This window comes from Streptomyces sp. NPDC058650, from assembly GCF_042717315.1.
In the GTDB taxonomy this organism is placed as follows: domain Bacteria; phylum Actinomycetota; class Actinomycetes; order Streptomycetales; family Streptomycetaceae; genus Streptomyces.
Genome location: NZ_JBHXRL010000032.1, coordinates 1 through 55,917 on the forward strand (window position 1 = coordinate 1; position 55,917 = coordinate 55,917).

The following is a 55,917-nucleotide window of genomic DNA, read 5'->3' on the forward strand; positions in this document are numbered from 1 at the left end:
CGGCCCGGCGAGGCCGGGCCGCGCACTCCCTCAGCGGACCGAGCCGAGGAACGCGCGGGTGCGTTCCTCGGCGGGCGCGTCCAGGAGTTCGTCGGCCGGGCCCGACTCGACGATCCGGCCGCGGTCGAACATCAGGATCCGGTCCGAGACGTCCCGGGCGAAACCCATCTCGTGCGTCACGCACAGCAGGGTGATGTCGGTCCGGTGGGCGACGTCCCGCAGCACGTCGAGCACCTCCGCCACCAGCTCCGGGTCCAGCGCGGACGTCACCTCGTCCAGGAGCAGGATCTCGGGGCGCATCGCGAGCGCGCGGGCGATGGCCACCCGCTGCTGCTGACCGCCGGAGAGCCGGGTCGGCCGAGCGTCGACCTTGTCGGCGAGCCCCACCAGGTCGAGCAGCTCCCGGGCCCTGCGGCCGGCCTCCTCCCGGTCCTCCCCGAGCACGTGCACGGGGGCTTCGACCACGTTCTCGAGGACACTCATGTGCGGGAAGAGGTTGAACTGCTGGAACACCATGCCGATCCGCCGCCGCCGGGCGGCGAGGTGCCGTTCGCTCGCGGGCACCAGCTTCCCGGCTGATCCGCCCGGCATGTGGGAGAAGGGCAGCCCGTCCACGTGGATGACCCCGTCCGTCACCCGTTCCAGCGTCATGAGCAGCCGGAGGATCGTGGTCTTCCCGGAGCCGCTCGGGCCGATCAGCGTCACCCGCTCCCCGCGGGCGACCTCCAGGTCGAGGCCGTCGAGCACGGTGTGGTCGCCGTACCGCTTCGTGACCCGGTCGAAGCGGACCGCCAGGTCTTCAGTGGGCAAGGCGTGCCTCCAGTCGTCGTATCAGCACGGACGTCGGCCAGCTCGCGAGCAGGAACACCACGGCGGCCAGGGTGAAGCTCTCCAGATAGGCGAAGTGGGCGCTGCCGAACGAGTTCGCCTCGTGGACCATCTCGTGCACCGTGATCACGGACAGCAGCGGAGTCTCCTTGAACAGGGAGACCGCGTAGTTGCCCAGCGGGGGCAGCACGTTGCGGACGGCCTGCGGAAGCACCACCGCGCGCCACACCCGCCGGCGCGGCAGCGACAGGGCGGTACAGGCCTCCCACTGCCCCTTCGGTACGGCGTCGATGCCCGTCCGGTACACCTCGGAGAGGTACGTGGCGTAGTGCACGCCGAGGACCAGGACGCCCAGCGTCGGCGCGTCGAGCCCCGGGATCAGCACCCAGGCCGCGAACAACTGCACCAGGAGCGGAGTCGAGCGGACGAAGCCGGCCGCCCCGCGCACCGCGAGGGCCAGCCACGGCGGACCCGCGCGGCGCGCGAGGGCGAGCGCCAGCCCCAGGACCGCCGCGACGACGAAGGCCAGTACGGTCGCGACCAGGGTGACGGCGAATCCCTCGAGGACGGTCGGCAGAGCGGCCCGGGCGGCCTCCCCGTCCCACATCACACGACTCCTTCCTGCCCGGCGCGGGCCTTCGCCGCCCGCTCCAGGGCGTTCATGAGCAGGCTCAGCACGACGGCCATGCCGAAGTAGAGCCCCAGGAGCAGCAGGTACGAGGCGGCCGTCGAGCCCGTCGCCGAGCGCAACTGGTCGATCTGGAAAGTGAGATCCGGGACCGTGACCAGGGAGAGCAACGGCGTCGCCTTCAGCAGTTGGACGAGCAGGTTCTTGAACGGCGCGACCATCAGGGCGTGCGCCTGCGGCAGCACCACCCGCCGCAGCCGCAGCGCGGGCCCCATGGACAGCGCGATCGCCGCCTCGGTCTGGGCGCGGGGCACCGCGGCCACGGCGCCCCGCACCACCTCGGAGCCGTACGCCCCGAAGTTGAGCCCCAGCGCGAGCACGCCGCAGGCCAGCGGCTCCAGCCGGAAACCGAGCATCGGCAGCGCGAAGAACAGCCAGAACAGCTGCACGTACAGCGAGGTGCCCCGGAAGAACTCCACGACCAGCCGCGCCGCTCCGCGCACCGGCAGCCGCGCGGACCGGGACAGCAGGCCCAGCGCGTACGCGAGGATCAGGGCGAGTACGGCGCCGAGCACCGTGGCCTCCACCGTGACGAGCAGCCCATCGGCGAGCCGGGGCAGCGCCCGGCGGAGCTCGGGGAGGAAGTCAGCCATGCCGGCCGCCCCTCACCCGGCGCACAGGTCGGCGGTCCGCAGTGAACGGGGCGGCACCTCGCGCGTGGTGAAGCCGTAGCGCCCGACGAGCTCCACGAACCGGTCCGGAGCACCGGTGATCTTCCGGAGCTCGATGTCGAAGGCGTCCCGCAGCCCCTTCGCACCCGGCCGGAACACGGCTCCGCCCGCCCCGAGCTGCCGTACGCCGTCGACCACCGGGACGAACGGCTCGGCCACCTCCACCGCGGCGCCCCGGTTCGTCCGCGCCAGCCAGCGCAGGGAGATGGCGGTCAGCGCGAAGGCGTCGATCCGGCCGGCCAGGAGGGCGTCGAGACCGTCCTGCTGCTTGGCCAGCGTCTTCACGGAGCCCTCGGGGACGCCCGCCGCCGTGGCATAGGAGGCCTCCACCGCGGCGGACAGGACACCGACCGTGGCGCCCTTCGCCGCGCAGGAGGTGAGGTCCGTCACCCCCTTCGGGTTGCCCTTGCGGACCATCAGGGCGGTGGGCGAGACGAACTCCGGCTCGGAGAAGATCACCTTGGCGCAGCGCTCGGGCGTGATCGACATGCCCGCGCTCACCACGTCGAACCGGTCGGCGAGCAGCCCGGGTATCAGCGCCCCGAACTCGGTGAGCGTCGGGCGCAGTTCGCGCACGCCGAGGGCCGTGAAGATCTCGCGGTGGAGCGTCGGCGCCTCGCCGGCGAGCTCGGCGCCGTCCTGGAAGCCGTACGGCGCCTCCCCGGCGAACCCGACCCGTACGAAGCCCTGCTTCCGCAGTCTCGCCAGGAGCGCGCCGTCGTCCTCGGGCGCCCCGGTCCCGGCCTGGGTCCGGGTGCAGGCCGCCAGCAGCCCGGGCGTCAGGGCGAGTCCGCCGAGGAGCGCCGTTCTGCCGAGGAACCGACGGCGGTCGAGGGAGGGTCGGCCGTCCAGGGGCGCGGAACCGGTCATGACCGGTCCCCGCCGCGCGCGGCGATGAAGGAGGGCCGCCGGACCGGGGCGGCGAAGGGCGCCTCCGGCTGGTTCTCGACGCTGTTGAAGACGAGGAACACATTGCTCCGGGGGTACGGGGTGATGTTGTCGCCCGACCCGTGCAGGGCGTTGCAGTCGAACCAGGTCGCCGAGCCCGCCGGACCGGTGAAGTGGCGGATGCCGCAGGCGTCGGCGAAGGTGGTCAGCGCCTCGTGGGACGGCGTGCCCGCGTCCTGCATCTGCAGCGACTTCTTGTAGTTGTCCCGGGGCGTCGCGCCCGCGCAGCCCAGGAACGTGCGGTGCGAACCCGGCATGATCATCAGACTGCCGTTGGTGGTGTGGTTCGGGGTGAGCGCGATCGAGACCGAGACGGTCCGCATCCTCGGCAGGCCGTCCTCCGCGTGCCAGGTCTCGAAGTCGGAGTGCCAGTAGAAGCCGCTGGCGCCGAAGCCGGGCTTGACGTTGACCCGCGACTGGTGGACGTAGACGTCGGAGCCGAGGATCTGGCGGGCGCGCCCGACGACCCGCGGATCCTCGGCCAGCCGGCCGAAGACCTCGCTGATCCGGTGCACCTCGAAGACGGACCGGATCTCCTGGGAGCGCGGCTCGACGACGGCGCGTTCGTCCGCCCGCACGGCGGGGTCGGAGACGAGCCGCTCCAGCTCCGCCCGGAGCGCGTCGACCTCGTCCGGGGTGACGATCTCGTCCACCGTGACGAAGCCGTCGCGGTCGTACTCCTCCAGTTCACGGGCCCAGAACGGGCCCGCCGTGCCGGGCTCGGACCACACGACGGGGTCCTTGCGGCCGATCAGTTCCTCCTTGGGGCCGCGGGTGGGGTACAGGTCGACGGGACGGGTGGGTGCGGAGGCCATGAGGGAGCGTGCTTCCTTTCTCACAGGGTTCGTTTCTCGCAGGTTCGTTCGGTCTCGTGCCGTGGCTCAGGCGGCGTCCCCGACGGTCCCGTCGGGTTCGGTGAGCAGGGGGTAGACGCCGTTCTCGTCGTGGTCCTCGCGGCCCGTGACGGGCGGGTTGAAGACGCACAGGCAGCGGAAGTCCCGCTTGACCTTGAGGGTGTGGCGTTCGTGGCCGTCGAGCAGGTACATCGTTCCGGGCACGATCGTGTACGTGCGCCCTGTCTCGAGGTCGGTCAGTTCGGCCTCGCCGGCGGTGCAGACGACGGCTTCGACGTGGTGCGCGTACCACATGGAGGTCTCCGTGCCGGCGTACAGCACCGTCTCGTGGAGGGAGAAGCCGACCCGTTCGCGGGCCAGGACGATGCGCTTGCTCTCCCAGGTGCCGGAGGCGGCCCTCACGTGCCGCTCGGTGTTCTCCAGCTCGTCGAAGGTACGGACGATCATGGGGTGTCGCCTTTCGGATGCGTGCTGCCGGGGGATCGGGCGGCGTGGGTCAGGCGGTGTGGGTCAGGCGGTGTGGCGGACGGAGCGGGCCAGGATGCCGAGGCCTTCGTCGAGTTCGTCGTCCGTCGCGGTCAGCGGCGGCAGCAGCTTGACCACCTCGCCGCGCGGCCCGGAGGTCTCCACGAGTAGGCCGGTCTCGAAGGCACGGCGGCACACCTCCTCGGCGCGCTCCCCGTCGGCGAACTCCAGACCCCACACGAGTCCGCGGCCGCGGACCCCGAGGCCGGTGCGCCCGTCGTCGGCGCACAGGTCGAGGAGGGCGCGCTCGACCCGGTCCGCCCGGCTCAGCGTGCGCTCGCGCAGGGCGCCGTCGCGCCAGTAGGCGTCGAGGGCCGCCGAGGCGGTGACGAAGGCGGGGTTGTTGCCGCGGAAGGTGCCGTTGTGCTCGCCGGGCTGCCACACGTCGAGCTCGGGCCGGAAGAGGCAGAGGGCCATGGGCAGGCCGTAGCCGCTGATGGACTTGGACAGGGTGACGATGTCGGGCGTGATGCCCGCCTCCTCGAAGGAGAAGAAGTCGCCGGTGCGTCCGCAGCCCATCTGGATGTCGTCCGCGATGAGGAGCATGTCGTGCCGGCGGCAGAGGTCCGCGAGCGCGCGCAGCCACTCCGCCCGGGCGACGTTGATGCCGCCTTCTCCCTGGACCGTCTCGACGATCACGGCCGCCGGGTGGTCGAGACCGGAGCCGGCGTCGTCCAGGAGCCGCTCGAACCAGAGGAAGTCGGGGAGGTGCCCGTCGAGGTAGTCGTCGAACGGCATGCGGATGGCGTGGTTCAGCGGGACGCCGGCACCGGCGCGCTTGACGGCGTTGCCGGTGACGGCGAGCGAGCCGAGCGACATCCCGTGGAAGGCGTTGGTGAAGGACACGACCGTCTGGCGCCCGGTGACCTTCCGGGCCAGTTTCAGGGCGGCCTCCACGGCGTTGGTGCCGGTGGGGCCGGGGAACATCACCTTGTAGGGCAGGGCGCGGGGCGCCAGGACCGTCTCGTGGAAGGTCTCCAGGAAGTCGCGTTTGGCGGTCGTCGACATGTCGAGGCCGTGGGTGATGCCGTCGTCGGCGAGGTAGTCGAGGAGGGCCCGCTTGAGCGCGGGATTGTTGTGGCCGTAGTTCAGGGAGCCCGCACCGGCGAAGAAGTCGAGATACGGGCGCCCCTGCTCGTCGTACAGCCGGCTCCCGGTGGCGCGTTCGAAGACGACGGGCCAGGCGCGGCAGTAGCTGCGGACCTCCGATTCGAGGGTCTCGAAGACGGTGGGGGCGGCGATGTCGGTCGTGGCGATGTCGGTCAGGGTCACGAAGTTCTTCTCCAGAATGTGGTTCGGGGCGTGTCGGCGCGTCTCGGCGCTTCTCGGGGCGTGTCGCGTGGGGGCGACGGCTCAGGTCGCCGCGGGACCGATCGGGCCGATGCGGTACAGCACCTCGGAGTCGTGTCCCGCCGCCGGGAAGGCGGCCGACGGGAAGAGGACCTCCCGCGTCACGTCCGCGCCGTGCCGGCGCGCGTAGGACCGGAACAGCCGGTCGGACGCCACGTTCCCCGGGGTGACGGTCGCCTCGACCCGGTTGATGCCGTGCTCGGTCGCCACCCGTGCGGACAGGGAGTCGAGCAGTGTTCCGGCTACCCCGCCTCCGCGGTGCGAACCCTCGACGGCGATCTGCCAGACGAAGAGGGTCTCCGGTGCCTCGGGCCGCAGGTAGCCGGTGACGAAACCGATCGGGCGTCCGGAGGCGTCACGGGCGACGGAGGTCGTGTCGGCGAAGTCGCGGCACCACAGCAGATAGCTGTACGGCGAGTTGAGGTCCAGTTCCCCCGAACCGTGGGCGATCCGCCAGAGCTCGGCGCCGTCCTCGATCGTCGGGGGTGTCGTGAGGGCAGTGGTCATGGGCGCCGAAGCTACCTAGTGGATCTCGGAACTTCCTGGCCCGGCGGTCTTGTTCTGGATGCGGGAAGGTGATAGGTGCGCCGACGGTCGGTGTGGCGGGAATGCATGTTTCGGCCCACGGCAAACTGGGCCAGAAGGGGGCAAAGTCACCGTTTATAACGGATGGGTAACGTCTCTTGGCTGCCCCTAACGGGTGCGCGAAGAGCGTGAGAAGATCTGCGATTTCGCGTTTGAAGGCGCCGGGAGCGGTCAGGCGTAGGGGTCGACCGTCCTCGGGACATGGGAGAGCCGGGCCGGGGTTGGTGACCCCGGCCCGGCTCTGTTCGATCGGTTGCGCTCGTCTACCAGATCGCCTCGACCCACTCGGGGTGGTCGATGAACGGATTGCGGTTGCCCTGGTAGGTCCCGTGGATGAGGTCGTTGCGACGCTCCTCGAAGGCGCTCGGCGGGTCCTGCTCGTTCCACTGCTTCAGGATCGCGAGCCGGCCGTGGTACGGGACGCTGCCGTTGGACGTCGACTCGTTGGGCTCCAGGTCGGCCCAGGCGTCGTCGCCCTCGTAGCGGACGGCCATGTAGAGGATCATCCGGGCGACGTCGCCCTTGTCGGCGTTGCGCGGCTCGAAGGAGTTCGAGTCCGTGTAGCTGCCGGAGGCGCCGCTGACCGGGCTGCCGCCGGTGTCCCAGTCCTTGTTCCCGCGGGTGCTGTTGACCTGGACGTCGCACGCCCGCAGGTGGTGCAGGTCCGTGCCGGGTCCGGCCGAGGTGCCGAAGCTGCCGTGGGACTGCGCCCACACGTGCTCGCGGTTCCAGTTGCCCACGGCGCCGCCGTTGAGCGACTTGCTGCGCGAGAGGCCGCTGTACAGCAGGATCACGTTGTTCGTGTTGGCGGGATCCTGGTCGGTGACCTTCAGTGCGTTCCAGACGGCGTCGTACGAGATCTTCGTCTGGCTGCTGATGATGGTGTGCAGCGACGACTTGAGGCTCGCGCCGGTCTTGCCGACCGCGTTCTTGTAGTACGTCGTGTCGTACGCGGTGGTCGTGGCGCTGGCGGGAGTCGCGGTGACCGTGGGGAGCGTGACGCTGAACAGGGTGGCGGCGACGGCCGCTGCCCACACCTTCCATCTGGCGATCCGCACAACGGACATGGGGGGCCCTTTCCCGGGGACGGTACGCGCGGGGCGGCGGGGGCCGGCTCAAGGTCCCCGCTGTCTACGCGTGTTGACTTCGTGTCATCGGGAGGGTGACATACGTCAGGTACCTGTCATGTAACGGGGAGGAGGCTGTTCCGTGACGTTCTCGCATATGGAGAAACCGCACAGTGTCGAAGGCCGCCGTCGGTGACGTACCGGTCGTACCCGGACGAACATGGGTGTGCTCGGAGGTGCGCCCGGACGTACGTGGGTGTGCTCGGGGTTGCCCGGACGGCCTCAGGCGCCCCGGACGTCCACCGGCATCCCCTTCGGCTCCTTGATCCGCTTCATGATGATCTGGGAGTTGACCTCGGTGACCCCGGCCAGCGTCGTCAGCCGCTCGATCCACAACCGCTCGTACGCCGCGAGATCGGCCACCGCGATCCGCAGCAGACAGCCAGGGCTCCCGAAGAGCCGGTACGCCTCGATGACGTCCGGCACGTCCTGGAGCGCCTCCTCGAAGGCCTCCACCGTCTCGCGGTCCCGCCGTACCTCCACCGAGACGAGCACCTCGAAGCCCCGCCCCACCGCCTCGGGGTCGATGATCGCCCGGTAGCCCTGGATCACCCCGTCCTGCTCCAGCTGGCGGACCCGGCGCAGGCAGGGGGAGGGGCTGAGTCCGACCCGCTGGGCCAGCTCCTGGTTGCTCAGCCGGCCGTCGTTCTGGAGCTCGCGCAAGATATGGAGATCGATTCGGTCCATGGCGCAATTGTCTACCACGCCGAAACGATCCGGCAGCGGATTTCGCAATCGTCTTGCGCGCCTCCTGTCCTATCGTTGCGGCGCAGGGTGATTTCGGTACGGAGTGAAGGACGGCAGGCATGCAGCGGACGAACGACGGAGGACCGCGCCGGATCGTCGTCATCAGCACCGGCGGCACGATCGCCAGCCGCTGGCAGGGCACGGGCTACGCGGCCGACGCCTCCGGCAACGACGTCCTGGCCACCGCCCCCCTCCCCGAGGGCGTCACCGTCGAGGTCGTCGACCTGTTCAACGTCAACAGCTCGCGCATGACCTCGGCCCACCAGCTGGCCCTCCTGCGGACCGTTCACGAGACCTTCGCCGACCCCGGCGTCGACGGCATCGTGGTCACCCACGGCACCGACACCCTGGAGGAGACGGCCTTCCTCCTGGACCTCCACCACGCCGACGCCCGCCCGGTCGTCCTCACCGGCGCCCAGCGCCCCTTCGGCACGGGCGACGGCGACGGCCCCGGGAATCTGTACGACGCCCTCCAGGTCGCCGCCTCGGTCCGCGAGCTGGGCGTCCTCGTCGTCTTCGACGGACGTGTCCACGCGGCCCGCGGAACCGTCAAGACCCAGACCCTCGCCGCCGACGCCTTCTCCGACCCCTCCGCCGAGCGCCTCGGCCGCGTCGGGTTCTCCCGCGTCGACGTCGAGCGCCTCCCGGAGCGTCCCGCGCCGCTGCCGTTCCCCGACGCCGCCCTGACCGCGACTCCCGGTGCCACCGGTCCCGGCGCGACCCCGCTGCCGCGGGTCGACATCGTCACCCACCACGCCGACGGCGACCCGCTCTTCATCCAGGCGGCCGTGGCCGCCGGCGCCCGGGGACTCGTCCTCGAAGCGACCGGCGCGGGCAACGCCACCCCCGAGATCGCCGCCGCCGTCGCGGACGCGGTCGCCCAGGGCGTCCTCGTCGCCGTGAGCACCCGCGTCCCGTCCGGCCCGCTCGCCGAGATCTACACCGGCGGCGGAGCGGTCGACCTCGTCGCCGCCGGAGCGCTGCTCACCGGTACGCTCCGGGCCGCCCAGGCGCGCATCGCCGTCCTCGCCGCACTCCTCGCGGAGGGCGACGGCCCCACGGATCCCGCGCGCCGCACCGCTCTCCTGCGCCGCCTCCTGGAGGGACCGGTCCGCGCGGAGCCGGCCCTCGCCACCGGCAACTCCCGGTCGGCCTCGGCCGTCGCCACGCGCGCCTGACCCGGACGGCGCCCCCGGGACGACGCTCCGGCCGACGCACCAGTCGACCGACGCCGTCTCACGGCCCCTGACCGGGCCCCGAATCCCCGGCCCGCGGGCGGAGTGTTCCCCACCCTCCGCCCGCGAGCCGGCGCCAACTTCCGCGGTCGCCCGCCCGACCGCCTTCCCGCGCTCCCGCACGCACGGCCCGCGACCGCCCGCCGGGCCGCGGCGGAGCCGTGCCCACCCGCCCGTGCGCCGGTCACCTCCCGCTGCCCGCAGTCGCCCCCCCCGCACCCCGTGCCCCTTTCCCTCAAGGACGGCTCCCATGGTTCCCGCACCCGCCCCGCACTCCTCCTCCGTCCGCAGCGAGCACGACCTGCTCGGCGACCGGGACGTGCCGGCCGACGCCTACTGGGGCGTGCACACCCTGCGCGCCACCGAGAACTTCGCCATCACCGGCACGCCGATCTCCGTCTATCCCCTGCTGATCGACGCGCTCGCCGCAGTCAAGGAGGCCGCGGCCCGCGCCAACGAGGAGCTCGGCCTGCTCCCCGCCGACAAGGCCGACGCCATCGCCGGTGCCTGCCGCGAGATCCGGTCCGGACACCTCCACGACCAGTTCGTCGTCGACGTCGTCCAGGGCGGGGCCGGTACGTCGACCAACATGAACGCCAACGAGGTCGTGGCCAACCGCGCCCTGGAGCTCCTCGGCCACGCCAAGGGCGACTACGCCCGGCTCCACCCCAACGAGGACGTCAACCTCGGCCAGTCCACCAACGACGTCTACCCGACGGCCATCCGCATCGCGGCGATCGGCGCGGCCCGTGAGCTCCTGCTCGCGATGGCCGTGCTCCAGGACGCCTTCGCCGCCAAGGCCCTGGAGTTCCGCGAGGTCGTCAAGATGGGGCGGACCCAGCTCCAGGACGCGGTGCCCATGACCCTGGGGCAGGAGTTCTCCACGTACGCCGTGATGCTGGAGGAGGACCGCGGGCGCCTCGCCGAGGCGGTCGAGCTCATCCACGAGATCAACCTCGGCGCCACCGCCATCGGCACCGGGCTCAACGCCGCCCCCGGCTACGCGGAGACCGCCCGCCGCAACCTCGCCGGGCTGACCGGCCTGCCCCTCGTGACCTCCGTCAACCTCATCGAGGCCACCCAGGACTGCGGCGCCTTCGTCCAGCTCTCCGGGGTCCTCAAGCGCATCGCGGTCAAGCTCTCCAAGACCTGCAACGACCTGCGCCTGCTCTCCTCCGGGCCGCGCGCGGGCCTCGGCGAGATCAACCTGCCCGCGGTCCAGGCGGGTTCGAGCATCATGCCCGGCAAGGTGAACCCGGTGATCCCCGAGGTCGTCAACCAGGTCGCCTTCGAGGTGATCGGCAACGACATCACGATCACCATGGCCGCCGAGGGCGGACAGCTCCAGCTCAACGCCTTCGAGCCCGTCATCTTCCACGCCCTCTCGAAGAGTCTCCTCTCGCTCCGCGCCGCCTGCCTCACCCTTGCGGAGCGCTGCGTCAACGGCATCACGGCCAACACCGAGGCCCTCCGCGCCGCCGTGGAGAACTCCATCGGCCTCGCCACCGCCCTCAATCCGCACCTCGGCTACACCGCCGCCACGGCCATCGCCCAGGAGGCGCTGGCCACCGGCCGGGGCGTCGCCGAACTCACCCTGGAGAAGGGCCTGCTGCCCGCGCACCGACTCGCCGAACTGCTCACGCCCGAGCGGCTGACGGGCGCCCCGGGCCCCGCCGGGCTCTGACCCGGCGCGCCCCGGGGTGTTCGGTGCGCCCCCCCCCGGGGTGTTCGGTGCGACCCCCGGGGTGTCCGAAGGGAAGATCCGGAGGATTCGGAAGATCCGGACGTAAGTTACCCGTCGGTTTCTCGTGACTTCCCCGATTGTCGCCAGTAGAACATGTTCCCATTCACTCCCGAGTGAGGAACGTCACATGAGTGACCACCCCCTGTCCGCCAAGGGAATCGACGGGGTCAATCGCCGTCGATTCCTCGCGGGAACAGGTTCCCTTCTCGGCGCCGCCGCCCTCGTCGGTCACGCCGCCCCCGCCCGCGCGGAAACCCGCCTCGCCCACACCCCGATCCCCACCGGCGCCCACGTCCCGGCCCTCGTCGTCGGCACCGGCTACGGCGGCTCCGTCGCCGCCCTGCGCCTCGCCCGCGCGGGCGTCGACGTCCACATGGTCGAGATGGGCATGGCCTGGGACACCCCCGGCCCCGACGGAAAGATCTTCGCCAACACCACGAAGCCCGACTACCGCTCCTTCTGGCTGCGCAGCCGCACCAAGCAGCCCCTGAGCAACTTCCTCGGGTTCCCCCTCGACAAGGACGTCCCCCGCCACACCGGCATCCTCGACGCCGAGGACTTCGCCGGCATCACCGTCTACCAGGGCCGCGGCGTCGGCGGCGGCTCCCTCGTCAACGGCGGCATGGCCGTCACCCCGCGCCGGGAGAACTTCGCCGCGATCCTCCCGACCGTCGACGCGCAGGAGATGTACGCCACCTACTATCCGCGCGCCAACGCCGGACTGGGCGTCACGGCCGTGGACCAGGCCTGGTGGGAGAGCGCCTCCTGCTACCAGTACGCCCGCGTCGGGCGCAAGCACGCCCAGCGCTCCGGCTTCCCCTTCGTCTTCGTGCCGAACGTCTACGACTGGGAGTACATGAAGCAGGAGCTCGCGGGCTCCGTGCCGAGGTCGGCCCTCGACGGCGAGGTCATCTACGGGAACAACAACGGCAAGAAGACCCTCCAGAAGACGTATCTCGCCCAGGCGGCGGCCACGGGCCGGGTCACCGTCTCCGCGCTCCACAAGGTCACCTCCGTCACCCCGGCGCCCGGCGGCGGCTACACCGTCGCCATCGACCAGATCGACACCACCGGCGCCACGCTCGCGAGCAAGACCGTCACCGCCGACAAGGTCTTCTTCGCCGCCGGCAGCATCGGCACGAGCAAGCTCCTCACCCGGCTCAAGGCCACCGGCGCCCTGCCCGCGCTCAATGACCAGATCGGCAAGGGCTGGGGCGACAACGGCAACGTCATGTGCGGTCGCGCCAACCACATGTGGGACCCCACCGGCAAGCTCCAGTCGGCCATGCCCACCGCGGGCATCGACAACTGGGACGCGGGCGGCGCCTTCGCCGAGGTCGCCCCGCTGCCGACCGGCATCGAGACCTACGCCTCCTTCTACCTCTCCATCACGAAGACCCCCCACCGCGCCGAGTTCACCTGGAACCCGGCCACCGGCAAGGTCGACCTCTCCTGGCAGCAGGCCTGGAAACAGACCTCCATCGACGCGGCGAAGACGATCTTCGACAAGATCAACGCCAAGGAGGGCACGATCTACCGCACCGACCTCTTCGGTATGTACAAGATCTGGGGCGACCACCTCACCTACCACCCGCTCGGCGGCGCGGTCCTGGGCAAGGCCACCGACAACCACGGCCGGCTCCACGGCTACCAGGGCCTGTACGTCATCGACGGCGCGCTGATCCCCGGCAACGCGAGCGTCAACCCGTTCGTCACCATCACGGCCCTCGCCGAACGCAACATCGAACGGATCGTCGCCGAGGACTTCTGACCGGGGAACGCAAGAACGGCGGAACGGGGAGGGCCGGCCGGTGATCCCGGCCGGCCCCCTCCGTACGTCACGCTCTCAGTGCGCCGGCAGCACGCACACCGTGTCGAGACCCAGCACCCGGTTGAGCCGCCCGAACGCCAGCCACGACCCCAGACTCATCGTCAGCTCCACGATCTCCGCCTGGCTGTACCGCGCCGTCATCCGCGCCCAGAACTCCTCGTCCAGGCCGTGGTGGTCCAGCGCGTACCGCTCCGCGTACTCGGCGGCCAGCCGTGTCCGCTCGTCGAAGGCCTCCGACACCTCCGTCTCGCGCCAGGCCGCGACGACGTCGTCGAATCCCTCCTCGACCTTCACTCCGTCCCGGTCGGTGCGCCAGTCCAGGCAGAACCCGCAGCCGTTGATCTGCGCGATGCGCAGCCGCGCCGCCTCGAACTCGCGCAGCCCCAGGGTCGTATGGGCGTACACCGACAGCGAGAAGTTCGCCGCCGCCGTCCCGATCTCCGGCACCATGTCGCCCCACACGTACCCGATCGGCTCCTGGCCCTCGGGAATGTCGATGATCACCGTGGTCTCCTTCCGAGCTTCCCGACCGCCGGCCTCAGCGGTACGTCCAACGCGTCGTACAGTCCCGGCTCGGCCGCCACCAGCCAGTCGATCGCCCCGACGAGCCGGCCCACCGCCGTGGCGTTGCCGCCCGCCGAGCGGTTCTCGCCCTCGTCGGTCGCCGCCACCGTCACCTCGATCCGCGGACTTCCCTCGACGATCACCCGGTGCGCCCCGGCCCCGTCCGGCGGCACGGGCCAGTCAGGCGCGCACGACGGGTGGATGCGGGTGACGTGCTCGATGACGATCCGGGGCTCCCCGTCGACGATCCCCTGCACCTCGAAGCGGATCGCGCCCTGCGTCCCCGCCTCGAAGACGCCCATCGTCCGCGTCTTCACGGTGGTCTCCAGCGGACGCCGCTCCATCGTCTCGCGGATCTCGTCGAGCTCGGCCCCCAGCGCGCGGGCCATCAGGCGCACCTGCCCGCCCCAGATCATGGTCGGGACCGAGGGCCACAGCATGGGCGGCTCGTACTCCATCGGCCGGCCCATCCCCACCAGCTCCCGGACCGACTCCTCCTGCTCGTACGTCGAGTAGTCGAAGATCTCCTGGCAGCGGATCACGTCCACCGTGGCGCCGAGCCCGCTCACGAGCAGGGGCAGGACGTCGTTGCCCCAGCCCGGGTCCACGCCCGAAACGAAGAGCGAACCGCCGCCCTCGGCGACCGCCGCGAGCACCGGATCCCGGAACTCGGGCGGCGCGTTGCGCTGGTCGTACAGCGGATACAGCGCGGGCGTGACCACCACCGCGCCCGCCGCCACCGCCCGCGCCACGTCGGCGAGCGCCCCGTCGGGCCGGGTGTCGCCGGAAGCCGCGTACACCACCGCCCCCGGCCGCCCGCCGAGCACCGCGCCGACGTCGTCGTCGGCCACCACCCCGAGGTCGCGTCCGAGCCCCGCGAGCCGGCCCGCGTCGCGGCCGACCTTCGCCGGGTCGGACACGAGGACCGCCGCGAGTTCGAGACCCGGGTGGGCGTCCACGGCACGGATGGCCGCGCGCCCGACATTGCCGGTACCCCACACCACTGTCCGAATCATGCGCGGAGGGTAGCGCCGGGCCCCGAAGGTTCCCATACCCGCGACAGAGAGATCCGACGAATCGTCAGGTGAGGGATCGCTCAGGCCGGACGGAGCGTCACGAACGGCACCGCGTCGCCCGGCGGCGTTCCCGCCGGACGCCGCACCAGAGTGGTACTCCATACGGGTGGGGGCGGGGGATCGGTGGCAGCCCCGACCGCCGAACGGGTACGGATCGCTGCACTGTCCCCGGCCAGGAGGATGCCCCCATGCCCGTCCGCAAGGGCGCCCCCGCCCTGCTGAGCGCCGGCACTCTGTGCGCGGCCCTGCTGTTCACGGGCTGCGCGCCCGCCGCCCCGCCCGCCCCCGCGGCGTCCACTCCCCAGCACCCGGCGACCTCGGCCGCCCCCGCGCCCGCCGCCGGTGACGCCCGCCCCGACCGCGCCCCCCGAATCCCCGGCATCGGGCCGGCCACTCAGGCCCGCATCCCCGACGGCACCACCCAGGCCTTCGTCGTCAGCGGAGCCACGGCGGACAGCAACACCGCCATGGCCGTGCTCTACGAGCGGAACGCCGCCGGCCGGTGGAGGGAGGCCGCGGGACCGTGGCCCGCCCACAACGCGCTCCGCGGCTGGACCGCCGACCATGACGCGGGGGACCTGCGCACCCCGATCGGTGTCTTCCGCCTGGGCGACGCGGGCGGCCGGCTCCCCGACCCGGGCGCCCGCCTCCCGTACGACCAGGACGAGGAGTTCGCCATCAGCGGCACCGGCTTCTCGGGCGAGTCCCTCGAAGGCTCCTTCGACCACGTCATCGCCATCGACTACAACCGCGTGCCCGGCCGCACGCCCCTCGACAAGGAGCGGCCGCTCGGCGCAGGGAAGGGCGGCGGTGTCTGGATCCACGTCGACCACGGCGGCCCCACGCAGGCCTGTGTCGCGCTGGAACGCGGCACGCTGCGGGAGCTCCTCGTGGCCCTGGACCCGGCCCGCGAGCCCGTCGTCGTCATGGGCCCGGCCCCCGAGCTCGCACGCTGAAGGCGTCCGCGCGCGACCCGGGGTGGCGGCGTACCCGTCGCCGGGAGCCTCCCGGCGACGGTCAGCCGGTGCCCACCGCCCCGCCGCGGAACGAGTTCGTGTGGAGCCGTACCTGCTCCGGTGTCAGATAGGCGGCCGTGTACTCGAAGTCCCGCAGCGTCCCCGTCTTCGACGCGAGGAAGCCGGTCCGTACGAAGTCGTCGCCGGCGACGGCGTTGAGCAGCCAGTTCGTCATGACCCGGGTCTTGGCCACGTTCGTCCGCAGCGCGGACCAGTGGTAGGCGCGGGCCACGGCCTGCGCCGGCATCCCGTGCAGCTCCACCCCGAGCGGCTTCGACACCCCGTCCATCCCGCCGAGGTCGACGACCAGGCCCAGGTCCTTGTGGACGTACGAGCGGGTCTTCTCGCCGCGCAGCGTCGCCACCACGTTGTCGGCGAGCGCCTTGCCCTGCCGCATGGCGTGCTGGGCCGTCGGCGGACAGATCGCCCCCTCCTCGCCCTTGGCGAGATCGGGCACCGCCGCCGCGTCGCCGAGACCCCACACCCCGTCGATACCCGGCACGGCCATGTCCGGGGAGACGAGGAGCCGCCCCCGGAGGGTCTCCGCGCCCAGCGTCCCGATCAGCGGACTCGCCGCCACCCCGGCCGTCCAGATCAGGGTCCGGCTGGGCAGGACGCGCCCGTCCGTGAGGGTCACGGCCTCCTCGTCGACCGAGGCCACCGACACGCCGAGCGACACCTCGATGCCCCGGCCGGTCAGGATGTCCATCGCGGCGGCGCCCAGCTTGTCGCCCAGCTCGGGCATGAGCTTCGGCGCGATGTCCACCAGGTGCCACGTGATCAGCCGCGGATCGATCCGCGGATACCGCTTGACCGCGTTGTGGGTGAGCAGCTGTAGACAGGCCGCAGTCTCCGTCCCCGCGTATCCGCCGCCGACCACCACGAAGCACAGCCGCGCGGCCCGCTCGGCCTCGTCGTTGCTCGCGTCCGCGAGGTCCAGCTGGGCGATGACGTGGTCCCGGATGTACACGGCCTCCGCGAGCGTCTTCATGCCGCGGGCGTGCTCGGCGAGACCGGGGATGTCGAAGCTGCGGGTCACGCTGCCGGGCGCCAGGACGAGATGGTCGTACGGCTCGGTCACGTACTCGCCGGAGATCGTCCGCACCACGACCGCCTTCGCCGCCGTGTCCACCCCGACCGCCCCGCCCGGGACGATCCGCGTGCGGTGCCGCTCGCTGCGTCGCAGCGACAGTGCGACCGACTGCGGGGTGAGCACCCCCGAAGCCACCTGGGGGAGCAGTGGCAGATACAGCTGGTACGAGAACGGCGAAAGGAGCGTGACCAGTGCCTCCCGATCCGTCAGCCGCCGTTCGAGCCGCCGCACGCAGGCCACTCCGGCGAATCCTGCGCCCACCACGAGAATCCTCGGTCGAGTCACGCTGTCCGCCCTTTCGTATGAGCGTGCACAATGCCCTCGGATAGGACTGAGTGAGCCCATATGGCAAGTTTTTCGCTGACTATCGGTGGTTCACCCTTTTTATCGTCATTACGGCAGGATCGCTCTTCGGCGTGGTCCGCTTCGGTCCAGCTCGCAGCGGGCCCCCGACCCCGACCGGAGGGCTGCCCTCAATCCGTGAGGACGACGATCCCCAGCGGGCGCGAGCCCGCCTGGAGCCGGCGCGTGTCACCCGAATCGAGGTCGACGACGGTCAGTCCGTCCCAGTAGCCGTCCCGGGTGAATCCGCCGGTCACATAGGCCGTGCGCCCGTCCCGGGACACGGCCACGCTCTCGTGGGGCCCCTCCAGCGGGTAGACCCGCTCGGTCCCGCCGGGCGTCCGCACGGTGAGCGAGGGTCCCTCGTCCACGTCCGGGTCGATCGGTCCCGTGCCCACCGTCAGGAGCGTTCCGTCGGCGGTCACCGCGGCGCCGTGCTGGTGCGTGTTCGCCGTCATCGGCTCGATCGTCGTCCGGCCCGTCCGGGGATCGACGACCGCGAGCCGCTCACCCTCGAAGGGCAGCAGCAGCTTGCCGTCCGAGGGCCGCACGGCCGCGTAGTGCGGCTTGAGCCACGAACCGAGCCCGCCCTCGGTCCCGTACGGGGCGACCTCCACGCGCCGTGGGCTGAGCGACCCCGCCGCGACGACCGTGACGTCGAAGGAGTCGTGGTTCGTCACGTACACCTCCGTGCCGTCCCGCGACACGTCGACGTCGAAGGGGCGCCGACCCACCGGCACCGTGTCCGTGAACCGCAGGGCCGCCGTGTCGAGGACCTCCAGCGTGCCGTTCCCGCCGGGGACGTTCACCCCTACGTACACCCGCCGCCCGTCCGGCGAAAGGGCGATGCCCATGCCCCCGCCCCGGTACTCGCCCGTGGTCACGGAGCCGCTGTCCGTCCGGTACGGGACGAGAGCCAGCCGCTCCCTGGTCGCCGTGTCCACGACCGCCACCCCCTCGGCCGTCGCCACCCAGGCCCGTCCGTCGGCGCCGAGGACGAGACCGTACGGAGCGGTACCGACCTGCACGGAGCCCGTGGCCCCGCGCTCGGGGTCGACGAACGTGACGGTGTCCGAGCCGAAGTCGGTCACGAGCAGTGCACCGGGAGCGGCCGAGGCCGGCGTCGAGGCGGGGGACGAGGTCGGGGTGTCGGGCAGGGGAGTGGACGCGGAGGGCGCCGGTGTGACGGCGCCGGACGCACCGGTGGCGGGCGAGGTGCTCTCCGCCGCGCCGGACCGCTGCGCGCAGCCCGCGAGCAGGGCGAGGGCCACCGCGCCGGGCACGAGGACCCGGGCGGAGCGGGACGCACGGCGGAACTTCGTCATGGGTGACTCCTCGATACGGGACACACGCGGACGGCACCACCCGGGAGCGGCTTCCGCGCCTGCCCCGATCCTCCGCCCGCACCGGGCCCCGTACGGTCCGCCGCCCGGCCCCGGGCCGGCGGCCGGACGGTCGACCCCGGGGTCGACCGATCGGCTGACCCGGCCCCGTGCCGATGCCGTGCCGTGCCCCTATGCCTTGAGGTCGGCCAGGAAGCCGAGGACGCGCCCGAGACACGCGTCGGCCGCCTCCGGCACGTACGACGCCGCACCGCGCTCCGCGAACAGGTGCGAGCTCCCCGGGTACAGGAACAGCTCGCGGTCTCCGGCGTCCGCGACCAGCTCGCGCGCCGCCTCCAGGTCCCCGTCACCGACGAAGAACGGATCCGCGTCCATCGCGTGCACCTGTACGGGCACGCCTTCCGGCCAGGCCGGCCCGAACGCGCTCTCCGGCACGCAGGCGCTCAGCAGCAGGGCGCCGAGAGCCCCCGCCCGGGTCTGCGCCAGCTTCTGCGCGGGCAGCACGCCAAGCGACAGCCCGGCGTACACCAGCTCTTCCGGCAGCCCCTCGGCCGCCTTCTCACCGCGCTCCGTGAGGACGTCGAACCCGACCTCCTGGGCGTACGCGACCCCGACCTCCAGGTCGTCGAACGTGTTCCCCTCGTACAGGTCGGGCACGTGGACCGTGTGCCCGGCCCGCCGCAGCGCGTCGGCGAACGCGCCGACCCCTTCCGTCAGTCCGAGCGAGTGATGGAAGAGCAGAACCTCGGCCATGTCGTCATCCTCTGATCACCGTACGAAGCCCGCCCGATCGGGGCACAGGCCTTACTTACGGGACCCAGCGTGACCTACGGCACTGACAACGCCCGGACCACAGGGTCGGGCCAGAGGGAAGACCAGAGGGTCGGACCGTCCTCTAGCGCATCGGCCGGTGCGGAACGACGGCGCCGCCGGCCTGCACCATCGCGGCGCCCTGTCCCATCGCGGGGCCCTGCCCCATTGGACCGCCCTGCCCCATCGGACCGCCCTGCCCCATCGGACCCGCGTGCCCGCCGACGCCCATCTGCGCCCCGACACCGGCGTGCGTGACGCCCCCGTGCTGCCCCGGAATCCCCTGAGGCGGCAGCTGGATCACACGGCTGAGGTCCCGCAGCACCTCCTCGGCGACCTGGCGGACGTCAGCCGGAACATCCCCCCGCTCCCGTATGAGCTCGGCGTAGATCGGTGCCGTGCCGTCCGCGTGGTTCATGGGGCTCGCTTCCTTCGACTGCGCCGGTTCCGTCACCGGCGGGGGCGACGGCGAGTCTACGGGGCACCACCGACACGCCCGGGCTCGGGGAGCCCGCCGCCCTGCCCGATCCCGGGCCCCGGCGGGGAAAAATCGGTGTCCTCCGGGCCGTCCCGCACCGAGAATGGATCACCGGACCAACGGGAGGGACCCCATGAGCCAGGACACCCGGACTCTGCACGACGTGATGGCGCCCGAGGAGCTCGACGAAGCCCTCGCGGCCGGGCACATCGCCCGCAAGAGCCACCCTGAGCTGCCGCTGTCGATCTACACGTACACGCGCGCGTGCCAGTACGAACAGCGCTGGAACCGGGCCACCACCCGCTGCCGCGGCCTCGTCGCCGACGACACCACCGGGCGGATCGTCGCGCTGCCCCTCCCCAAGTTCTTCAACGTCTCCGAGCACGCCGCGGGCCGCCCCTACGCGCCGCCGCTGCCCGACGAGCCCTTCGAGGTGTACGACAAGGTCGACGGCAGCCTCGCCGTCGTCTTCCACTACGACGGCCGCTGGCGCGCCGCCTCCAAGGGCTCCTTCACCAGCACCCAGGCCACCTGGGCGCAGCGCCGGCTCGACGACGCCGACACCACGGGTCTGACCCCCGGCGTGACGTACCTCGCCGAGATCCTCTACCCGCAGAACCGCATCGTCGTGAACTACGGCGACCGTCGCGACCTCGTCCTGCTCGCCGCCTTCGCCCCGGACGGCACCGAGACGCCCCTCGCCGACGCAGCGGGCCCCTGGGGGCCCATCGGGTCCGTCGTCCGCGTCTGGCCCGCCATGACCGTCGCCGAGCTCGTCGCCCTGACCGAGTCCAACACCCTCCCGGGCGGCGCCCCCGCCACCGGCACCGACGCCGAGGGCTTCGTGCTCCGTTTCGCCTCCGGCGTGCGCGCCAAGGCCAAGATCGCCGAGTACGTACGCCTCCACAAGGTGCTCACCGGCGTCACCGAGCGTGACATCTGGCGCGGGCACGGCATCCAGCGCTTCGCGGCCGTGCCCGCCGGACAGCTGGCCAAGGGCCTCGGCTGCTCCGTCACCGAGGTCGAAGCCTCCGGCGGCAAGCCGCTCGACGCCCTCCTGGAGCAGGTCCCCGACGAGTTCGACGCCTGGGTGCGCGAGGTCATCACCGGCCTCGAAGCGGCCGCCACGCGCCGCGAGCGGGCGCTGGACGAGGCGTACGATCGGCTCGCCCACCTGGCGGGCGACCGCGCCGCCTTCGCCCGCGCCGCCGCGGGCGAGCCCGACCGGGCCCTGCGCGCCCTGCTGTTCCTGCGCCTCGACGGGCGCCCCACCGACCTCCTCGTCTGGCGTCAGCTGCGCCCCGAGGCCACCGACCCCTTCACTCGCGACGAGGAGAACTGACCGTGCCTGTCGTCCACGTCATGACCGGCCTCCCGGCCTCCGGGAAGACGACGGCCGCCCGCGCCCTCCAGGCCGCCGCCGAGGGACGCGTACGCCGCGTCAACCTCGACGACCTCCGGACCATGCTCGACGTGCCCGCCCCCGAGCGCGGTCGCTCGCACGCCCACGAGCGGACCGTGCTCGACATCCAGGACGCCGCCGTCCGGGCCGCCGTCGACGACGGGTTCGACGTCGTCGTCGACAACACCCATCTGACCCCGCACATCCCCAAGCGGCTCAAGGCCGCCGTCGTCGGCCGGCCCGTGACCTTCGTCGTCCACGACTTCACCGACGTGCCCGTCGACGAGTGCGTCCGCCGCGACGCGGCCCGCGAGCGGCCCGTCGGCGAGGAGATCATCCGGATCCTCGCCGACAAGCACGCCAAGGCCACCCGAGGCGGCTGGCGGCTCACCGCGGAGTGGCTCGACGGCGGGCCCGGGTCGGGTACGCCGTACGTCCCCGACCCGGCCCTCCCGTCGGCCGTCATGTGCGACATCGACGGCACCCTCGCGCTGCGCGGCGACCGCGGCCCGTTCGATTTCACGCGCTGCGACCTCGACCTGCTCAACGTCTCCGTACGCGACGCCCTGCGCGCCTTCCGACAGGCCGAGAGCGACCGGATCGTGCTGCTGTCCGGGCGCAGCGAGGACGACCGGCCGATGACCGAGGAGTGGCTCGCCCGCCACGGGGTGCCCTACGACGAGCTGTGGATGCGTGCCTCCGGCGACGGCCGCGGCGACGACCTCGTGAAGGCGGAGCTCTTCGACGCCCATGTCCGCCACCGCTACGCCGTCCGCGTCTCCCTCGACGACCGGGACCGCGTCGTCGCCCTGTGGCGCCGCATGGGCCTGCCCACCTGGCAGGTCAACTACGGCAACTTCTGACCGGCGCCTTCCGACCGGCGCCTCCGACCGGTAGCGGGGGTGGGGCCGCCCACCCCCGCCGCCGTGTCAGGATCGTGGGATGGCAGAAAAGATCATCGCGGCGTGCGACGGCGCGTCCAAGGGAAACCCCGGACCCGCGGCCTGGGCCTGGGTCATCGGCGGCGCCGACGGAACACTCGACCGCTGGGAGGCCGGCCCCCTCGGCAGGGCGACGAACAACGTCGCCGAACTCACGGCCCTGGAACGACTGCTCGAAACCCTCGACCCGGCGGTGCCCGCCGAGGTCCGCATGGACTCGCAGTACGCCATGAAGGCCGTCACGACCTGGCTCCCCGGCTGGCGCCGGAAGGGCTGGAAGACCGCGGCGGGCACCCCCGTCGCCAACAAGGACCTCGTCGTCCGGATCGACGCCCTGCTCACGGGCCGGGACGTCGACTTCGTCTACGTCCCGGCGCACCAGGTCGACGGAGACCCCCTGAACGACGCCGCCGACCGCGCGGCCAGCCACAGCGCCCGTACGCAGGAGCCCATCGGTTCCGCCACCGGCGCCCCGCTGCCCCCGCCCGAACCCGCGACGCGCTCCTCCGCGCCCCGTGCGCGCTCCGCCGCGCCCTCCGGTCCGTCCGGCTCCGCCGGGTCGTCCTCGGCCCGTTCCTCCTCGTCCGCCGCCCGTAAGAGTCGCCCGAACGGCGGCACGCTCAAGGCCCGGTTCTCCGGCCGCTGCCGCTGCGGCAAGGCGTACGACAAGGGCGAGACCATCGCGAAGAACGCCGAGGGCTGGGGCCATCCCACCTGCGTCTGAGCGGGATCGGCGTCCGACTGGCGGGCGGCTCCGTCCGTCCCGTGAGACCGGCGAACCCGGGTGTCCGAGAGGCTTCACCCACGCGTGTATCCGGGTTCGTTCCGGGTTCTGTTCTCCGAGCGATTGTGGCTGCATACTGTCCTCCTCGCACCGGTGACGAACCGTTTTACCTGCTCGTTTGTCGCTTGCTTGACGTGATCGGCACCGGCGAGAACCTCCCTCCTAGCTGCCGCCGCGGCCCACCCGCGACGGGAGCTGTCCCTGCCCGTGAAAGACCCGAGGTTCCGTGCCAGTACCTGTTCTCCTGACCGGGCGCACCGTGCGCCTGGAGCCGCTGGCGATGCGGCACGCCGAAGCCCTCGCCCGGGCCGGCGGGGCGGACCGATCGGCCTACGCCTTCACCCCCGTGCCCGACGGCCTCGAATCGGCCTTCGACTACGTCGCCCGCGCCCTCGCGGACCAGGCGGCGGGCCGGTGCCTGCCCTTCGCCCTGATCAGTACGGCCGACGAACGGGTCATCGGATCGACCCGCTTCCTCGAACTCGACTACTGGCGGGGCCCCCTGATCTGGCCGCCCCTACCCGGCCTGCCCCACGGCGATCCCCTGACCGCCGTCCCGGACGCGGCAGAGATCGGGAACACCTGGATCGGCGGCGACGCCCGGGGCACCGGGATGAACACCGAGGCCAAGTACCTGATGTTCCGGCACGCCTTCGAAACCTGGGGCGTCCGCCGGATCACGATGCGCGCGGACGCCCGCAACACCCGCTCCCGGATCGCGATCGAACGCCTCGGCGCCACCTGCGAAGGTGTCCGCCGGGCCCACTCCCGCGGCCTCGACGGCGCGGTCCGGGACACGGCCTTCTACTCGATCCTCGACGAGGAGTGGCCCACGGTCCGCGACATCGTCGAACTCCGCATGGCGACCCCCCGCCAGGTGCGCGTCCCCCAGGACCTGCTCCCGGCCTGATCCGCCCGACCCTCGGAACCACCGCTCCGACGGGCGCTCGCGCCCCCACCGGAGCGGTGGTTCCATGGAGGGGACGGGAAGGACTCGCCATAGAGGACGCGGGGTAGCGGTCGATCGATGGCCGTGCACCGTGCAATCAGGATCCGCGAGAAGCGGATGAGTCCTTCCCGCCCTCGCCTCTCCGCGCGCCCTGGCGTCGCCTCCCCCCCCACCCGGGCCTCGCCTTTCCGCGCGCCCAGGCCTCGGCCCGCCCCGGTACGGTGATCGGGAAAGCCGAGCCGCCAAGGGAAAGGGCCGAGTGATCGTGCCGACCGGAACGCCCGACGTACTCCTCCGGACGGAGGGCCGGGCCGGGTTCATCACCCTCAACCGCCCCCGCGCCATCAACGCGCTGACCCACACCATGGTCCTCGCCGTCGACCGGGCCCTCACCGCGTGGGAACACGACCCGGCCGTCACCACCGTCGTCGTCGAAGGCGCGGGGGAGCGCGGTCTCTGTGCGGGCGGCGACATCCGCGCCATCCACGACGACGCCCGCGCCGACGGCACGGCCTCCGAGGCGTTCTGGCGGGACGAGTACCGGCTCAATGCCCGCATCGCCCGCTACCCGAAGCCCTACGTCGCCTTCATGGACGGCATCGTCATGGGCGGCGGCGTCGGCGTCTCCGCGCACGGCTCCGTCCGCGTCGTCACCGAACGCTCGCGGGTGGCCATGCCGGAGACCGGCATCGGCCTCGTCCCCGACGTCGGCGGTACGTACCTCCTCGGCCGCGCTCCCGGCGAACTCGGCACCCACCTCGCCCTCACCGGCACCCCCATCGGCGCCGCCGACGCCCTCCTCACCGGCCTCGCCGACCACGTCGTCCCCTTCGCCGGGCTCACCGCCCTGGCCAGGGATCTGACCCGGCTGCCCGCCGACGAGGCCGTCTCCCGGCACGCGGTGACGCCCCCGCCCGGCGTCCTGGCCGAACAGCGGGGGTGGATCGACGCCTGCTACGACGCCGGAACGGTCGAGGCGATCGTCGAGCGCCTCTTCGAGACCGGCGTCCCGGACGCCAAGGAAGCCGCCACCACCCTCCTCGCGAAGTCCCCGACCGCGCTCAAGGCCACGTTGGCCACCCTCCGCCGCTCCCGCGCGCTCGCGACCCTGGAAGAGGTCCTGGACCTGGAGTTCCGCGTCTCCTGCACGGCGCTGACCACCCCCGACCTCGTGGAGGGCATCCGCGCCCAGGTCGTCGACAAGGACCGCGACCCCCACTGGAACCCGCCGACGCTCCCCGAGGTCACCGACGCGGACGTCGCCCGCTACTTCACACCCCCGGCCGGTGGCGACCTCGGCCTGGCGCCGTAGGCTGCCGACCACGCGCCCGCGCAACGGGCGCCTGTCGAACGGGGGTTGGGAGCATGACCAAGGCCAAGGTGCTGCGCGGGCTCGTCCTCACGATGGGGTACGCCTGCGTGGCGATCGGGCTCGCCCACGTCCTGCTCGGCAACGCCTCGATCCCCGGCGGCGAGTCGGCCGGCCCGACCATCGACAGCCTGGGCCGGTTCTTCGGCGCGATCTTCGCCGGGTACGGCCTCGCCTGGCTCTGGGCGGCGAGGCAGCGGCCGATCCCGGCCACGGCGGTCCGATGGCTCACCGCCGTGTTCCTCCTGGGAGCCCTCGGGCGGCTCCTGTCGCTCCTCGTGGAGGGGTGGCCCCACGGGTTCCAGGTGGCGCTCGCCGCCCTCGAACTCGCCCTCTCCCCACTGCTGTTCTGGCTGGCCGACGCGGAGGAGAAGGCGAGCCCGGCGCAGCGCGCCCCGAGCGGCACCGCCTGACGGGCGGCGCGCCCGTCAGCCCCGGCGCCGGTCGGTCCGGCGCCGTGTCCCACGCGACCCCATGACCGGACCCGTCTCCCGGTCGAGCGCCGCCGGCTCGCCGAGGGCCCCGGCCGCCGTCCGCCAGGCCGCGGTGACGGCGCCGTGGGCCAGGGCGGTCGCCGCGGCCACGTCCTCCGGCAGCCGGATCGGCGCACCGATGTGCACATGCAGGCCGGGTCTGCGGACGGGCGCCGTGAGCACCCCGGCGATCTGCTTCGTCCGCCCGCCGGAGGTGATCCGTCGGGCACCGGCCTGTCCGATCGGGACGACCGGCGCCCCCGTCGCCCGTGCAAGGCGCGCGAGCCCGGTGCGGAACAGCTCCGGCGGGTTCTCCGCGGCGTCCCTGCGGGGCGGGATGCGGCCTTCCGCGTACAGCATCACGTGCCGCCCCGAGGCGAGCGCGACCGCCGCGTGGTCCAGGGCGACGGCGGCCCGCGCCGAGTTCCGGTGGACGGGCACGTGACCCTCCCGGGCCAGGGCGCGGCCGAGTACCGGGATCCGCCAGAGGCCCGCGGCGGCCAGCAGGACGGGCTCGACGGCCAGCCGCCCGCGCAGTGCGGCGAGCACGAGCGCCGGGTCGGCCAGCGAGGTGTGGTTGACGACGAGGATGCTGCCGGGTTCGAGGCGGGCCCCGGGGTCGGTGGTGACGGTGAGACGCCCGAAGAACGGGACGAGGTTCGCTGCGATACGGCTGAGCACGGGAGGGCCCCCTGGATCCGAGGACGAAGCGGTGACAGGACCATCGTCCAGGGGCCGCGCGGCGCGGACATGAGCACGCGTACTCATCCGTCGTGCGCACCAGCACTCCTGTGGTGCGAGCCTGGTGGCCGGGTCGTTTGCCGTCCGGTCTACGCTGAGGCTCCAGCACACACCTGACGTCGGGACAGTGGAGTACGGGAGGGGGCGGAACCGGTGGCACGCGCCGCGCGCCGACTCACGGCCCTCCTGCCCGCCATCCTCTGCGCGTTGTGGTCCCTGCTACTGCTCCAGACGCCGAGCGCCCAGGCGGCGCCCGTACCCCCCACCGCGTACGCCGGAGCCGTACACCACACCGCGCCCGACGGGGACGGGCACCTCACCGCGCCCTCCGAAGCCGGGCATCTCGCCACGTCGCCGGAGACCCATCTCGCGCCCGACGCCGTCGCCGAACTCCCGGCCGCCGTCGAGCACTCCGTACGGTTCCCGGCACCGCCCGCCGCGCCGGCCGCCGCGGTGGCCGACCTCTCCGTACCCGCCCGTGGCGTCCTCGCGGGCGGCCCCCGCCGCGAGCGCGCGCCGCCCGGCGACTGCCACGAGCCGCGGGATTCCCGCGGTCCTCCCTCTCCCCGGCACAGCTGACGTTCTCCCGCGCCCGCCGTCCGGGCCATCGGCATGTCCCGGACCGGTCCGTCATCGGCGCGTATCCGACCGTTCGTCCGACACGGACGGCAGGGCCCCACCAGGTGGCGGCCCGCCGATCCGTGCGCCGCCTGTGGAGTCACCCATGTCCTCTCGTGCCGTCCTCTGGCGCGCGCTCCTCGCGCTCGCCGTCGTCGCGCTCTCCGTCTGGATCACCCTGACCACCCCGCCCCGTCTCGGACTCGACCTCCGCGGCGGGACCCGCATCGTCCTGGAGACACAGGACGCGCCCTCCGTACGCGCCGACGCGGCGGCCACCGACCGCGCCCTGGAAGTGCTCCGCACCCGCGTCGACGGCCTCGGCGTCGCCGAACCCTCGCTCGCGCGCTCCGGCGAGCGGCGCATCGTCGTCGAACTCCCCGGCCTCCGCGACCCGCGTCACGCCGCCGAGGTCATCGGCCGTACGGCGCAGCTCACCCTCCACGCCGTCACCGGCCCCGCCGAAGGACCGGCCGGACCGGTGGCCGCCGACGGGACGCGCGTCCTCGCCGACCCGGACGCGCCGGGCCGCTTCCTCGCCCTCGCCGCACCCGCGCTCACCGGTGAGGGCGTTGAGGAGGCCGAGGCCGTGCTCGACACGGTGAACGGCCGCGGCTGGACCGTCGACCTCTCCTTCCGCGACGGGGCCGCGGGCACCTGGGCTCGGCTCACCGGCGACGCCGCCTGCGCGGCGCCCGGCGATCCGGCCCGCAGGGTCGCGATCGTGCTCGACGACCGGATCGTCTCCGCCCCCGGCATGCAGACAGGCGTCCCGTGCGGGGCGGGCATCGGCGGCGGCTCCGCGCAGATCACCGGCGCGTTCTCCGCGCAGGAGGCGCGCGACCTCGCGGCGCTCGTCCAGGGCGGCGCGCTGCCCGTCCCGGTGACGACCGTCGAACAGAGCACCGTGGGCCCGACGCTCGGTGCCGACGCGATCCGGGCCAGCGCCCTCGCCGCCGTCATCGGCCTGGCCTGCACCGGCGTCTTCGTCATCGTGGTCTACCGGCTCCTCGGCCTCCTCGCCACCGCCGCCCTCCTGCTGTACGGGCTGATCTCGTACGCCGCCGTCGTCGCCGTCGGAGCCACCCTCACGCTGCCCGGACTCGCGGGCTTCGTCCTGGCCGTCGGCATCGCCGTCGACGCCAACGTCCTGGTCTTCGAACGGGCCAGGGAGGAGTACGCGGCCCTGGGCCGCCCCGCCGCCGAGCGCGATCCGCGCCGTCCGGTGGCGACGGCCTTCGGCAAGGCGTGGAGCGCCGTCGCCGACTCCAACGTCACGACCCTGCTCGCCGCCGGCCTGCTCTTCGTCTTCGCCTCGGGCCCCGTCAAGGGCTTCGGCGTGACGCTCGCGATCGGCGTCGTTGCCTCGATGCTCACCGCCATGGTCATCACCCGGCTGTTCGCCGAGTGGGCGCTCCGGCTGCCCGCGGTGCGCCGCCGTCCGGCCGTGACCGGCATCGCCGGCCTCGGCCGGCTGCGCACGCGGCTGAACCGCCGCGTACCCCGGCTGATGGCCCGGCGCCGGCGCTGGCTGACCGGCTGCGCCGCGCTCCTGATGGTCGCGCTGGCCGGGATCGGCGTCCGGGGCGTGGAGCTCGGCGTCGAGTTCACCGGCGGCCGGGTCGTCCAGTACACGGCCGAACGCCCGGTGGACGCCGACACGGCCCGCGCGGTGGTCGTCGGCGCGGGCTTCCCCGACGCCGTCGTCCAGGCGACCGGTGACGGGGACGTCTCCGTACGCACCCGGGAGACCGGCGACGACGAGCAGCGGGAGATCCGGGAGGCGCTCAGCCGCGTCGCGGGACCGGTGGCCGTGGAGCGCGACGACCTGATCGGCCCGAGCCTCGGCGGGGAGCTGCGCACCCACGCGCTCATCGCCCTCGGTCTCGCGGTGGCGGCGCAGCTCCTCTATCTGACCGTGCGGTTCCGCTGGACGTACGCGGCGGCGACGGTCGCGGCGATGGCCCAGGACGTCCTGCTCGTCGTCGGCATGTTCGCCTGGCTGGGCAAGCCGGTCGACAGCGTGTTCCTCGCCGCGCTGCTGACCGTCGTCGGCTACTCGGTCAACGACTCCGTGGTCGTGCTCGACCGGCTGCGCGAACTGCGGCGCCGGGGCGGCGGCATCCCGCTCCCCGACCTCGCCGACCGGGCCGTCGCCCAGACCCTCCCGCGCACGGTCAACACCGGCATGGGGGCGCTCTTCGTCCTGGTGGCCCTCGCCGTCCTGGGCGGCGACTCGCTCACGGACTTCTCCGTCGCCGTGCTCGCCGGAGTGGTGTGCGGCATGGCGTCCACCGTCTTCACCGCGATGCCGCTGGCCGTCACCCTGGAGTCCCGCCACCCGGCCCCCGCACCCCGGGGCGGGGCCGCCCCGCGACAGCGGGCGGGCTCGGAGCGCGACCGCTCGGGCGCGGTGGTCTGACGACTCCGGGTGTACGGGTCCGCCGGGCGTACCGGATGCCCTGAAGGTCCGTCAGCGGATCGAGGCCGGCGCGGCGGTCAGGGGATCCGGGCCGCGCCGCGGGCCTCGGTCGAGCTCGGCCTCGATCAGGTCGGCGGCGCGGCGCGTGCCGCCCTCCCGCGCCATGTCCTCCTGGATCCGGGCGGCCCGGCGGGCCACCTCGGGGTCGCCGACGAGGGCGATCACGGCCTCGCGCAGCCGCTCGGGGGTGACGTCCTCCATCGGCAGGTGCCGGGCGACCCCCAGGGCCTGGAGCATGTCGGCGTTCCCGAACTGGTCGACGGCCTGCGGGACGGCGACCATCGGGGTGGCGGTGGCCAGTCCCTCCTGACTGCCGCCCGCGCCCGCGTGGGTGACGAAGGCATCGGCCTGCCGCAGGATCGCCAACTGGGGTACCCAGGAGTGCACTTCGACGTTCTCGGGCAGGTCGCCGAGCTCGGCCCGGTCGACGAACCTCCCGATCTGCAGGACGACATGCCACTCCGGAAGCGTGCGGAACGCCTCCACGCAGGCCCGGTAGAACTCCGGCCGCTTGGTGAAGGACGAACCCAGCGAGACCAGCACCACCTTGTCCGCGCCCGCCGGCCGCCGCCACTCCCCTTGGTCCGCCCGCGCGCCCTGACAGGCGCCGACGAAGGTGTAGACGGCCTCGTCGACCCGGTCGGCGTGCGGCTGGAGCACCCGGGGAATCAGCACGAGAGCCCGCCGCGGTCGGGCGATCAGCCGGTCCGGGTGGGTGTCGACCCCGTGCTCGGCCAGCCACGCCGCGAACCGCGCGTAGTAGGCCCTGCCGCGCGGCGACGCCTTGAGCTCGGCGAACATCGGCTCGGCGACCTCCTCCTCGTACCCCTCCCACGGCACGAGGTTCGGCCACAGTGAGAGCGAGGGAACGCCCCACGTGTGGGCGAGGACGGGGGCCGGGTAGGCCGTGATGTCGTGGAGCACCAGGTCGGGCCGGTCCTCCTCGAAGGCCTTGGCGAGCTGCGGCAACGCCTGCACGGCGTCGGTCAGGAACGGTTCGACTTGGTCGATCAGCTCCGTGCCCCAGGCGTCCGGGTCGTCGTCCGTCGGCAGCGTCGAGGCGTAGACGACGGGCATGGCCCCGGTCTCCGCGACCTTCTCCGCGAAGGGGGCCGGGACGGCGTAACTGACGCGGTGGCCGCGCGCGACGAGCTCGCGGATGACGTCCAGACTCGGGTTCACGTGTCCGTGGGCGGCGATGGAGAACATGGCGAGGTGGGCGCCGGGAGTGGGGGTCATGGCGGACACCCTAGGTACGGCGATACGTGCCGTTAACCGCCGCGAAGTCCGGGTCGTGCCCCGCGGTGTGCGTCCGGCGCCCGCGCCCGTACGAGAGGGGCGGGCGCCGGGACTGCCGTTCGGTGGAGCCACTCGGAAACGGCGGACTGACGGGGCGGGTGCCGGCCGTCCGGGGCAGCTGGTCGCCACCGGGGCCAGACGGTCACTACTACCGGGGCAGGCGGTCCAGCAGGCCCGCGAAGTCGGTGCCGGCCGGGAGGGTGCCGAAGGCCAAGCCCCGGTCACCGGCGAGGCGGGACGCGCAGAACGCGTCGGCGACGGCGGCCGGAGCGTGGCGGACCAGGAGCGAGCCCTGCAGGACGAGCGCGGCCCGCTCGATGAGCCGCCGGGCGCGCAGCGGCGCGTCCTCGGTGAGGACGAGCTCCGCGCGCAGCTCGCGCCACGCGGCGTCGAGCCGCCGGTCCGCTCCGCCGGCGGCCCCGATCTCCGCGCCGAAGGCTTCGAGGGACTCCGGCTCACGGGCCAGCGCACGCAGCATGTCGAGCGCGTTGACGTTGCCCGAGCCTTCCCAGATGCCGTTGAGCGGGGCGTCGCGGTAGAGGCGGGGCAGGCCGGACGCCTCGTCGTAGCCGTTGCCGCCGAGGCACTCCAGGGCCTCGGCGACCGCGGCCGGCTGCCGCTTGCAGACCCAGTACTTGCCGACCGCCGTGGCAAGGCGCAGGAACGCCCGCTCCCCGGCGTCGCCGCGCTGGGCGCGGTCCGCCGCCCCGGCCAGGCGCAGCGCGAGAGCGGTGGCGGCCTCCGACTCCAGGCCGAGGTCGGCCAGGACGTTGCGCATCAGCGGCTGCTCGACGAGCCGCGCGCCGAAGACGGACCGGTGGCGCGCGTGATGGGCGGCCTGGGCGAGCGCGGCGCGGGTACCGGACGCGGAGCCCAGCACACAGTCCAGCCGCGTCATGGTCACCATGTCGATGATCGTGCGCACGCCCTTGCCCTCGTCACCGACGAGCCAGGCGACGGTGTCGTCGAACTCGGGCTCGCTGCTGGCGTTGGAGCGGTTGCCGAGCTTGTCCTTGAGCCGCTGGATGCGGAACGTGTTGCGGCTGCCGTCGGGCAGCACCCGCGGCACGAGGAAACAGGACAGGCCGCCGGGCGCCTGGGCGAGCACGAGGAAGAGGTCGTTCATCGGGGCGCTGGTGAACCACTTGTGCCCCCGCAGCCGCCAGGTCCCGTCCGGCTGCTCCTCCGCCGTGGTGGTGTTGGAGCGGACGTCGGTCCCGCCCTGCTTCTCCGTCATGCCCATCCCGGCGAGCAGACCGCGCTTCCCGCCGGGGGCGCGCAGACCCGGGTCGTACACCCGGCTCGTGAGCAACGGCTCGTAGACCGCGGCGAGTTCGGGGGAGCGGCGCAGGGCAGGGACGACCGCGTACGTCATGGAGACCGGGCAGCCGTGCCCGGACTCGGCGCTGCTCCACACCATGAACCCGGCGGCGCGCGCCACATGGGCGCCGGGCCGCGGGTCGGCCCAGGCGCTGCCGGCGAGCCCCTCACTGACCGCCACGTCCATCAGGGCGTGGTACGAGGGGTGGAAGTCGACCTCGTCGACGCGGTGGCCGTAGCGGTCATGGGTGCGCAGCGCGGGCTCGTACCGATTGGCCTCGTCGGCCCAGCGCTGTGTCTCCTCGCTGCCCGCCAGCCGGCCGATCCGGTGCAGGTCGTCGAGGTACCACTCCGCGCCCTCCCGGCGCACGCCCTCGATCAGCACCGGGTCGTCGGCGACGTCGTGGCCCGAGAGCGGCGGGGGCTGGTTGGTCACCTCGTGCGTCACGGCGCTCGGGGTGGTGCGGGGGACGGTGGCGGTCATCGGACTCCTCCAGGTGGCGAGTGGCGAACAGAGGTCACGGCGTCGGCGTGGCGCCCGCGCAGCGCAAAGCCATGGCGACGAGTTCGACGAGGAGTTCCGCGGTGCTGCCCTCGCCGGGGGTGCCGGTCATGCCGAGCGGGTCGACGAGGACCTCGCCGATCGCCCCGGTGAGGGCGGCCGCGGTGACCCGCCCGTCCTGGGGCGGCAGCAGCCCCGCCGCCATGCCCTGCTCGACCGTCTCGGCGAACAGGGCCCGGTAGCGGAGACGGTAGGCGAGCCGCTCGGCGCCGACGGCCGGTTCGGCCGGCGCGGCGAGCAGCGCGTAGGCGAGACCGCGGTTCTCCAGGGCGCGCCGGGCGAAGGTCTCGACGCCGCGGGCGAGGCGTGCGACGGGATCGCCGTCGGCGCGCAGCACCTCGCCGAGGACCTCGACCTCGTGCCCGGAGGCACGCCGGAACACCTCGACGGCGAGTGCCGCCTTGGACGGGAAGTGCTGGTAGACCGAGCCGGCGGCGATCCCGGCGGCGTCGGCGACCGCCGTCACGGACGCCTGCGCCCAGCCGACCTCGGCGACGACCTCGGTCGCCCGGGTGACGAGGTGGTCGCGGACGGATTCGAGCCGACGGATCTCCGCTGGGGTCTTGCGGTAGGCCATGGAAGAAGTGAAGCATCATTCAGAGCTTCCCGCCATGGCCGGTCCGGGACCGGCGAGGCTCGTCAGGAGAACGTGACGCATCTCAGTGCGCTGCTGGACGATGCCGTTCGCTCGGCGGCCGACAAGGAGGCCTCGTCCACGGCGGACTCCGCTGGACCTCACGCGAGTTCGCCGAGGCGTCACCCCGCGCCGCGACCGTCCTCCAGGAAGCCGGGCTGCGCCCGGGCGACCGGCTCCTGCGGCGAGCCGCCGGACGGCTTCGACGCGCACGACTGGCCGCTGGACGACCGGCCGCCGCTGGACGACTGGACGCGGCAGGACGCCTCAGGACGACCGCGCGCCTCGGGACGACCTCGCCGAGCAGGACCTCGCCGAGGTCAGAGCCCCGTGACCTTGGCGCTCGCCGTCAACTCGTAGACCAGGGTGACCGTCCGGCGGCCGCCGGGCGGGAGAGCGACGTCCCAGCGGACGATGCCCTCGGCGTCCGCCTTCTCGGGCGCCGGGGAGCACGCGTCCTCGCGCAGGCGCACCTCCACCGCCGAGACCTCGGAGACCGGGATCCGCTCCCGCAGGGCGACCACCCGCTCGCCGCGCTCCCCGGGAGCGGAGAACCGGGACAGATGCAGCCGGACCGTGCGCGTCACCACGGTCCGCTGGGTGATCCCGGTGGTGTCGCGGGACGCCTCGGCCTCCCGGACGACCCGGTAGTCGTCGCGGCTGCCGAAGGCCAGCTCGACAGGAGCGCCGGGAGCGGTGAAGTCCAGCGTGCCGCGACCGCCGAAACCGCTGTCGCGGACCAGATCCACCGGCCCGGCGAGCAGGGCGTGTCCGGACTGGTTGTCGAACCGCACCACCTCGGTGACCAGGGGAGACAGCTCGGGGGAGCAGCCGTACTCCCGGTGCGCGGCCGTCGTGAACGAGGACAGCGGCACGCGATGAGCGCGCCCGTCACCGGGCACCGAGACCGGCGCGGGAGCCCTCAGGACACGGGCCTCGCCGCCGTCGTCCACCCCCGGCAGGCCGAGTACCGGGACCGGGCCGAGGCTCCCGATCTCCTCCTCCCGCAGTTCGACGTCGACCGTACGACGCTCCGCCGACGAGCGGTCCTTGAGCGTCAGCCGGTCCTCACCCAGCCGCGGGGGATCGGTGGCCAGCGCCGAGCGGGCCGTCGACAAGGTCAGCCGTACGTCCGACCAGTCCTCGCCGGTGCGCTGCCAGACCATCGCCTCGGTCTCCAGCGTGAGGGACTGCCCGTCGAGCACGGCCCGGTAGGCGGGCCGCCACAGCGCGCAGGGGGTGAGATGGCTCAGGCGCAGCGTGGCCGGCCCGGCGGCCGAGGCCTCCACGGTCAGCTCCACATGGCCGAACAGCTCGGCGGGCTCCTCCTCGGCGAGTTCCATGGCCCGCCGGGACGCGCCGAGTTCGGCGGCGACGGCGGACAGCCGTGCCTCCACGGTACGGAGTCGCTCACCGTGCTCGTCGCGCTCCTCGTCCACCCGGTCCAGCTCCCGGGCCCAGCGCGGCCGTTCGCTCTCCCCGTGGCCGGCACCCTCGCCGATGTCCCGCAGCACGTCGACGGCGAGCCGGCCCAGCAGGTCGAGACGGGCGCGGAGCCGGTCGCGCCGCTGCTCCAGGGTGACCCGCTCCTTTTCGAGGGAGTGCACGCGCAGGCGCAGGGCCGAGTCGTCGTCGGCCGACGGCAGGGGGCCGCGCGGCGTCCAGTCGCGGACGATCCGCACGTCGAGCACGGACGCGGGGTGATCGGCGGTCAGCTCCGCGTGGAGGGTGCGGTCGACGGCCAGCGCGCTGACCGGTCCGAGACGTAGCCGCTGGACCCCGGCCACGAGGTCGAGCACGGTGGAGCGTTCGACGTGGGCGCGATCCTCCAGGCACGTGACGGCGGTGACGGGGAGGGCGATCGGCTTCGGGGCCGTGGACATGGCGGGTGTCAGCTCCTGCGGTTGCCGCCGACCAGGGCCTTGCCGGTCGGGATACGGATCTCGTAACCGCCGTCGAGGGCGGTGGTGGCACCTGCGGCCAGGTCCACCCGCCAGACGCGGGTGCCCGGCGCATGGCGATCGGCCCCCGTGTCCGCGGCGGGCGCCGTCCAGTCGGCGCGCTCCTCGATCCGGACGTCCGGATCGGAGGTGACCGGCACCCGCTCGCGGACCTCGACGGTGACGGGCCTCGCGAGCCCGTTGGCCAGCTCCACATGGACGCGGTGGTCGAGGACGGTGGTGTGGTTGCGCAGGCCCGAGGTCGACTCGTGGACGTTCGTACGCCGCGTGACCCGGATGCCCTCGGCAGCTCCGAGCCCCACCCGGCTGACACCGCCCGGGGCGAGCGTGGGCAGCGCGGCGGTCAGCAGGAACTCGTCGTCGACGGTGACCTCCACCGGCCCCGCCAGGAGGGCCTGACCGGTGGCGTTGTCCAGGACCAGCGTCGCGTACACCGTCTGCTCCACGGACGGCACGCAGAGGTACTCGGTGCGCAGACCGACCGGGATCTCGCCGACGGTGACGGTGTGCCAGGTGCCGTCCGAGGGAACGTCGGCGCGGGCGGTCGCGTCGAAGCGGTGGTCGAAGGAACCGGCCGACGCACGGGGCCGCACGGCGTGCCCGGGCAGCGGCAGCATGGCCACCGCCTCGGCGCGACGCCGGCACTCGGCCGCCACCGGATCGAAGGGGGCGTCGGCAAACAACCGGCCCCTGCGCGCACCCTGTTCGTCCGGGCCGGACAGGACGAGGGCGGCGTAGTCGAGCTCGGCGCCGCTCGGCCGCGGCGGACCGGTCACCGGCGCCGGAGGCGGTGGCGCGGCGGAGCCGGGAGCCCCCGGCGCCGCGGGAGCCATGCGTGCCAGGGGAGCGGGCGCACCCGTGAGGGGCCTGCCGACGGAACGCCGCCGGTCCTGCGACCGCGCACCGGCCGGCAGCCCCGTGGCGGCGGGCATCCCGAAGGCCTCCGGGGGACCATCGGACGCGCTGCCGGGTACCGGGAACGCGGCGGGAGCGCCTCCGTAACCCTGCGGCGCCGACGGAGCAGGTGGCGGTGGCGGTGGTGGCGGCGGAGCGGACCCGGGCGCGGCGCCGGCCGCACCACCCCAGACCACGGACTGGCCGTCATCCGGACGAGGGCCCGCCGCGTCGTAACCGGAGAACAGGTCGCCGAGCCCGGCCGGAGGCTCGCGCCAGCCGGAAGGCGCGGGAGCGGCCTGACGGCGTCCGACCCGGATCGAGCGGAGCCTCGGCAGGTCGGTACGGCGACGGAGATCGGCGGTGGCCAGGGCGACACGGACTCCGGTCCAGTCCTCGCCGGTGCGCTGGGCGACCGAGGCGCGCAGCACCAGACGTCCGGTGCCGTCACCCTGACGGTGCCGGAGACGGTAGGCAGGCACCCAGACGGCACCAGGCACCCCGTACTCCACTTCCACCTCCACCTCGGCGGCATCGGCGTCGGAGTCGGTGACGTCGAGGGTCAGGACCGCGCAGACCGAGGTCTCCACGTGCGCCGGCGGGGTGTCGGTGGAGGCGCGGTCGAGCCGGTCGGCGGCGACGGTCAGCTCGTGCTCGGCGATGCGCAGCGCCTCCTCCAGCTCGACGAGGCGCGCGTGCAGCCCCGTCAGCCGGTCGTCGACGAAGTCGGCGAGATCCAGCCAGGCGCCGACGGGGGTACGGCGGTGGGGATCCTCGCGCTTGCGGCCGGGCGGCACGGGCCGGAGGGCCTGGACCTCCTTGACGCGGTCCTGCTGCCGGTTCCGGCGCGCCTGCGCCGCCTCGTACGCGTCGCGCAGCCGCTCGACCTCGCGCCGCGCCGCGTCGGGCGTCCCGCCGACGAGCGGCTCTGCCTCGGCCTCCACCCGCGCCTCGGTGACGCGCGCCCCGGCAGTTCCCCGGACACGGGCCCGCAGCGAGCCGGGGTCCAGCGAGCGGGGCAGCCCCGTCACCCGTATCCGACCGTCGGACGGCACGGCACCCCGGGCGAGGCGGAGGCACACCGCCCCCTGCGCGTACACGACGACCGAGTCGAGGGTCGACCCCCACCGCGGTACTTCCCCAGCCGCCATGTGCTCCGCCCCCGTCGCGTCGATACCGACCGAAGCCTACGCCGAGCCGACCGGGTCGTCCTCCTCGATTCCGGATCGCAGGGCGCGGAGGTCGTAGAGGTAGGACCGGTCGCCCTTGAAGCTGCGCCAGACGGTGGCAGGGGGCTCGGGTTCGTCGCCGGTGCCGTTCGCGGGGTGGGCCGTGACGAGGCCGTCCGGGAGACGGCAGTGCCAGGCGTCGTCCGGCCCCCAGACGCACCACACCCGCCCGTCCGTTCGGCGGTAGGCGGGCCGCCCGTGGCGTTCGCCGTCGCGCTCGAAGCGGTATCGGAGTCCGTCCACGTGGCGAACGAAGACGAAGGATTCCAGAGCCGTCATGACGCGATCCTACGAGCTCAGGACTTCGGTGCGGAGCCGCTGACGATCAACTCCATGCGGAGGACCAGGGGTTCGTCGGGGATCGGCGCGCCCGCGAGGCCGGCCGGCAGCATGCGGGCGGCCGCTCGGCCCATCTCCCGCATCGGCCGGCGGACCGTGGTCAGCGGCGGTTCGGTGTGCCGGGCCGTCGGGACGGGTGTCGTCCTCAGGCGACGCGGGCGGCGATGGTGCGCGCGCAGTCCAGGGACTCGGTGTGCGTCGTGTCCACCTCCAGGTCGTAGAACACGTCCTCGTGCACCGACAGCGCCTGCGCCGCCGCCATGCCCGGGACGCGGTCTCCCCGCGCCACCTCACGGCCCGCGGCGGTCGCGCTCGCGCACCGCACTCCCACCCACAGCACCGGCACGTCGCCGAGCGCCGTCCGCCACCGCCGCTGGGAGGCCGCTCCGCTCAGGAAGACGTCGTCGATGATGATCCGCGCGCCCGCGCGGGCCATCGTCGCGACGCCTTCCCGCCAGGCCGCCTCCAGCGCGAGGAAGTCCGCCCCGACGGTGACCTCGCCGTCCGGCGCGAACGCGATTCCCCCGTCCGAGGCCTGCATCCTCGCGGGCAGGGCGTCGACGAACGAGTCGCACCCGAACGTCAGCCACGGATCGGGCAGCACGGCCTGCAGGCATCGCACGATCCCGGACTTCCCCGAGCTGGAACCACCGTTGAGAATGATCATCCGCGTCGTCACCGCGCCACAGTAGGGCGTCGGACGCGCGGCGCGAAACACGATTTCGTCGGACACACGCTCCATGGCCGCCCTACTCTTCGTCGGGTACGACGACCGACACCGGCCACCCGCGGAGCAGCCCTGATGATCACCTGGCGCCGGCTCGGCGAACCCGACTTCCCGCGGCTGGCGGAGTGGCTGGCCCAGCCGCACACGGCACGCTGGTGGAACCACGAGACGTCCCCCGAGGCAGTGGCGCGCGATTTCGGCCCCGCCGCGCGGGGCGAGGAGCCGTCGGAGGACCTGCTCGTCCTCCTCGACGGCCGGCCGCTCGGCCTCGTCCAGCGCTGCCGCCTCGCCGACTTCCCGGACTACGAGGCCGAGTTGGCGGCCGTGGTCGACGTACCGGACGGCGCGATGTCCATCGACTACCTGATCGGCGATCCCCACCTGGTGGGCCGGGGCCACGGCGTACGACTGATCCGGGCGATCGTCGGCGCGACCTGGACCGACCACCCCGAGGCCACCGCGATCATCGTCCCCGTCCACACGGCCAACCGTCCGTCCTGGCGGGTCCTGGAGAAGGCGGGCTTCCACCGTGTCGCCGAGGCCTCCCTCGAACCCGACAATCCGATCGACGACCGTGCCCACTACGTCTACCGGATCGACCGCCCGGGCGGCCTCACCCCGGGGCGTTGACCGGCGGCTGCCCGCGCCCGCGTGGCCCTGCCGCCGAGAGGCCGGCCCCCGAAAGCCCGGCCCCCGAAACGGACCGCCGCGCCGCCTCCCCGAGCGCTTCGAGCAGTGTGGTGAGGGCGGGGTGGCGGGGCGCGCCCTCCCGGACGGCCGCCTGTACGGTCCTGACCGGGCGCGGGCTCCGTACCCTGCGGAGCACGACGTCCGTACGGCGGCCACCCGCGCCGAGCCGGGGGACGAGGCCGACGCCGAGACCGGCCGCGACGAACCCCAACGCGGTCGCGTAGTCCTCGCTTCCCGCCACGAAGTCCGGGGTGAAACCCGCCGTGGCGCACGCCCCGAGCACGACGTCGAGGCACGGACCCTGAGGCTCGCTTCCGACCCATGGTTCGGCGGCGAGATCGGCCAGGTCGAGCACGCGCCGCGCGGCCAGCGGGTGCCCCGGCGGCAGCGCGGCGAGGTACTCGTCGTCGAGGAGGTGGACGAGGCGGAGACCCGGGACCGTGTCCTCGCGCGGGCGGACCACGACCGCGACGTCCGCGTCTCCCCGGGCGACCTCGGGGAGCGCCTCCTGGGGATCGAGCAGCGTGAGATCGAGCCGGACCCCCGGATGGTCCCGGCGCAGCCGGGCCAGTGCGGGGGCCACCAGCGCGGGCCCGACCGAGCCGAAGTAGCGGACGGCGAGGCTGCCGGTCCGCCCGGCCCGTAGATCGGCCAGCGCGGCTTCGGCCTCGGCGAGGTTCCGGCCGATGGCCGCCGCGTACTGGGTGAGGAGCAGGCCCGCCGTCGTCGGACGCACCCCGCGGCCGGCCCGTTCGAGCAGGGCGATGCCGGCCTCCCTTTCCAGGGCCGCCACCTGCTGGCTCACCGCGGACGGCGTGTACCCCAGCGCCGCCGCGGCGGCGGTCACCGATCCGCTGGTCACCACGGCCCGCAGGATCTGCATCCGTCTCACATCGAGCATGTAGCCCAGCTTAAGGGTGATGAAGCATCTTGTGATGGTGCTGAAGGGTGGTGGGGCGGCATCGTTGTTCTCCCAGCTGAATCCCACGGAGGAGACCGAGCGTGAAGAGTGCCGAGGGCGGAGTGCGGGCCGGGGCCCGGATGGGCGTACTCGCCCTGCTGTGGGGGTCGACGTTCCTCTGGATCGAGCTGGCCCTGCGTGTCCTGTCGCCGCTCCACGTCACCGTGGCCCGCTGCCTCCTCGGCGCGGGCACCCTGCTCGTCCTGTGCCTGGCGACCCGGCGGCGTCTCCCGCGCGGCCGGGCCGTCTGGGGTCACGTCTTCGTGGCGGCCTTCTGGTGCAACGCCCTGCCGTTCGCGCTGTTCAGCCTCGGCCAGCGGACCGTCGGCTCCGGACTGGCCGGAGTGCTGAACGCGACGACGCCGCTCTGGTCCCTCCTGCTCGGCCTCGCGCTCGGCACGGAACGCGGACTCCGCCCCGTCCGCGCGGGCGGCCTGCTGCTCGGCTTCGCCGGGGTGGTGGTGATCTTCGCCCCATGGCAGGGAACGGGACAGATCGGCTGGGGCGCCCTGGCCATCGTCGCGGCGGCGGCGAGCTACGCGGTCGGCTTCGCCTACATGGGACGTCACCTCGTGGGGCGGGGCCACGCGACGCTCTCCCTCTCCTCGGCCCAGCTCGTCGCCGCGACCGTCCTGACCGGGCTCAGCCTGCCGCTCGGCGGTCGGCCTCCGGCCCACATCACGACGTCGGGCCTGATCGCGGTCGTGATTTTGGGGATCCTCGCCACGGGGATCACGTTTCACCTCACCTATCGGATCATCGCCGACGAAGGCGCCACCAACGCCGCGACCGTCGGCTATCTGCTGCCCGTGGTGTCGCTGGTCCTGGGATTCGTGGTGCTCGACGAGCCGTTCAGCCCGCGGGCGGCGGCGGGCATGGTGATCGTGCTCGTGGGCGTGAGCATGACCCGCCGCACGAAACGGAAGGGAGCCGCGCCTCCCACGCCGTCGGTGGCCGTGGCCGCCGGCGCTCGGGACGGATCCGCGATCCGGTCGGAGTCGGCGGCGGGGGACGGGGCGCGATGAGGCGCTCACAGTCCTCCGCGCGCGGCTGAGGGAGCGGTCAGGCAGTCTCGCGTGCCTCGGCGAGACTCACGGCAGGGCGCCCCAACGTCGCGGTCAGCACCCGCCGCTGGTGGTCCGTCAGAGTGGCCACGAACACCACCACGTCCGCGTCGGCTTCCGCACAGGCCTCGGCGACCTCACGGATCTTCCCGCTGCTCAGCAGCGTGCGCGACGAGTACGGCAAGGTCATCTTCCGGACCCCGCCGGACGAGACGCCACGCCGCTGCTCGATCCGCCCCACGACCCGAGCACCGCGCGCCGTCAGCTCCGCGTCCGCCGCGTCCATGAGCGCGACGTGGTTCTTCACCTTCGCGGAGAAGTAGCCGACGATGACGACGCGGGCCCCCGCCACCGCCACGCGTGAAGCCAGGCGGGCGTCGGGGACGCGTCCCACCCGGCGATCCGGGCGGCGACCGCGCCCACGCAGCTGATACACGCCCGCACGCTAGCCGCGCCGCCGTCCCCGGCGCCACGCGATACCCGGTGCGCACCGCGCCGTGCATCCCGTCGAGCGCGGTCTCCCGCTCGGCACCGTCCGGCGAGGCCGGCCCCCGCAGGAGCCCCGGCACGTCGGAGGCGTCGCCGTACGCAAGGCCCATGGGCGCCCAGTCGACGTCGTCGAACCCCGCGAACATGATCGCCATCTGCCGCTTTGTTCGCGGTCCGCCACCGGGAGGCCCCGGAACGCCTCCGCGGCCAGATCTTCACCACCGGCGCCAGCGTGAAGATCACCGGATTCGCCCTGGGGGCAGCGGTCGGCGGCCCGCTCGCGACCTGGTCCCTGCCAGGCGCCTTGGCCCTCGCGGCGAGCGTGTCGGCCCTCGCGGCGCTCGCCTTCCTCGCCATCCGGGCGCCGGTGGCCGCCGGTCCGCCTCGCTCATCGATTCGCTCAGGTGTTCGATAGTAGGGCTATGCTGGAACCATGACGTCAGCACCACGACGAACCGCCCTTCCCGACCTCCCCGGCCTCCAGGGCTCCCTCTTCGACCAAGGGTCGGACATCGGGCCCGGCCCGCTGGGCGGACTCCGGCGGTCCGTGCTCGGTGACGGCGCGTGGGTGGACCACCTGCCCGGGTGGTTCCGCGGCGCCGACGCGCTGTTCGAGGAGCTGGCGGTGTGCGTGCCGTGGCAGGCCGAGGAGCGTGAGATGTACGACCGCGTCGTCGCCGTACCGCGCCTCCTCGCGTACTACCGCGAGGGTGCCCCCCTCCCGCACCCCGCACTCCTCGACGCGCGGGAGGCTCTCGTCGGCCACTACGCGGCCGAGCTCGGCGAGCCGTTCGTCACCGCAGGTCTCTGTCTCTACCGTGACGGACGCGACAGCGTCGCCTGGCACGGCGACCGGAGCGGCCGCTCCGCCACGCAGGACACGATGGTCGCCATCCTCTCCCTCGGAGACCCCCGCGACCTCGCGTTCCGCCCTCGCGGCGGCGGGCCCGTCGCGCTGCGCCTGCCGTTGGGGCACGGCGACCTCGTGGTGATGGGCGGCTCGTGCCAGCGCACCTGGGAGCACGCCGTCCCGAAGACGGCCCGTGCCGTCGGTCCCCGCATCAGCGTCCAGTTCCGCCCGCGGGGCGTGGCCTGAGCGACGCCGCACCGCCGATCGTCGATCCGCCTCGTACGCGCATGATTCCCTGTCACTTGGAATGGGCATGTCACTCGCGCCCACGCGCTTCGCACCCACGTGCCTCGCGCGCCGTCGAGTCCAGGTCAGGGAGTCGGAGTGAGGATCACGCGCCACCTCGTCAAGGGAGCACTCACCCTCGGCAGTTCACTCGCGTTGCTGATCGCCCTGCCGGGCAGCGCCTTCGCCGCCCCGCCCCCCGCCCTCCCCGCGAACGCGGACGGACTGGAGCAGACGTTCCAGCCGGCGTACGACTACGACACGGACGGCTGCTACCCCACCCCCGCCATCGGGACCGACGGGACGGTCAACGGCGGGCTCAACCCCTCAGGCGCCCTCAACGGCCAGTGCCGCGACTCATGGGACCTCGCCAACACCAACGGGTACGCGCGGTACAAGTGCAACAACGGCTGGTGCGCGATCATCTACGGCCTCTACTTCGAGAAGGACCAGGCCGTGGCAGGCAGCGGGCTCGGGGGCCACCGCCACGACTGGGAGCACGTCGTGGTGTGGGTACGGGACAACCAGGCGCAGTACGTGTCCACCTCCGCCCACGGAGGCTTCTCGGTGTACGGCCGTGACCGGATCCGCTGGGACGGCACCCACCCCAAGATCGTCTACCACAAGGACGGCATCGGCACCCACTGCTTCCGTCCCGCGAACTCCAACGACGAGCCGCCCGAGAACCACCGGCAGACCTGGCAGTTCCCGAGTCTGGTCGGCTGGAACGGCTACCCCGCGGGTCTGCGCGACAAGCTCACGCAGGCCGACTTCGGCAGCGCGGTCTTCGGGCTCAAGGACGGCAACTTCGCCGCCCACCTGGCGAAGGCCAAACCGTCCGGCATCCCCTTCGACCCCTACGCCTGACGGAGTGCCCGTCACGTCACACGGCCCCACCGGCGGCTCGTACGCCCGTGGGGCCGCACCCGGAGGTGGCCGGCCCGGGCCCGTGATCCCGTTGTCAGCGCCGGTGGTTAACGTGATCACATGAGTTCCTCCCTCAGTGTGTACCTGATCGACCCCAAGGCCGCGCGCGCCTTCGTCGGCTCGCGGGACGACCAGCTGCTCCAGGTCATCCGCGAAAGCTTCGGCGACGACCTGGCGTCCGACGACAGCTGGTTCTCCTCCGAGATAGCGGAGGGCGCCCCCACCGCCTACGAGGCGTTGCGGACGGTCGTCCACGGCGGGCCCTTCCCCGAGGGCGGCCGGTACGCCTTCCAGTACGGCTACGCCTACAAGCGCCTCTGCTCCCTGACCGGGTCCTTCCTCGACAACTCCTGCTTCAGCCCGTTCCGCGGCGACTGGCTGGAGCTGGTCGACGAGGGGCTGCGCGCCCTGCGGATCACGGCCGTCTCGTTGGCGGACTTCGGCTCCTACGGCGGCTTCCCCGTGGGCGTTCCGTCCTCCGACCTGCCGCGCTGCGGCGAGTGGACGCACGACCGGTGCCTGGAGGCGCTGGCCCAGTTCGAACAGACCAAGCAGGCGGGCCACGCGCCGCCCCTGGAGACCGAGGTCGTCGACGCCGTCATGGACGTCATGGGCTGGCTCCGCCACGTGGAGTCGCGCCCGGGGTTCGGTGTCGTGGGATTCGTCTCCTAGAAGGTGTTCCGGGCCGCGAGCGCGTCCGTACCGCCGTGCCGTACGACGTCCATGACCGTCCCCGCGAGCGCGCTCATCCGGCGCTCGCGGAGATCCAGGACGGCAGGCGGATGCGAGAGACCGCGGGACGCCAGCAGGTTCATGAGCTCCCGGATCACGTCAGGGCGCCCCGCCAGGGGGAGTTCGCGGCGGTCGGGGGCGACGACTGCGACCGCGGCGGTCCCGGCGAGCAGGCTGGTGCCGGCCCAGCTCCGGGGCTCAGGACCCGCCGAACGTCCAGGCCTCGATGTCGCGGTAGCGGATCGGTGCCGGGCCGCGGCCGAAGTTGCTTCCGACGAGGTGGAGGCGTTCCGCCCGCCATCTGCGGCCGGTGAACCCGGCCAGGTGGGCGGCGGCCTCCACCACGCTCGCGGTGTCGTCGCGGCGCGCGCGGGCCAGCGTCAGATGGGGGCGGAGCGTCCGCTCCTGGAAGGCGACACCACACTCCCGCACCACGGCTCGCACCTCGGCGGCGAGCTGCTGCAATCCTTCGACGTCCCCGTCGATGCCGCTCCACAGCACCCGCTCGTCGAAGTGCCCGCCGCCGACCAGCCCCAGCTCCAGGGGGCTTCGGGCCGCCGCGAGGCGCGCGAGCGGGGGTCGCAGGAGCGGCACGGCCGTGACGGGGAGCTCCCCGAGGAACGCCAGCGTGATGTGCCAGTCCTCGATGCGGTTCCACCGCATGCGCGGGTACGCGTCGTAGGCGGGGTGCAGCGCGTGGGCCAGTTCGTCCTTCGCCTCGTCGGGCGGAGCGAGGGCGATGAACACACGCACGGTCGCGGGATCGGGGTGGGCGTCCCCACCCGGTGGCTCAGTCATCTTCCGTTCCCCGCTCGTGCTGCGGCCGGCACCGCGTACCCCGCCGTCTCGTCGTGAGATGAGGCTATGTGGTCCCCGGGACGTGAGTGACGGTGGGGGCGCGTGGGGCTCCGCGTCGCGTCGCGATGGGCCGATCGCCGCTGCCGCAGCCGAAGCGCGCCCCGCTCGGCCACCCTGATATGCGGGGGATTGGCCCGGCTTGGGGGAAGGGCTCGGCCGTCCCGGGGTAACTGGTGCCGCCAGAGGGGTTGTCAGTGCAATTTCACATTACTATGTTACAGCGCACACGGGGTGATGAACCGCCGTCATACACCGTGCGAACCAGAGCTGTTCTTGCTTGTCGATCCCCGCATTCACCCCCCTCAACAGCAGGAGTTCTGTTGTCTCTCCAGACACGTGTGCGCTCGTCCCTGCTCGCCTCCGCCATCACGGTCACCCTCCTGGCCTCCGCCGGTCAGTCCGTCGTGTCCGCGGCCGACACCGAGAGGCAGCCCGCCCCGGTGGCCCCGGTGGCCGGCCCGGCGGCGCCGCAGGCCAAGGCCGCGGCCAACCCCTTCGACGAGGTCGAGCATCTCGCCACCGCTCCCGGCAACACCTTCGGGCCCGCGCCGGCCCCGGGCGGTCTCGCCGCCGGTCGCGTCCCCGGAAAGGCCAAGGCCACCGCCGAGTCCGCCACCAAGACGACGGCCAAGGCCACCGCCTCCGCCGCGCGGACGACCGCCGAGGCGGCCGGCACCACCGCGGCGGGCGTGCCCTGCACGCTCGACGGGATCACCGGCCTCTCCCCGGAGCAGTTCGCCGACTTCCTCGCCGACCCGGCGGTCACGGTCGAGGGCTGTCTGAACGGCCTCATCTGGAAGTGGGACGCCCGGCTGACCCCCGTGATGTCCGACGCCCACGTGCAGGCCGTCTCCCGTCGCATATCGAGCCTGGCCGCCCACCACGACGGCAAGAACTCCTCGCACCTGGAGGAGATGTTCACGTACCTGCACGCCGTCGTGTACCACGACTTCTCGCGCGGTGAGATCGACACCACCGACGCGCCCACCGTGAACGCGATCACCCAGGCCGTCACCGCCTTCGGCAACGCCGCGCGGACCTTCGACGTCACGAGGAGCAACGCGAACACCCTGCGCGAGGCCCTCAACGCCGCGAGCGGCCCCGGCCTGCGCCAGCACCAGCTCGGCCTGGTCAAGCGGGTCCTGGCCACCATGGACCCGTCCCACACCGCCACCAACCTGGACCCCGCCTGGGCGGGTGCCGCGCTGGCCGCGCTCTCCGTCAACTACCTCGGCGTCTACCCGGGCAACCAGGACTCCGCCTTCCACGCCGCCGTCGTCGCCGACCCGTCGTACCGCGCCGTCTTCAAAGCCTTCGCGAACTACGGGCACCTGAAGGGCACCGTCAACGCCTGGGTGGCCCGTGACGCCCTCGGCGAGTACGGCCGCTTCGGCCAGGTCGAGAGCCTCAAGACGGAGATCGTCGCCGAACTCGGCGGCCTGCTCGGCACGGTCGTCAACACGTTCGGCAGCGGCAGCCCGCAGTGGGCGAAGATCGTCTCGTGGCTCAACTTCTACGAGGCCTGCAAGCCGTACGGCGTGTGCAAGGAGGACATCGAGAAGCGGATCTTCCCGTACACGTACTCCTACGACAGCGGCGCCATCAAGGTCCGCACCGGGCTCGACCGGACCACCGTCGACCAGCTCTACTACGCCAGCAAGCTGGTCAAGGCGCAGTTCCACCGCGTCGTCGGCAGCGAGGTGCCCGTCGCCGGTGACACCAACACCACCCTGAACATCGTGCTCTACGCCTCCCGCGCGGACTACGAGAACTACCACCCCGTCCTGACCGGCATGGACACCAACAACGGCGGCATCTACATCGAGCGCGGCGCCACCTTCTACACGTACCAGCGGCGCGTCCCGCAGGACTCCTCCCTCACCCTCGAAGAGCTCTTCCGCCACGAGTACGTCCACTACCTCAACGGCCGTTTCGCCGTCCACGGCTCCTTCGGCCAGGGCGAGTGGTACAAGAACGACCGCACCACCTTCATGGACGAGGGCACGGCCGAGTTCTTCGACGGAGCCACCCGCGACAACGGCATCGCCGTCCGCAAGTCGCTCGTCAGCAGCGTCATCAACGACACCTCGCGCGGCGGCCCGCGCATGAGCGTGAGCCAGATCGTCAACGCCACCTACGCCGGCGACGGCTTCCGCTTCTACAGCTACGCCGGCACCTTCTTCGAGTACCTCTGGACCGAGCGGCCCTCCCTCCTCCGCGAGATGTACCGGCACCTGCGGGCCAACGACGTCCAGGCGTACGACGCGTGGCGCGTCCGGATGGCCTCCGACGCCAACATCCAGCGCGGGTACAACCTCTTCCTCGACAAGCAGATCGCCAAGGTCGACGAGCTGTTCGTCCCCAACACCACCTACACGCCCAACGCCCAGCTCCGCGACTCCGCGCTCGCGAACGTGAAGTCCACCTTCGCCACGGCCACCCAGAACAACCCCGACTGCGTCGAGAACGGCGACCCGGGCAAGCGCCGGTTCACCTGCACCGGCCGGATCACCGCCAACCTGTCCAACTGGTCCAGCGAGGACCAGAACTTCAAGGACATGTCCGAGACGGTCGACTACTTCATCCTCGACCGCGCGGGCGCCGCCTCGAACAACCTCGCCGACATGAACTGTTCCTTCGGACCGATCGACATCTGGTCCACGAAGGTCGCGGGCACGTCGAGCTTCAGCTGTGAGGGCCCCCTGCGCAGCTGACCCCCGCTGTCCGGGCCGGCCTCACCCACGGGGGAGGGGCCGGCCCGGCTTCCGCTTTTCGGCGTCACCCGCACGTTCCCCCGAACCCGTTTTCCGGAGGCCGTACCTCGTGAGCACCACCCCGCACTCCGTGCGCACCACCGACTACCACGCCGCAGGCGAACCCTTCAGGATCGTCGACCGGGATCTCCCACCGATCCCCGGCGACACCGTCGCCGAACGCCGCGCCACCGCCCTCGGCCCCGGCGGCACGGCCACGGACCCGCGCCCGGGACCGCTCGACGACGTGCGCCGCCTCCTGGTCCAGGAACCCCGCGGACACGCCGGCATGTACGGCGGCTTCGTCGTCCCGGCCGACGACGACGGCGCCCACTTCGGCGTGTTGTTCTGGCACAAGGACGGCTACTCCACGGCGTGCGGCCACGGCACCATGGCGCTCGGCGCGTGGGCCGTCGACACCGGCCGCGTCCCGGCCCCCGACGACGGCGACGTCGCCGTCCGGATCGACGTGCCCTCGGGCCGCGTCACCGCGACCGTGCACCGCGCGGCCGGCCGCACCACCGGGGTCACCTTCCGCAACGTCCCGACCTTCGTCGCCGCGCGCAAGGTCGCCGTCACGACCTCCTTCGGAGCCGTCGAGGTCGACCTCGCCCACTCCGGCGCCTGTTACGCCTCCGTCGCCGCCGCCGACCTGGGCCTCGACACCACCAGGGCGGCCCTGCCCGCGCTCGTCCGCGCCGGCCAGGAGATCCGCGCCGCACTCGCCGACCACCCGGCCACCCGGCACGCCGGCGACCCGCTCCTCTCCGGCGTATACGGCGTCATCCTGTACGAGGACCTGCCCGAGGGCCGGTACGAGGACCTGCCCGAGGACCTGCCCGAGGACCTGCCCGAGGGCCGGCCCGAGACCGACTCGACGACCACCGGCCCGCGCCAGCGCAACGTCACCGTCTTCGCCGACGGCCAGATCGACCGCTCGCCCTGCGGATCCGGCACCTCCGCCCGTCTCGCCCTGCTCGCCGCCGACGGGCGCCTCGCCCCCGGCGAGACCCTGACGCACGAATCCGTGGCGGGCACCGTGTTCACCGGCCGCCTGCTGCCCGGGGGAATCACCGAGGTCACCGGAACCGCGTACCGCACCGGCACCCACACCTTCCTCCTCGAACCGCACGACGACCTCGGGACGGGGTTCCTGCTGTGACGCACCTGACCCAGATCGACGCCGCGACCATGGCCCGCCTGATGGGCCCGGCCGCGGCGATCGACGTCCTGGCCGACGTCCTGCGCTCCGGACTCGACCCGGAGGAAGGACCGGCCCGCACCGCCGTCCCCGTCCCCGCGGGCGAACTCCTCCTCATGCCCGCCGCCTTCGGCCCGTACGCCGGAGTCAAGATCGCCGGCGTGGCCCCCGGCAACGCCGCCACGGGCCTGCCCCGCATCACCGGCTCCTACCTGCTCCTCGACGGCGCGAACCTACGGCCGCTCGCCCTCCTCGACGGCGCCGCCCTCACCGAGCTGCGCACCCCGGCCGTCTCCGCCCTCGCCGTACGCCATCTGACCCCCGCGGGCCGGCCCCTGCGCCTCGTCCTCTTCGGCACCGGCCCGCAGGCGTACGGGCACCTGGAAGCCGTCCTCGCCGTACGCCAGGTCTCCGAGGCGATCGTCTTCGGGCGCAACCAGATCGGCGCGCGCGCCCTCGCCGGCTACGCGCGGACGCTCGGCGTCCTCGCCCGTACCGGCACGCCCGACGACGTGGCCAAGGCCGACCTCGTCATCTGCTGCACCACCGCCCGCACGCCCCTCTTCGACGGAGCCCTCGTGGCCTCCGGCGCCACCGTCGTCGCCGTCGGCTCGCACGAACCGGACGCCCGGGAGACGGACACCGGGCTGGTGGCCCGCTCCGAGGTGTACGTCGAGGCGCGCTCGGCGGCCCTGCGCGAGGCCGGCGACCTGCTCGTCCCCACGGCCGAGGGGGCGATCGAGGAGGACCACGTCGTGGGGAACATCGCCGACCTGGTGACCGGCCGCCGCACCCCCACGACCGAGCACCCGCGGTTCTTCAAGAGCGTCGGCATGGCCTGGGAGGACCTCGCGGTGGCCGGCGCCCTGTACGAGGCGGCACTCGCCGCGCCCTAGCCCGGCCGCCGATCCCTGACCGCCGACCGCCGATCCATGACCGCCGGTCCCTGACCGCCGACCGCCGCCCGCCGATCCCTGACCACCGACCGCCGATCGGCCCCGGTCACCCCGAACGCCCCGGCCCCGCGCACGCGGGACCGGGGCGTTCGGCATGCTCAGGCGGCCTCCGGGAAGTGGCAGGCGACCTGCCGCGCCTCGCCGGGGGAGGCGATCCGCAGCAGCGGCGCCTCCGTCCGGCAGATGTCCTGCGCCTTGGGGCAGCGCGGATGGAAGGTGCAGCCGGGCGGCGGAGCGGCCGGGCTCGGCGGGTCACCGAGCAGCGTGATCCGTTCCCTGGCCCGCTCGGCCGCCGGGTCGGGCAGCGGTACGGCGGACAGCAGCGCCCGTGTGTAGGGGTGCGCGGGAGCCGCGTACACCCGCTCCTTCACCCCGATCTCCACGATCCGGCCCAGGTACATCACCGCCACCCGGTCGCAGACCCGCTTGACGACCGAGAGGTCGTGGGCGATGAAGAGATAGGCGAGTCCCAGTTCGCGCTGGAGCCGTTCCATCAGGTTGACGATCTGCGCCTGGACGGAGACGTCGAGCGCGGAGACGGGTTCGTCGGCGACGACGAGCCGCGGGCTGGTCGCCAGGGACCGGGCGATGCCGATGCGCTGCGCCTGACCGCCGGAGAACTCGTGCGGATAGCGGTCGATGTGTTCCGGTATGAGCCCGACCAGATCCATCAGCTCCACGGCCCGCTTGCGGGCGTCGGCCGCCGAACTCCCCTGCACCATCAGGGGATCGGAGATGATCCGGGCCACGGTCTGGCGGGGGTTGAGGGAGGAGTGCGGGTCCTGGAAGACCATCTGGAGGTCGCGGCGCAGCGGTTTGAGCTCCCGCTGCGAGAGATGGCTGATGTCGCGACCGTCGTACGAGACGGAGCCGGCGGTCGGTTCCAGGAGCCGCACGATCATGCGGCCGGTGGTCGACTTGCCGCAGCCGGACTCGCCGACGAGCCCCAGGGTCTCGCCCGCCGCCACGTCGAAGCCGATGCCGTCGACTGCCCGGACGGGCGCCGAGCGGGCCCGGCGGCCCGGGAAGGTCATCGTCAGGTCCCGCACGCTGAGCAGGGGCGTGGTGGTCGTGCTCGTGCCCGCGCCCGAGGCCGCGGTGGTGGTCGTGGTCATGAGGCGACGCCTTCGTACGCGGGGAAGTGGCAGGCGGCCGGATGCCCCTCCGGGCCGACGAGCAGCGGGCGTTCGCCCGCGCACCGCGCCCGCTCCTCCTCGGAGCCGGCGGCCGCCCGGGGGCAGCGGGGCGCGAACGCGCAGCCCGGCGCGGGATCGAGCAGGGACGGCGGGCTGCCCGGTATCGCGCGCAGCGGGGCGTCGTCCTCGTCGTCGAGCCGGGGCAGCGAGTCGAGCAGGCCGCGGGTGTAGGGGTGGGCGGGGGAGGCGAAGAGGGAGTCCACCGGGGCGTGTTCGGCGGCCCGGCCGCCGTACATCACCAGGACGTCGTGGGCCACCCGGGCGACCACGCCCAGATCGTGCGTGATCATGACGACGGCGAGTCCCCGTTCCTGCTGGATCCGGGCGATCAGCTCCAGGATCTGGGCCTGGACGGTGACGTCCAGAGCGGTCGTCGGCTCGTCGGCGATCAGCAGATCCGGTTCGCAGGACAGGGCCATCGCGATCATCACGCGCTGGCGCATCCCGCCCGAGAACTGGTGGGGGTACTCGCCCGCCCGGCGGCGCGGTTCGGGGATGCCGACCTCGCCGAGCGCCTCGACGGCCCGCTCGCGGGCGGCCGCGCGGCGGGAGCCGAAGTGGACCCGGTGGTGCTCGGCGATCTGCTCCCCGACCGTGTAGTAGGGGTGCAGGCTGGACAGCGGGTCCTGGAAGATCATGGCCATCCGCCGGCCGCGCAGCCCGTTGAGCTCGCGGTCGGAGAGGCCGATCAGCTCGCGTCCGTCGAGCCGGACCGAGCCGGTGACCTCGGCGCTCGTGTGCAGGCCCATGACGGCCAGCGAGGTCACGGACTTCCCGGAGCCGGACTCGCCGACGATGCCGAGGGTCCGGCCGGGCAGCACGTCGAAGGCGAGGGAGTCGACGGCCCGGACGGGGCCGCGCTTCGTCGGGAAGGTGACCGTGAGGTCCCGTACCGACAGCAGGGAGGCGGGGCCGGGGGTGTGGGCGGCCATCAGTACCTCACTCGGGGGTCGACGACGGCGTACAGCAGGTCGACGGCCAGATTGGCGACGACGATGAAGGTGGCGGCGAGCAGGGTGACCCCGAGGATGACCGGCTGGTCCCCGCTGGACAGGGCGCCGTAGAAGAGGCGGCCGACGCCGGGCAGTCCGAAGATGGACTCGGTGATCACGGCCCCCGCGAGGAGACCGCCCAGATCCATGCCGAAGATGGTCAGGATGGGCGTCATGCCCGCGCGCAGCCCGTGCTTGACGACGACCGTGCGGCGCGGGAGGCCCTTGGCGCGGGCGGTGCGGATGTACGGCTCCGCCATGGACTCGATCATCGAACTGCGGCTCTGTCGCGCGTACATCGCGGCGTACAGGATCGCGAGCGCCAGCCAGGGGAGCAGCAGGTTGGTGGCCCAGGACAGCGGATCGTCGCCGAAGGCCACGTACTGCGGGTAGGGCAGCAGCCCCAGCACCCGGATGAGTCCGAAGATCAGCAGCACCGAGGTGAAGTAGACCGGCAGCGAGGCCGCGGCGACCGCGCCGACCATCAGGGCCCGGTCGGTGAGCGTGTCCTTGTGGAGGGCGGCGGTGACGCCCGCGGTGAGCCCGAGGACCAGCCAGATCGCGGCGGCGCCCAGGGCCAGTGAGGCCGAGACGGGCAGCCGGTCCACGAGCAGGTCCCACACGCTCTGGCTGTTCTCGTACGAGTAGCCCAGGCACGGGAAGTCGCACTCCAGGGCGTACTGGCCGGTGCCCATCGTGCGGCCGGTGAAGATGCCGGTGACGAAGTCGGTGAACTGCCGCCACAGCGGGGCGTCGAGGCCCATGTTGGCGCGGATCGCCTCCAGCCGGTCGGCGCTGCACGACTTGCCGCAGGCGGCGGCGGCCGGGTCGGAGGGCAGGACGTAGAAGATGGTGAAGGTGACGGCGGCGATGGCGAGGAGGACGCCGAGGACGCCCAGGAGCCGGCGGCCGAGGTAGAGGATCACGTGCCGCTGCCTCTCGGGTCGAGGATGTCGCGCAGCGCGTCGCCGAGCAGGGTGAACGCGAGCACGGTGAGGAAGAGGCAGAGGCTCGGGACGAGGAAGTACATGGGGTCCGTGTCGTAGTACGCGACGCTCTCGGCGATCATCTGGCCCCAGGACGGGGTCGGCGGGCGGACGCCCACACCGAGGTAGCTGAGCGCCGCCTCGGTGGCGATCATCCCGGGGATGATCAGCGTGGTGTACGCGATGACCGGACCGGCGACGCCTGGCAGGATGTCGCGGGCGAGGATCCGCCAGGGGCCGGAGCCGCCGACGCGGGCGGCGTCGACGTACTCGCGGTGCTTGAGCGACAGGGTCTGGCCGCGGACGACCCGGGCGATGCCGGGCCAGCCGAAGAGGCCGATGACGGCGGTCATCAGGACGATCCGGTTGACGTCCCGGGCCACCGACATCATCGCGATCATGAAGATGAGGGACGGGAAGGACATGGTGAGGTCCATCAGCCGGGACAGCACGGTGTCGACGCGGCCGCCGAAGTAGCCCGCGGCGATACCGGCCGCGGTCCCGACGACGACGACGATCGCCGTCGCCGAGAACGCGATGAGCAGCGAGACCTGGCCGCCGTGCACCACGCGGGCGAACAGGTCGCGGCCGGTGACGGGTTCGACGCCGAGCCAGTGCTCGGCCGAGACGCCGCCCAGCGGCCCGATGGGCAGGCCGCCCAGGTACGGATCGACGGCGCTCTTGTCGAACTCCTCGGGGCCCCAGCCGCCGAGCGAGCCGATCAGCGGGGCGGCCACGGTCAGGAGCGCGAAGAACGCGACCACGACGAGCGAGAGCTTCACGGACGTACGCCGGCGCAGTTCCGCGCGGGCGAGCTGCCAGGGACCGCTGCCGGAGCGTACGGCGGGGGCGGCGGTGACCGGGGGAGAGGCGCCACTCGGTGGAGACGTGGCGGAGGTGGTGGGCGTGGTGGTCATCGGGGCGACGTCCTTCAGTTCGCGCTCTTCGCGGGGTCCTTGAGACCGACCGTCGCGTAGTCGATCTGTCCGCCGAAGGAGGTGTGGCCGTAGGCGCCCGCGATGTTGGTGCCGATCAGCAGCGGCTTGCGCTCGACGACGGCGGGAGCGGTGGGGGCCTTGGCGAGGATCTGGGCGTCGAGCTCGTGCCACGCCTTGTTCGCCTTCTGGGAGTCGGTCATCGCGGCGATCTCGTCCATGCGCTTCATCGTGGCGTCGTCACGGAAGAGCGAGTGGTTGCCGGAGTTGCCCTTCTCCTTGATGTAGCGGCCGTCGAAGACGAAGGGCAGGAAGGTCGAGCCGGAGGGGAAGTCCGGACACCAGCCGGTGTAGGCGAGGTCCGTGCGGTTCTTGGTGTCGCCGATCGTGTCGTAGAAGGCGGACGGGTCGACGGTCTCGATGGTGACCTTGATCCCGGCGCGGCCCAGGGACTGCTGGATCGCCTCACCGATGGCCTTGTCGCCGGCGGAGACGGTGACGCTGGTGGAGATGCCGCCGGCCTTGCCCGCCTCCTTGAGGAGCTGCTTCGCCTTTTCGACGTCTCCGGTGAGCGGGATCTTCAGGGTGTCGGGCTGCTTGCCGCCGGGGAAGAGCAGGCCGGGCATGAGCGCGGTGGCCGGGTCGTTGAGCGCGGGGCCGCCGGTGGCGGTGACGAGAGCCTCGCGGTCGAGGGCGTACTGCACGGCCTGGCGCACCTTGACGTTGTCGAACGGCGCGCGACCGGTGTGCATCTGGACCATCTCGGTGCAGCTGGTCGACTCGGCGAGGAGACGTGCCCTGACGTCCGGCTTGGTGAGCACCTTGGGCGTGGACTCGGGGCGGAGCGAGGCCCAGGCGACGGAGGAGGCGTCGCCGCCGGCGGAGGCGATGAGGCGGTCGTCGATCTGGTTGGCCTTGAGGCCCATGGTGACGACGATCCGGTCCGGGTACGCCTTGCGCACGGTGTCCGTGGCGGCGCTCCAGTGGGTGTTGCGCACGAGGACCATCTGCTTGTCCCGGGCGTACGACTCGATCTTGTACGGGCCGGAGGAGAAGGGCCGGCTGTCGTACTGCGGGCCCTTGTCCTGGGACTTGGGCACGGGGCTGAAGGTGGGCAGCACCGTCGCGTACGGGAACTCGGCGAAGGGCTTGCGGAGCTCGAAGACGATCGTGCGGTCGTCCGGGGTCTTCACGGAGGCGAGGTGCTTGCCCTGCGCGGGGCCCTGGTAGCCCTCGGCGCCGACGAGGTAGCGGGCCGCGTAGTCGGGGCCGCCGGGCAGGTCGGGGGAGAAGGACCGCTCCACGTTGTACTTGACGTCCTGGGCGGTGATCGGGGTGCCGTCCTCGTACTTCAGGCCGGGCTTCAGCTTGAAGGTCCAGGTCTTGGCGCCGTTGGAGGAGACACCGAGGTCCTCGGCGAGGTCGGTCGTGAGCTCCCCTCCCTTCGTGCCGGGCGCGGCCTT

General features: G+C 72.9%; 54 protein-coding genes and 1 pseudogene (1 of these 55 only partly in view). 21 read left to right on the forward strand and 34 right to left on the reverse strand.

From position 1 onward, the window contains the following. Positions 1-30 precede the first annotated feature (30 nt). From ehuA to ACFWWU_RS35425, 10 genes are all read right to left on the reverse strand, one after another. Entirely contained in the window at positions 31-810 is a 780-nt protein-coding gene (gene ehuA / locus ACFWWU_RS35380; protein WP_384152670.1) for an ectoine/hydroxyectoine ABC transporter ATP-binding protein EhuA, read from the reverse strand. Further along, a complete protein-coding gene (gene ehuD, locus ACFWWU_RS35385) occupies positions 800-1,435 on the reverse strand; it encodes an ectoine/hydroxyectoine ABC transporter permease subunit EhuD (RefSeq protein ID WP_384152673.1) in 636 nt (211 codons plus the stop codon). The genes ehuA and ehuD overlap by 11 nt, the downstream gene beginning before the upstream one ends. Continuing rightward, positions 1,435-2,109 (reverse strand): ectoine/hydroxyectoine ABC transporter permease subunit EhuC, encoded by a 675-nt coding sequence (ehuC, locus tag ACFWWU_RS35390; RefSeq protein WP_384152676.1) that lies wholly within the window; start codon positions 2,107-2,109, stop codon positions 1,435-1,437. The genes ehuD and ehuC overlap by 1 nt, the downstream gene beginning before the upstream one ends. Positions 2,110-2,121: 12 nt before the next feature. Then, entirely contained in the window at positions 2,122-3,057 is a 936-nt protein-coding gene (gene ehuB / locus ACFWWU_RS35395; protein ID WP_384152679.1) for an ectoine/hydroxyectoine ABC transporter substrate-binding protein EhuB, read from the reverse strand. Then, positions 3,054-3,950, reverse strand: a complete 897-nt coding sequence (thpD, locus tag ACFWWU_RS35400; protein ID WP_384152682.1) for an ectoine hydroxylase — start codon at positions 3,948-3,950, stop codon at positions 3,054-3,056. Before thpD ends, ehuB begins: the two co-directional genes overlap by 4 nt. Positions 3,951-4,016: 66 nt before the next feature. Further along, the gene (locus tag ACFWWU_RS35405) at positions 4,017-4,436 is read right to left on the reverse strand and encodes an ectoine synthase (RefSeq protein ID WP_384152685.1); all 420 of its coding nucleotides are present in this window, start codon (positions 4,434-4,436) and stop codon (positions 4,017-4,019) included. A gap of 63 nt (positions 4,437-4,499) precedes the next feature. After that, positions 4,500-5,771 (reverse strand): diaminobutyrate--2-oxoglutarate transaminase, encoded by a 1,272-nt coding sequence (gene ectB / locus ACFWWU_RS35410; protein WP_384152831.1) that lies wholly within the window; start codon positions 5,769-5,771, stop codon positions 4,500-4,502. 96 nt (positions 5,772-5,867) lie between these two features. Then, a complete protein-coding gene (ectA, locus tag ACFWWU_RS35415) occupies positions 5,868-6,371 on the reverse strand; it encodes a diaminobutyrate acetyltransferase (protein ID WP_384152688.1) in 504 nt (167 codons plus the stop codon). 341 nt (positions 6,372-6,712) lie between these two features. Continuing rightward, positions 6,713-7,516, reverse strand: coding sequence for an endonuclease I family protein (locus ACFWWU_RS35420; protein ID WP_384152691.1), 804 nt, complete (start codon positions 7,514-7,516; stop codon positions 6,713-6,715). A gap of 282 nt (positions 7,517-7,798) precedes the next feature. After that, complete coding sequence (locus ACFWWU_RS35425) at positions 7,799-8,263, reverse strand: Lrp/AsnC family transcriptional regulator (RefSeq protein ID WP_024757018.1); 465 nt, start codon at positions 8,261-8,263, stop codon at positions 7,799-7,801. A gap of 119 nt (positions 8,264-8,382) precedes the next feature. Here ACFWWU_RS35425 and ACFWWU_RS35430 point away from each other — a divergent pair, with 119 nt between their 5' ends. The 3 genes from ACFWWU_RS35430 (at position 8,383) to ACFWWU_RS35440 (ending at position 13,073) form a co-directional block, all read left to right on the forward strand. Continuing rightward, entirely contained in the window at positions 8,383-9,501 is a 1,119-nt protein-coding gene (locus ACFWWU_RS35430) for an asparaginase (RefSeq protein WP_384152694.1), read from the forward strand. Positions 9,502-9,808: 307 nt separating this feature from the next. Beyond that, a complete protein-coding gene (locus ACFWWU_RS35435; protein WP_384152696.1) occupies positions 9,809-11,242 on the forward strand; it encodes an aspartate ammonia-lyase in 1,434 nt (477 codons plus the stop codon). Between the two features lie 187 nt (positions 11,243-11,429). Continuing rightward, the gene (locus ACFWWU_RS35440) at positions 11,430-13,073 is read left to right on the forward strand and encodes a GMC oxidoreductase (protein WP_384152699.1); all 1,644 of its coding nucleotides are present in this window, start codon (positions 11,430-11,432) and stop codon (positions 13,071-13,073) included. 75 nt (positions 13,074-13,148) lie between these two features. On the opposite strand, the gene ACFWWU_RS35445 is transcribed toward ACFWWU_RS35440, so the two are convergent. After that, positions 13,149-13,637 (reverse strand): carboxymuconolactone decarboxylase family protein, encoded by a 489-nt coding sequence (locus tag ACFWWU_RS35445; protein WP_384152702.1) that lies wholly within the window; start codon positions 13,635-13,637, stop codon positions 13,149-13,151. Further along, complete coding sequence (locus ACFWWU_RS35450) at positions 13,634-14,713, reverse strand: dihydrodipicolinate reductase (RefSeq protein WP_384152705.1); 1,080 nt, start codon at positions 14,711-14,713, stop codon at positions 13,634-13,636. Before ACFWWU_RS35450 ends, ACFWWU_RS35445 begins: the two co-directional genes overlap by 4 nt. Positions 14,714-14,961: 248 nt before the next feature. Between ACFWWU_RS35450 and ACFWWU_RS35455 the strand changes: the two genes are divergently transcribed. Next, a complete protein-coding gene (locus ACFWWU_RS35455; RefSeq protein WP_384152708.1) occupies positions 14,962-15,729 on the forward strand; it encodes a hypothetical protein in 768 nt (255 codons plus the stop codon). A 61-nt stretch (positions 15,730-15,790) separates the two neighbouring features. Here ACFWWU_RS35455 and ACFWWU_RS35460 read toward each other — a convergent pair whose 3' ends face one another. The 4 genes from ACFWWU_RS35460 to ACFWWU_RS35475 form a co-directional block, all read right to left on the reverse strand. Further along, positions 15,791-17,167 carry an NAD(P)/FAD-dependent oxidoreductase gene (locus ACFWWU_RS35460; protein ID WP_384152711.1) on the reverse strand — a complete coding sequence of 459 codons (1,377 nt, stop codon included), beginning with the start codon at positions 17,165-17,167 and terminating at the stop codon, positions 15,791-15,793. Between the two features lie 188 nt (positions 17,168-17,355). Further along, positions 17,356-18,549, reverse strand: coding sequence for a YncE family protein (locus tag ACFWWU_RS35465; protein ID WP_384152714.1), 1,194 nt, complete (start codon positions 18,547-18,549; stop codon positions 17,356-17,358). Between the two features lie 189 nt (positions 18,550-18,738). Then, the gene (locus ACFWWU_RS35470; protein WP_384152717.1) at positions 18,739-19,320 is read right to left on the reverse strand and encodes a dienelactone hydrolase family protein; all 582 of its coding nucleotides are present in this window, start codon (positions 19,318-19,320) and stop codon (positions 18,739-18,741) included. 142 nt (positions 19,321-19,462) lie between these two features. Beyond that, positions 19,463-19,795, reverse strand: a complete 333-nt coding sequence (locus ACFWWU_RS35475; RefSeq protein ID WP_384152720.1) for a hypothetical protein — start codon at positions 19,793-19,795, stop codon at positions 19,463-19,465. A 193-nt stretch (positions 19,796-19,988) separates the two neighbouring features. On the opposite strand from ACFWWU_RS35475, the gene ACFWWU_RS35480 reads away from it, so the two are divergent. The 6 genes from ACFWWU_RS35480 to ACFWWU_RS35505 all read left to right on the forward strand — a co-directional run bounded on the left by ACFWWU_RS35480 (position 19,989) and on the right by ACFWWU_RS35505 (position 25,713). Further along, positions 19,989-21,197 carry an RNA ligase gene (locus ACFWWU_RS35480; RefSeq protein ID WP_384152723.1) on the forward strand — a complete coding sequence of 403 codons (1,209 nt, stop codon included), beginning with the start codon at positions 19,989-19,991 and terminating at the stop codon, positions 21,195-21,197. A 2-nt stretch (positions 21,198-21,199) separates the two neighbouring features. Then, a complete protein-coding gene (locus ACFWWU_RS35485; protein WP_384152726.1) occupies positions 21,200-22,120 on the forward strand; it encodes an AAA family ATPase in 921 nt (306 codons plus the stop codon). A gap of 79 nt (positions 22,121-22,199) precedes the next feature. After that, on the forward strand, positions 22,200-22,922 hold the full coding sequence (locus ACFWWU_RS35490) for a ribonuclease H (RefSeq protein WP_384152729.1): 723 nt from the start codon (positions 22,200-22,202) through the stop codon (positions 22,920-22,922). A gap of 286 nt (positions 22,923-23,208) precedes the next feature. Then, positions 23,209-23,892: a GNAT family N-acetyltransferase gene (locus ACFWWU_RS35495; RefSeq protein WP_384152732.1), complete on the forward strand. Its 684-nt coding sequence runs from the start codon at positions 23,209-23,211 to the stop codon at positions 23,890-23,892. A 304-nt stretch (positions 23,893-24,196) separates the two neighbouring features. Beyond that, on the forward strand, positions 24,197-25,243 hold the full coding sequence (locus ACFWWU_RS35500) for an enoyl-CoA hydratase/isomerase family protein (RefSeq protein ID WP_384152834.1): 1,047 nt from the start codon (positions 24,197-24,199) through the stop codon (positions 25,241-25,243). 53 nt (positions 25,244-25,296) lie between these two features. Next, positions 25,297-25,713 (forward strand): DUF4345 domain-containing protein, encoded by a 417-nt coding sequence (locus ACFWWU_RS35505; protein WP_384152735.1) that lies wholly within the window; start codon positions 25,297-25,299, stop codon positions 25,711-25,713. Between the two features lie 15 nt (positions 25,714-25,728). Here ACFWWU_RS35505 and ACFWWU_RS35510 read toward each other — a convergent pair whose 3' ends face one another. After that, complete coding sequence (locus ACFWWU_RS35510; protein WP_384152738.1) at positions 25,729-26,454, reverse strand: lysophospholipid acyltransferase family protein; 726 nt, start codon at positions 26,452-26,454, stop codon at positions 25,729-25,731. A gap of 213 nt (positions 26,455-26,667) precedes the next feature. Here ACFWWU_RS35510 and ACFWWU_RS35515 point away from each other — a divergent pair, with 213 nt between their 5' ends. Both ACFWWU_RS35515 and secD read left to right on the forward strand, forming a co-directional pair. Further along, positions 26,668-27,093 (forward strand): hypothetical protein, encoded by a 426-nt coding sequence (locus ACFWWU_RS35515; RefSeq protein ID WP_384152741.1) that lies wholly within the window; start codon positions 26,668-26,670, stop codon positions 27,091-27,093. Positions 27,094-27,238: 145 nt separating this feature from the next. Continuing rightward, positions 27,239-29,554: a protein translocase subunit SecD gene (gene secD, locus ACFWWU_RS35520; protein ID WP_384152744.1), complete on the forward strand. Its 2,316-nt coding sequence runs from the start codon at positions 27,239-27,241 to the stop codon at positions 29,552-29,554. Between the two features lie 51 nt (positions 29,555-29,605). On the opposite strand, the gene mgt is transcribed toward secD, so the two are convergent. The 8 genes from mgt to cpt form a co-directional block, all read right to left on the reverse strand. Next, positions 29,606-30,853, reverse strand: coding sequence for a macrolide-inactivating glycosyltransferase (mgt, locus tag ACFWWU_RS35525; protein ID WP_384152747.1), 1,248 nt, complete (start codon positions 30,851-30,853; stop codon positions 29,606-29,608). A 208-nt stretch (positions 30,854-31,061) separates the two neighbouring features. After that, positions 31,062-32,717, reverse strand: coding sequence for an acyl-CoA dehydrogenase family protein (locus tag ACFWWU_RS35530; RefSeq protein WP_384152750.1), 1,656 nt, complete (start codon positions 32,715-32,717; stop codon positions 31,062-31,064). 34 nt (positions 32,718-32,751) lie between these two features. Further along, complete coding sequence (locus ACFWWU_RS35535) at positions 32,752-33,372, reverse strand: TetR/AcrR family transcriptional regulator (RefSeq protein ID WP_384152753.1); 621 nt, start codon at positions 33,370-33,372, stop codon at positions 32,752-32,754. Between the two features lie 377 nt (positions 33,373-33,749). Beyond that, positions 33,750-35,312: a DUF4139 domain-containing protein gene (locus tag ACFWWU_RS35540; protein ID WP_384152756.1), complete on the reverse strand. Its 1,563-nt coding sequence runs from the start codon at positions 35,310-35,312 to the stop codon at positions 33,750-33,752. A gap of 8 nt (positions 35,313-35,320) precedes the next feature. Then, the gene (locus tag ACFWWU_RS35545; RefSeq protein WP_384152759.1) at positions 35,321-37,435 is read right to left on the reverse strand and encodes a DUF4139 domain-containing protein; all 2,115 of its coding nucleotides are present in this window, start codon (positions 37,433-37,435) and stop codon (positions 35,321-35,323) included. A 36-nt stretch (positions 37,436-37,471) separates the two neighbouring features. After that, a complete protein-coding gene (locus ACFWWU_RS35550; protein ID WP_384152763.1) occupies positions 37,472-37,792 on the reverse strand; it encodes a hypothetical protein in 321 nt (106 codons plus the stop codon). A 17-nt stretch (positions 37,793-37,809) separates the two neighbouring features. Then, positions 37,810-38,031, reverse strand: a complete 222-nt coding sequence (locus ACFWWU_RS35555; protein WP_384152837.1) for a substrate-binding domain-containing protein — start codon at positions 38,029-38,031, stop codon at positions 37,810-37,812. Continuing rightward, the gene (gene cpt / locus ACFWWU_RS35560; RefSeq protein WP_384152840.1) at positions 37,998-38,519 is read right to left on the reverse strand and encodes a chloramphenicol phosphotransferase CPT; all 522 of its coding nucleotides are present in this window, start codon (positions 38,517-38,519) and stop codon (positions 37,998-38,000) included. The genes ACFWWU_RS35555 and cpt overlap by 34 nt, the downstream gene beginning before the upstream one ends. A 135-nt stretch (positions 38,520-38,654) precedes the next feature. On the opposite strand from cpt, the gene ACFWWU_RS35565 reads away from it, so the two are divergent. Beyond that, a complete protein-coding gene (locus tag ACFWWU_RS35565; RefSeq protein WP_384152767.1) occupies positions 38,655-39,209 on the forward strand; it encodes a GNAT family N-acetyltransferase in 555 nt (184 codons plus the stop codon). Here ACFWWU_RS35565 and ACFWWU_RS35570 read toward each other — a convergent pair. Then, positions 39,193-40,170 carry a LysR family transcriptional regulator gene (locus tag ACFWWU_RS35570; protein WP_384152770.1) on the reverse strand — a complete coding sequence of 326 codons (978 nt, stop codon included), beginning with the start codon at positions 40,168-40,170 and terminating at the stop codon, positions 39,193-39,195. The genes ACFWWU_RS35565 and ACFWWU_RS35570 overlap by 17 nt on opposite strands. Positions 40,171-40,310: 140 nt before the next feature. Between ACFWWU_RS35570 and ACFWWU_RS35575 the strand changes: the two genes are divergently transcribed. Then, a complete protein-coding gene (locus tag ACFWWU_RS35575) occupies positions 40,311-41,255 on the forward strand; it encodes a DMT family transporter (RefSeq protein ID WP_384152843.1) in 945 nt (314 codons plus the stop codon). 37 nt (positions 41,256-41,292) lie between these two features. Here the strand turns inward: ACFWWU_RS35575 and ACFWWU_RS35580 are convergent, their stop codons facing one another. Next, positions 41,293-41,688 (reverse strand): hypothetical protein, encoded by a 396-nt coding sequence (locus ACFWWU_RS35580; protein WP_384152773.1) that lies wholly within the window; start codon positions 41,686-41,688, stop codon positions 41,293-41,295. 255 nt (positions 41,689-41,943) lie between these two features. On the opposite strand from ACFWWU_RS35580, the pseudogene ACFWWU_RS35585 reads away from it, so the two are divergent. From ACFWWU_RS35585 to ACFWWU_RS35600, 4 genes and pseudogenes are all read left to right on the forward strand, one after another. Next, a pseudogene (locus ACFWWU_RS35585) lies at positions 41,944-42,198 on the forward strand (hypothetical protein); the annotation flags it as partial. 18 nt (positions 42,199-42,216) lie between these two features. Continuing rightward, positions 42,217-42,879: an alpha-ketoglutarate-dependent dioxygenase AlkB gene (locus ACFWWU_RS35590; protein WP_384152776.1), complete on the forward strand. Its 663-nt coding sequence runs from the start codon at positions 42,217-42,219 to the stop codon at positions 42,877-42,879. Between the two features lie 138 nt (positions 42,880-43,017). Next, positions 43,018-43,785: an NPP1 family protein gene (locus tag ACFWWU_RS35595; RefSeq protein ID WP_384152780.1), complete on the forward strand. Its 768-nt coding sequence runs from the start codon at positions 43,018-43,020 to the stop codon at positions 43,783-43,785. Positions 43,786-43,905: 120 nt separating this feature from the next. Further along, the gene (locus ACFWWU_RS35600; protein WP_384152783.1) at positions 43,906-44,517 is read left to right on the forward strand and encodes a hypothetical protein; all 612 of its coding nucleotides are present in this window, start codon (positions 43,906-43,908) and stop codon (positions 44,515-44,517) included. Here the strand turns inward: ACFWWU_RS35600 and ACFWWU_RS35605 are convergent. Further along, positions 44,514-44,660, reverse strand: coding sequence for a hypothetical protein (locus tag ACFWWU_RS35605; protein WP_384152786.1), 147 nt, complete (start codon positions 44,658-44,660; stop codon positions 44,514-44,516). The genes ACFWWU_RS35600 and ACFWWU_RS35605 overlap by 4 nt on opposite strands. A gap of 115 nt (positions 44,661-44,775) precedes the next feature. Next, entirely contained in the window at positions 44,776-45,375 is a 600-nt protein-coding gene (gene thpR / locus ACFWWU_RS35610; RefSeq protein ID WP_384152789.1) for an RNA 2',3'-cyclic phosphodiesterase, read from the reverse strand. A gap of 380 nt (positions 45,376-45,755) precedes the next feature. Here thpR and ACFWWU_RS35615 point away from each other — a divergent pair, with 380 nt between their 5' ends. The 3 genes from ACFWWU_RS35615 to ACFWWU_RS35625 all read left to right on the forward strand — a co-directional run bounded on the left by ACFWWU_RS35615 (position 45,756) and on the right by ACFWWU_RS35625 (position 50,285). Further along, the gene (locus ACFWWU_RS35615) at positions 45,756-48,149 is read left to right on the forward strand and encodes a collagenase (protein WP_384152792.1); all 2,394 of its coding nucleotides are present in this window, start codon (positions 45,756-45,758) and stop codon (positions 48,147-48,149) included. 109 nt (positions 48,150-48,258) lie between these two features. Continuing rightward, positions 48,259-49,350, forward strand: coding sequence for a proline racemase family protein (locus ACFWWU_RS35620; protein ID WP_384152795.1), 1,092 nt, complete (start codon positions 48,259-48,261; stop codon positions 49,348-49,350). Next, positions 49,347-50,285 carry an ornithine cyclodeaminase family protein gene (locus ACFWWU_RS35625; RefSeq protein WP_384152798.1) on the forward strand — a complete coding sequence of 313 codons (939 nt, stop codon included), beginning with the start codon at positions 49,347-49,349 and terminating at the stop codon, positions 50,283-50,285. Before ACFWWU_RS35620 ends, ACFWWU_RS35625 begins: the two co-directional genes overlap by 4 nt. Positions 50,286-50,443: 158 nt before the next feature. Here ACFWWU_RS35625 and ACFWWU_RS35630 read toward each other — a convergent pair whose 3' ends face one another. The 5 genes in view from ACFWWU_RS35630 to ACFWWU_RS35650 are tightly spaced (at most 14 nt apart) and all read right to left on the reverse strand, a layout consistent with a single transcriptional unit that may run on beyond the window. Next, positions 50,444-51,460 (reverse strand): ABC transporter ATP-binding protein, encoded by a 1,017-nt coding sequence (locus ACFWWU_RS35630; RefSeq protein WP_384152801.1) that lies wholly within the window; start codon positions 51,458-51,460, stop codon positions 50,444-50,446. Next, positions 51,457-52,473: an ABC transporter ATP-binding protein gene (locus tag ACFWWU_RS35635; RefSeq protein WP_384152804.1), complete on the reverse strand. Its 1,017-nt coding sequence runs from the start codon at positions 52,471-52,473 to the stop codon at positions 51,457-51,459. The genes ACFWWU_RS35630 and ACFWWU_RS35635 overlap by 4 nt, the downstream gene beginning before the upstream one ends. Then, positions 52,473-53,459, reverse strand: coding sequence for an ABC transporter permease (locus ACFWWU_RS35640; RefSeq protein ID WP_384152807.1), 987 nt, complete (start codon positions 53,457-53,459; stop codon positions 52,473-52,475). Before ACFWWU_RS35640 ends, ACFWWU_RS35635 begins: the two co-directional genes overlap by 1 nt. Further along, positions 53,456-54,436, reverse strand: coding sequence for an ABC transporter permease (locus tag ACFWWU_RS35645; protein WP_384152810.1), 981 nt, complete (start codon positions 54,434-54,436; stop codon positions 53,456-53,458). Before ACFWWU_RS35645 ends, ACFWWU_RS35640 begins: the two co-directional genes overlap by 4 nt. 14 nt (positions 54,437-54,450) lie before the next feature. Further along, positions 54,451-55,917: the 3' portion of an ABC transporter substrate-binding protein gene (locus tag ACFWWU_RS35650; protein ID WP_384152813.1), read on the reverse strand. It continues 282 nt past the right edge of the window; 1,467 of the gene's 1,749 nt are visible here — the last part of the coding sequence; the start codon falls outside the window, past its right edge — the gene reads right to left on this strand; its stop codon occupies positions 54,451-54,453.

What these genes read in the sequence shown, in the direction of transcription:
- ACFWWU_RS35630 (WP_384152801.1), bottom strand. Translation starts at nt 51,460, where the DNA reads ATGACCACGACCACCACCGCGGCCTCGGGCGCGGGCACGAGCACGACC.
- ACFWWU_RS35545 (WP_384152759.1), bottom strand. Translation starts at nt 37,435, where the DNA reads ATGGCGGCTGGGGAAGTACCGCGGTGGGGGTCGACCCTCGACTCGGTC.
- ACFWWU_RS35425 (WP_024757018.1), bottom strand. Translation starts at nt 8,263, where the DNA reads ATGGACCGAATCGATCTCCATATCTTGCGCGAGCTCCAGAACGACGGC.
- ACFWWU_RS35505 (WP_384152735.1), top strand. Translation starts at nt 25,297, where the DNA reads ATGACCAAGGCCAAGGTGCTGCGCGGGCTCGTCCTCACGATGGGGTAC.
- ACFWWU_RS35490 (WP_384152729.1), top strand. Translation starts at nt 22,200, where the DNA reads ATGGCAGAAAAGATCATCGCGGCGTGCGACGGCGCGTCCAAGGGAAAC.
- thpD (WP_384152682.1), bottom strand. Translation starts at nt 3,950, where the DNA reads ATGGCCTCCGCACCCACCCGTCCCGTCGACCTGTACCCCACCCGCGGC.
- ectA (WP_384152688.1), bottom strand. Translation starts at nt 6,371, where the DNA reads ATGACCACTGCCCTCACGACACCCCCGACGATCGAGGACGGCGCCGAG.
- ACFWWU_RS35475 (WP_384152720.1), bottom strand. Translation starts at nt 19,795, where the DNA reads ATGAACCACGCGGACGGCACGGCACCGATCTACGCCGAGCTCATACGG.
- ACFWWU_RS35635 (WP_384152804.1), bottom strand. Translation starts at nt 52,473, where the DNA reads ATGGCCGCCCACACCCCCGGCCCCGCCTCCCTGCTGTCGGTACGGGAC.
- ACFWWU_RS35540 (WP_384152756.1), bottom strand. Translation starts at nt 35,312, where the DNA reads ATGTCCACGGCCCCGAAGCCGATCGCCCTCCCCGTCACCGCCGTCACG.
- ACFWWU_RS35590 (WP_384152776.1), top strand. Translation starts at nt 42,217, where the DNA reads ATGACGTCAGCACCACGACGAACCGCCCTTCCCGACCTCCCCGGCCTC.
- ehuB (WP_384152679.1), bottom strand. Translation starts at nt 3,057, where the DNA reads ATGACCGGTTCCGCGCCCCTGGACGGCCGACCCTCCCTCGACCGCCGT.
- ehuC (WP_384152676.1), bottom strand. Translation starts at nt 2,109, where the DNA reads ATGGCTGACTTCCTCCCCGAGCTCCGCCGGGCGCTGCCCCGGCTCGCC.
- ACFWWU_RS35435 (WP_384152696.1), top strand. Translation starts at nt 9,809, where the DNA reads ATGGTTCCCGCACCCGCCCCGCACTCCTCCTCCGTCCGCAGCGAGCAC.
- ACFWWU_RS35405 (WP_384152685.1), bottom strand. Translation starts at nt 4,436, where the DNA reads ATGATCGTCCGTACCTTCGACGAGCTGGAGAACACCGAGCGGCACGTG.
- thpR (WP_384152789.1), bottom strand. Translation starts at nt 45,375, where the DNA reads ATGACTGAGCCACCGGGTGGGGACGCCCACCCCGATCCCGCGACCGTG.
- ACFWWU_RS35530 (WP_384152750.1), bottom strand. Translation starts at nt 32,717, where the DNA reads ATGACCGCCACCGTCCCCCGCACCACCCCGAGCGCCGTGACGCACGAG.
- ACFWWU_RS35480 (WP_384152723.1), top strand. Translation starts at nt 19,989, where the DNA reads ATGAGCCAGGACACCCGGACTCTGCACGACGTGATGGCGCCCGAGGAG.
- ACFWWU_RS35470 (WP_384152717.1), bottom strand. Translation starts at nt 19,320, where the DNA reads ATGGCCGAGGTTCTGCTCTTCCATCACTCGCTCGGACTGACGGAAGGG.
- ACFWWU_RS35605 (WP_384152786.1), bottom strand. Translation starts at nt 44,660, where the DNA reads ATGAACCTGCTGGCGTCCCGCGGTCTCTCGCATCCGCCTGCCGTCCTG.
- ACFWWU_RS35535 (WP_384152753.1), bottom strand. Translation starts at nt 33,372, where the DNA reads ATGGCCTACCGCAAGACCCCAGCGGAGATCCGTCGGCTCGAATCCGTC.
- ACFWWU_RS35440 (WP_384152699.1), top strand. Translation starts at nt 11,430, where the DNA reads ATGAGTGACCACCCCCTGTCCGCCAAGGGAATCGACGGGGTCAATCGC.
- ACFWWU_RS35570 (WP_384152770.1), bottom strand. Translation starts at nt 40,170, where the DNA reads ATGCTCGATGTGAGACGGATGCAGATCCTGCGGGCCGTGGTGACCAGC.
- ACFWWU_RS35455 (WP_384152708.1), top strand. Translation starts at nt 14,962, where the DNA reads ATGCCCGTCCGCAAGGGCGCCCCCGCCCTGCTGAGCGCCGGCACTCTG.
- ACFWWU_RS35420 (WP_384152691.1), bottom strand. Translation starts at nt 7,516, where the DNA reads ATGTCCGTTGTGCGGATCGCCAGATGGAAGGTGTGGGCAGCGGCCGTC.
- ACFWWU_RS35645 (WP_384152810.1), bottom strand. Translation starts at nt 54,436, where the DNA reads ATGACCACCACGCCCACCACCTCCGCCACGTCTCCACCGAGTGGCGCC.
- ACFWWU_RS35430 (WP_384152694.1), top strand. Translation starts at nt 8,383, where the DNA reads ATGCAGCGGACGAACGACGGAGGACCGCGCCGGATCGTCGTCATCAGC.
- ACFWWU_RS35550 (WP_384152763.1), bottom strand. Translation starts at nt 37,792, where the DNA reads ATGACGGCTCTGGAATCCTTCGTCTTCGTTCGCCACGTGGACGGACTC.
- ACFWWU_RS35575 (WP_384152843.1), top strand. Translation starts at nt 40,311, where the DNA reads ATGGGCGTACTCGCCCTGCTGTGGGGGTCGACGTTCCTCTGGATCGAG.
- ACFWWU_RS35600 (WP_384152783.1), top strand. Translation starts at nt 43,906, where the DNA reads ATGAGTTCCTCCCTCAGTGTGTACCTGATCGACCCCAAGGCCGCGCGC.
- cpt (WP_384152840.1), bottom strand. Translation starts at nt 38,519, where the DNA reads ATGATCATTCTCAACGGTGGTTCCAGCTCGGGGAAGTCCGGGATCGTG.
- ACFWWU_RS35465 (WP_384152714.1), bottom strand. Translation starts at nt 18,549, where the DNA reads ATGACGAAGTTCCGCCGTGCGTCCCGCTCCGCCCGGGTCCTCGTGCCC.
- ehuD (WP_384152673.1), bottom strand. Translation starts at nt 1,435, where the DNA reads ATGTGGGACGGGGAGGCCGCCCGGGCCGCTCTGCCGACCGTCCTCGAG.
- secD (WP_384152744.1), top strand. Translation starts at nt 27,239, where the DNA reads ATGTCCTCTCGTGCCGTCCTCTGGCGCGCGCTCCTCGCGCTCGCCGTC.
- ACFWWU_RS35450 (WP_384152705.1), bottom strand. Translation starts at nt 14,713, where the DNA reads ATGATTCGGACAGTGGTGTGGGGTACCGGCAATGTCGGGCGCGCGGCC.
- mgt (WP_384152747.1), bottom strand. Translation starts at nt 30,853, where the DNA reads ATGACCCCCACTCCCGGCGCCCACCTCGCCATGTTCTCCATCGCCGCC.
- ACFWWU_RS35565 (WP_384152767.1), top strand. Translation starts at nt 38,655, where the DNA reads ATGATCACCTGGCGCCGGCTCGGCGAACCCGACTTCCCGCGGCTGGCG.